The following is a 57,671-nucleotide window of genomic DNA, read 5'->3' on the forward strand; positions in this document are numbered from 1 at the left end:
CGGGGTGGCGCGGGTTTCGGGGGCCTGACCGATGTTGCCGGCAAGAATGACGATGTTCTGCATTGTAAGTCTCCGTTGCTTCCTCGGAGGGACCACCCCTCCGACGAGACCCGGCCAAGGCCGTCGGGAGACTCCCGCAACTGCCGGTTCGCCGGCAGCTCGCCCCTAAGGCCCGGAGTGGTGCGGGCAGGCGCTTGCGCCAACTCGGTCCGGAGCCGCGGGGGTTGCTGGTGGAAACAGAACGGACTTAGGGGATCAGTCAGTCGGAGGGACTGGTGCCTCAGTGGGCACAAACGGGGAGACGCAGCAGAGTCTTCGTTCTTGCCGTCAAGTCGCCTTATCAGGCCCGCAACCTCGCCATACCAAGTGCAGCATCCGCGATTGCCCCTTCAGCGGCCCCGCACGCCTCGAGCCGGACAGGCGGGCCAGGACGAGAACGGCTATCGGGAACCAGACACATGGCGTTGTCCCCGGCTCATTGGCCGACGGCGCGATCCGGCGGGATGACGGGTTGGGAAGATGAAGGTGCTCGCGGCCATATCCACGATGGTACGAAGAGGACCGATGCGGCGGGTGATGATCGTGTCACAGCTTGGGGGGATCGGCGCACGGTGATCGACTGACTTGGCAGGCAAAGCAGACCGGGAACGAATGAACAGCGCGTCCATGACGTGACCATCATCCTGTTCTGAACGGAGTGCCGGAGGCGTGACGGTGCGAGCCGCCACGGAATTTTTTCATGGGAGCGGCAGGTCACCGTCAGCGTGAGAGGACGTCCGTGCCGAGCGCGTTGAGATTGAGCATGGCCGCAATGCCGATGAACAGGCCGCCGGCGTTGCCGAGCAGGTTCAGGGCAATCGTGGAGTCCACGAAATTCTTCGTGACGCCATGGACAAGGGCATAGCCGGCAATGACGGCTGGTACGGCGAAGACGGCGAGCGCGATCAGCCGCAACGCCGGGTTTTTGGCAAAGCCCAGAACGCCAATAACCAGGGCGATCGAGCAGAGCGCGGCGCCGATGGCGGCAAGGCCTGACATGAGGAAACCCGCGTCCGTTCCATAGACGTACTGGAACGCGGACAATCCGACCATGAAGGGTAGCGCATAGATTGCAAAATTATAGGCGATCACGCAGAGCGCGACGGTCAGAGAGATAGCAAGCAGGATCAGCGTCATGGAAGCCTCCGCATGAACGGTTGAGGATCACGACAGGCTGCCGGAAGATACGCTCCGCCTGCGACTATGCTGCTTCGCCGGTTCTGCAAGGATGTTTTATTTGATCCAGAACAGGGCCTTCCGTCAAGTAAAGGCGGCTGAAACAGCCGCCAGGCGGCGGCGCTTTACGCACCGCTGTCGAACTTCATGACCGGGATGCCGAGCTTGCGCGCCTTGTCGGCGAGATTCTCCTGAATCCCCCTGCCGGGGAAGACGAGGACGCCGATCGGCAGGACGTCGAGCACGGCGTCATTGCGCTTGAAGGGCGCGGCCTTGCCGTGCCTGGTCCAGTCGGGCTTGAAGGCAATTTGCTGCACTTTGCGGTTGTCTGCCCATTTCGCGGCGATCAGTTCGGCGCCCTTGGGCGAACCGCCGTGCAGCAGCACCATGTCGGGGTGCTTGCAATGGACCTGATCGAGCTTCGACCAGATCAGGTGATGGTCGTTGAAGTCGAGCCCCCCGGTGACGGCGACCTTGGGGCCTGCGGGCAGCATCACCTCGGCTTCGGCCCGACGCTTCGCGGCAAGGAAGTCGCGGCTGTCGATCATCGCGGCGGTCAGATTGCGATGGTTGACCATAGATCCGCTGCGCGGACGCCAGGGGGTTCCGGTGTGGCGCTCGAACTGTTCGGCGGAGAGATCGCGGAAGAGCTCCATGCTGTTACGCCGCTCGATCAGGGTCTGGCCCTCGGCGGTGAGGCGCTCAAGTTCGACGGACTTCACCTCGCTGCCATCCTGTTCCCGCTGGAGGCGGCGCTGCGCCTGCTCGTTGTCGTCGAGTTCGCGTTCCACGCGTCCGGTGGCGCGGTGGAAGAGATTGACGGTCGACCAGAGCAACTCATCGAGGTCGGGCTCGAGGCGGGTGTCGCCCAGCGTGACGATCAGGGCGTCGAAGATGTCTGCGACGGCGACGGCGACGGCATTGCCTTCGGGAAGCGGCCTCGGATCGGCTTCGTCGTGGAAGGGGCGCCAGCCATAGAGCTGGAGTTCGGTGAGGACATGATCGGTGGGGGATGAGGTGTGGACCGGCTCGAAACCTGCGTCGTCGTCTTCGTGCAACATCGGGTGCTTCCTTCTGTCCAAGAGCCGCGCCCATCGCGGCCTTCGCAGGCGTCGAAAGCCCACGGACGGGACGGGCTGGCAGTCCTCGCGCTTCCGCGAGGGCCTTGATGGCCGGGTCCGGCTAATTTGGTTCGCGATGCAAAGGCGGCTTTGCCGCCGGCGGAAATTAGCCGGACGCGGCCATTGCCTGCCCGGCGCGTTTGTGGGCCGATCGCCCTCTCAAGAAGGCCGTGGGCGTGGCCTCTACGAAAGGCAGCACCGCAACGATGTCCGAATACGGGAGTTGAAGACGGGGCCGTGCCGCAATTTTCCCTCCAATCCGCCTCAGCCCTCCATGAACCGGGCGGCATCCTCGGGACGAAGCAGATCCTTCAGGGCCACCCGCAGGGCATCGGCGCCGGCTTCGCGCAGATCCTCGTTGAAATCCCCACGCACAGGCGACAATCCGATGGCCTCGATGCCGACACTCTCGGCTCTAGCGATGAGGCTGTCTCTGGCACCGTCCCCTGCGGGGTCGCGATCGCGCAAGACGTAGAGCCTGCGCAGCGACGGGGGGAACAGGATGGCGGCAAGGTGCGCCGCAGAAAGCGCCGCCAGCATCGGCATATGGGGCAGAACCATGCGGGGCGACAGCACGGTCTCGATCCCTTCGCCGGCGGCGAGCACCTCACCGGCATCGCCGAAGCGGACTGCATGGCCGAGAAGATCACCCATCGCCCGCCGCGGTGTCTCGACAGGTGCCTTGTCTGTGCCGTCCGGGCTAAGCCAGGTGCGGTGTGCGCCGGTCTGTCGCCCGGTCAGGTCGGTGACGGCAGCAACGATCGCCGGCCAGGTTTCGGTGGGCGAATGCTCGTCCGGGCGATAGTAGCAGCGCGGATGGAAACGCAGGCTTCCGGTTCCGTGCAAAGCCGTAATGCCGCGATTGCGGAAATACGCCTCTGCAAGCGTGCCGCCGATCGGCTGCGACATGGCAAAGACCCGCCGCGCGGCTTCCGGCGATCCTGACGGCGCAGGATGGACATGGCCGTTCCGCCTCGTCTCATCCGGTTCGGGATGTGGGAGACTGAGGAATCGCCGGGCTTCCTCGGCCACATCCTTGAAGTCGACAAGACCAAGCGCCTCGCGGATGATGTCCAGAAGATCGCCATGCTCTCCGGTTGCAGCATCCGTCCATTTTCCGGCGCGGCCTTTGGCGGAATCCCTGAGCCGGACGTAGAGGGAGCGGCCGGGGTTGTTCTGGACGTCGCCAACCAGCCAGTAGTTTCCAGCGCGATGGCCGGAGGAGAGATATTCGCGACAGACCGCCTCGGCCTCCCGGCCGAGACGATGCGCCAGTTCCGAGGCGTCGTGACGAGACATCAGGCCGCCTCCCGCTCAGAGATACGCTCGACCGGATAGATGTCGAGCAGCTTGCCGAGGACAGCGGGACCGGAAGCATCGACCGGAACAAAGAAGCGCAGCTTCCACGAAATGATCTCGGTGAAGAGACCGTAGGCGCGCAGGCGCTCGCGCATGGCTTCGGTGAAACCGGAAAGCTCGATGCGGTTCGCGCCCATGACGCGGACCCGGCGAAGCTGGAGACCCTCGGCGAGATCGAGGACAGTCCGCCCCTCGATCAGCGCGGCATAGGCGTCGTCCGCCGTCAGGCTGGCCGGTTCGGTCGCGGTGGCGTTCGCCGCCCAGGCCGGCGAGACGCGGCGGCCGATGATGCGCTCGCCGTCATCGGTCTGGAGCCGATAAACCCGCGTCGATTCATTCGGCAGGTGTTTCCACACCGGCAGGAGCAATCCGCTGACGATATGGATGGTGCTGTCGGTGAAAGCCGGCACCTCCGATACCTCGCGCTGCCACGTGGCGGCGAAGGTATCGCGGTCGGTTTCCTCCCAATGGCTCTCCGCCATCATCTTGAGCGAGGCGTGATGATGCTCCATCGGCCGGATCAGCCGCACACGCCGTTCGATCTCGCCGTCGTCGAGCATCAGCGATGGCGCCGGCACCTGCATGGCGGCGCGGCCGGATTTGCCGTTCACCAGCAGCTTGCCGTTGCCATCCGCCATCCAGCCAAAAGCGTCGTCCAGCATCATCGGCCGGTTGCGGCGGCGCTCGGTAATGGTGAGCAACCGTGTCTCCGCATCGGTGCATGGATGGGTGTAGATCGTCTTGCGATCGGTAACGGCGAAACTTTCGGCGGTCAGCGTCTCCAGCCCGACGTCATAAACGCCGCTGGCGATCGCCCCCTGCACCTTGGCGTCGAGTAACTGCTCGAAGGCGGTGAAGAGGATGCCCTGAAGCTCGATCGTCAGCGCCAGCAAGCGATTGAGAAACGTGGTGATCGGCGGCAACTCATCCTTGATGCCGTTCGAATCCATCAGCTTCAGGCCGGTCGCCGCCTCGAAGCGGTCGAGCGAGCAGCCCTCGATCTTGCCGCGCACGATCAGGAGGTAGAGCTGGCGCAGCGCGGCGCGGGCGTAAGACGATTCCAGATTGTCCTCGGGCCGGAACAGGCCCTGGCCGCCGGTTTGGCGCTGCCCGCGCGTGATGGCGCCAAGCGTATCGAGACGCCGGGCGATGGTGCTGAGGAAGCGCTTTTCGGCCTTCACATCGGTCGCGATCGGACGGAACAGGGGCGGCTGCGCCTGGTTCGTCCGGTTGGTGCGGCCGAGGCCCTGAATGGCGGCGTCGGCTTTCCAACCCGCTTCGAGGAGATAATGGACCCTCAGCCTCCGGTTCCGGGCAGAGAGTTCGGCATGATAGCTGCGCCCGGTTCCGCCGGCGTCCGAGAAGACCAGGATACGCTTCAGATCGTCCATGAAGGCGGCCGTCTCCGCGAGATTGGCCGAGGGCGCGCGGTTCTCGACGACAAGGCGCTCGCCCGTGGCGTCGGCACCCGACTTGCGGACGATACGGCGGGAGCGGCCCGTCACTTCGGCCACCATGTCGGTGCCAAAGCGCTGGACGATCTGATCGAGCGCGCCGGGGACCGGCGGGAGCGACGCGAGCCGCTCGATCAGATCGTCGCGCCGCGCGACGGCCTCCCGGCTCTCGACGGGTTGGCCGTCACGATAAACGGGACGTGACGACAGATTTCCCTCGCTATCAGTGAACGGTTCGTAGAGCTGGACCGGGAAGGAATGGGCGAGGTAATCGAGAACATATTCCCGCGGCGTGATATCGACGCGGACGTCACCCCATTCCTCCGTCGGGATCTCGGCCAAGCGGCGTTCCATCAACGCTTCGCCGGTCGAGACGATCTGGATCACGGCGGCATGGCCTTCCTCGAGATCGCGCTCGATCGAGCGGATCAAGGTCGGAGTCTTCATGCTGGTCAGGAGGTGTCCGAAGAACCTCTGCTTGGCCGATTCAAAGGCGCTGCGCGCTGCGGACTTCGCCTGCTTGTTCAGCGTGCCTTCGCTGCCGGTGATATTCGCGGCCTGCATCGCCGCGTCGAGATGGTTGTGGATGATCGAAAACGCCCCGGCATAGGCGTCATAGATGCGCCGCTGCTCGTCGGTGAGTTGATGCTCGACCAGTTCATATTCGACGCCATCGTAGGACAGCGAACGCGCCGTATAGAGACCGAGCGACCGGAGATCGCGAGCGAGCACCTCCATCGCCGCGACGCCGCCGTCTTCGATCGCCTCCACGAATTCGGCGCGGGTGGCGAAGGGGAAATCCTCGCCGCCCCACAGGCCAAGCCGCTGGGCGTAGGCGAGATTGTGGACCGTGGTGGCGCCGGTGGCCGAGACATAGACGACACGCGCATCGGGCAGCGCGTGTTGCAGCCGCAGGCCAGCACGTCCCTGCTGCGAAGGGGCAACATCGCCCCGTTCTCCCTTGCCGCCGCCGGCGTTCTGCATCGCGTGGCTCTCGTCGAAAATGATCACTCCATCGAAGTCGGAGCCCAACCATTCGACGATTTGCCGGACGCGCGAAACCTTTTCGCCACGGTCATCGGAGCGTAGCGTAGCATAGGTGGCAAATAGGACGCCTTCCGTCAGCGTGATCGGCTTGCCCTGCGGGAAGCGCGACAGCGGCGTCACCAGCAGGCGCTCCATGCCGAGGGCCGACCAGTCCCTTTGTGCGTCCTCGATCAGCTTGTCGGATTTCGAGATCCAGACGGCCTTGCGGCGGCCGCGCAGCCAGTTGTCGAGGATGATGCCGGCCGACTGGCGGCCCTTGCCCGCGCCGGTCCCGTCGCCGAGCATGAAGCCGCGGCGGAAGCGCACAGCATTCTTGGCCTCCGTGGGCGCGGCCTGGACCACGTCGAAGGTCTCGCTGATCGTCCACGATCCGGCGAGATAGTCGGAATGCGCCTCTCCGGCATAGATGACCGTTTCGAGTTGGGCGTCGGACAGGAACTCGAGAATGTTCGCCGGCAGCATCGGCCGGTAGCTCGGCTTGGGCGGCGCGACGCTCGCCATCGCGGCGGACTGCACCAGCTTGGTCGGATGGGCCCTCGCGCCGGGAATACGGATCGACTGTAATCCATATTCCTCATAGATGGCGTCGGTCAGTCGGGCGCCCTCGGCCGGCGTCCAGTCCGCCGTCTCATAGGCGAGTTCGACGCCCTCGGGATCGGCGGCGATCGCGGCAGACGGGCGCGAAGCGGCCGAGCGCGCGAGATAGCTGCGTACGGTCCTGGGCGTTGCGGTCAGACGTGGCGCCGAAACGACCGGCAATCGCGGCGGCACCTGGGCTTCGATCCAGTCGAGCAGCGTGGCGACATCCGGCGCGATGCCCGGCGAGGCCGGGACTATGGCCGGATCGTCGGCGGGCGCCTTGTCGATGACGGTCAGCCGCGTCGGGAAACTCGTGCCGTGCCTGGCATAGACCGAACCGGCGATAGTGGCGGAGAAGATGACCGTGCCCCGGTCCTGCAAACGGACGAAGGCCTCGCGCCAGTCGGGAAGGTCCGGGCCGACATTGGCGCCGGTGATCGTCACCAGCCGCCCGCCGGGTGCTAGGCGATTCAGCGCCGAGGCGATATGGCGGAAGCCCGCGTCGGCCACGCGGCCGGAGACATTCGCCAGGGCTGAGAACGGCGGATTCATCAGCACGACGCTCGGCACCGCGTTCGCTGCGAGATGATCGTCGATCTGGGCCGCATCGACGCGAGTGAGGTCACAAGCCGGAAAGAGGAAGGCGAGGAGATCGGCGCGGGTCTCGGCCAGCTCGTTGAGGAGGAGTGTGCCGCCGGTGATTTCGGCCAGGATGGCGAGGAGACCCGTGCCGGCCGAAGGCTCCAGCACGATGTCGTTCGGCATGATCGCGGCTGCCGTCACCGCCGCGAGACCGAGCGGAACGGGCGTCGAAAACTGCTGAAGCGCCTGGCTCTCTTCCGAGCGGCGCGTATGCGTCGGCAGAAGGCCGGCGATCTTTGTCAGTGCGGAAAGCCGTGAAGCCGGATTGCCGGCTTTGCGGAAAAGCGCGCGTCCGTATTTGCGCAAGAAGAGGACGGTCGCGACCTCGCAGGCGTCGTAGGCCGCTTTCCAATCCCAGGCGCCAGCGGCATCGGAAGCGCCGGAGGCGGCCTCCATAGCCACGCGCAGAATGGCCGCATCGACACGCTCGCCGCGTTCGAGATGACCAAGGAGGTGACGGGCGGCCGCGAGGATGGCGGGCGCATGGGCAATGGGCGCGACCGGGGAGGCCACGGGCAACGTGATGTTCATGAGAGGAAACCTCGGGAGAGCAGGAGCGGGAAAGCCCGGTCAGCGCTCTCTCTCTCGACCGCCCGGACTCGCCCCGTCCCGGCGTTCCTCTCCCTCTCAATGCGCGGCGGTAGCCGGCATGAAAAAAGCGCCCGGCCGTAAGGCGGGGCGCTTTTCGGGATCAGCCGAAACGACGGCCGGTTTCGGTGAAGGTGTATTCGTTGGCGATGATCGCCTCGTCGACTGCTTCGTCCGACGTCAGATATTCGTATTCGCGTTCGAGTTGCCGGTAGAGCCAGCGCGCGAGATCGCGCAGCGCCTCGATCACGGCCTCCTCGGCATCGGCGGTCATGTCCTGATAATTCGGGCTATCGCGCTCGACCGAGATCGCCATGCAGTATTCGTGATAATAATGACCGCGATGATTGGCCTCGGCGCGAAGCTGATAGAAGTTGCGACGTTGGGCCGCCTGGAGCGCGTCGGCGATCCGGTGAAGCTCGGTATCCTGCGGCGCATAGTCCCTGATGCTGCGCGGGGCGTTCTTCCGCTAGGAATAGAAGGTCTCAAGGCAGGCGCCGTCGCCTTGGCTCCAGAAGCCACGGAACCAGATGCAAGGCTCCTGTCGGGCGCCTCCGCCACGGAGGCGGATAGCGCGCGTCTTGAGGCGAAGGCCGAGGATTTCGCAGATGCGCTGGAAATCCTCGTACACGGCCTCGTACCAGTTGTAGTCGAAGCCGCCTTCGCGATACCAGGCGCGGGCTGTCTCCCTGGCTGCGCCGGAGAATTCATCGAGCCGATAAACGGTGGTTTCGACAACCCTACTCATCGGGGTCGCCCCCATCGAGAACCTGGGCGAGCCAGCCATCGGTGTAGGTCCATGCGACCGTCTCGCCGGTGGTAAGCTCGAGGACGTGCGCACCGCCGCCGAAGGCGTCGAGGCGCGGCCGCGAGCATGTGTTCGCGTACTGGAAGCCCCATTTGCCCTTGAGCCCGAACTTGGCGGCGCAAAGCTTCACGAACTGGATCAGGCGCTCGGGATCGCCAGTGACATCATCGCGCATCCAGAGCTGGGTGCCGCCATGTTCGGGCTGGATCGACAGAAGGAAGCCTTCGGAGGGCGGTTCCTCCGATGCGCCTTCCTCCGACAGCTTGTTGTAGAGGTCCAACGCGCGGGCGGCGTTGTCGGGCGTGCCGACGTCGAGAAGGCAGGAGAAATGAGTGAAGTAGTCGGCCATGACAGGCTCCTGAAAACAGAAAACCCGGCGCGACGCCGGGCTTGAAGATGGAGAATGAAACAGGGGCGGCCTGCGCCGCCCCTGCTGGTGTCGGTCATTCGGCCGCGATCACGGACGGTTCGTCGTCTTCGACATCGGCCAGGCCTTCCTCGTCGCCATCTGTGGCGAGGAAATCCGGCAATGCGGTGTCGTCGCTGTCATCGGTATTCGCCGATGCCTTCACGGCCTGATCGCCATCGTGATCGGCAGCGCGCAGCGGCTCCGGCAGCCAGCCCGTATCCGCCAGCAGGCGCTCGGCTTCCTTGGCCATATCGCCCTTTTTCAGATGGTCGATGAGTTGAGCCGCGCGCTCGCCTGCGCCTTCGCGGACAGCCGCGAGGATGCGAGGCTTCGTCACCCGGCCGAGATAGTTTTCGACCGTAGGACGGAAGCCGACCTCCACCATGTCAAGGCCGGTGACCTGCGCCAACCGGTCGGCTTCGGCCATGCGCCGGTCGAGACCCGCCTGCGAGACGCCGGTGGCGCTGTAGGGGTTGGGCCGCTCATAGAGCGCATTGATCCCATAAGCGACGCAATGAGCGAGCAGTGCCAGGCGGCTTGCCTCATCAAGCGCGGCAAGCCAATCCCAGAGTGGGCCATCGTCGGTCGGAATATCCGCCTTCCAGCCCTCATGCCGCTGATCGACGGACTTCGCATAGGGCGTTTCCGCGAGGTCCGCGCCCTGTTCACGGAAGAAGACGTGATTGACCGAGGCCTGCAGGCTCGCGCCCGACGTGCCCGTCCGCCGGAAGATGTCGCGCACCAGCTTGTGCAGCAGTGCGGTGAGCGCGACATGCGGACTGGCACCGATCGCATCGCGAAGTGCCAGCGTGCGATGCGCGGTCAGCTCGGCCACGAGCCGTTCGGGCAGCGGCTTGATGACGTCTTCCTGATCGTCCTCCTCCGGCTCGGCCGATTGCCCGCCGATGGTGATGACGGCGCGTTGGACGGCGGGACCGAAAGGATCGCCGGCATCGCCATCGGCCTCCGGGGCCTCGCCGCCTTCGGGCTCGACCGGTAGCTCATCCTCGGGACGGACATAGCCGCGGTCCACCGACAGCGAACCGTCGGAATCGATGCTGACGAAGACTCCGGCGATAGCGATGTCGGCCGGATCGTAGATCACTGGACGTCGTTCGAAGGCGTCGAGCGCCTGTTCGATCTCGCCGAGGCGCTGATCGACCTCGTCCGGCAGTTCGTCGGCTTCCGCATATTCGGCCTCAAGACGATCATATTCGTCGCGAAGCGCCTCGCGGGTGGCGCGCTCCTCATCGGTCAGGTCGACGGTCGTGCCGGCAAGCTCACGCAGGCCGTGATCGTGGCCATAGGGGAAGCTGACGGCGACCTCGACCCACTTCCAGCCTTCGCCGGCGATGTCCTCGGCGACAGTCTTCATCTTTTCGCCGACCAGGCTGTCGAGCAAAACCGGATCCTGCAACCATCCGCCATTGTCGTCCTCGAACAGGTCGCGCAGCACGGTGCCGTCCGCCACCTCATAGGCGTCAATGCCGACGAACACGGCCCGCTTGTCGGAAGCGCGCACCGCGGTCTCGGTGAGCATGCGGCGAATCTGCCAGGGTTCGTTCTGCCAGCTATCGCGGATGGCCTCCCAGACCTGTTCCTGGCGGGCATGATCGGCAGACACGGTGAATGCCATGAGCTGTTCGAGCGTCATGCCGTCCTCGGCATAGACGTCGAGCAGGACCGGCGAGACCGCGGCAAGCCGGAGGCGCTGCTTGACGACCTGGGCCTGCACGAAGAATGCGGCGGCGATGGCCTCCTCGGTCATCCCCTTGTCGCGCATGGCCTGGAAGGCCCTGAACTGATCGAGAGGATGGAGCGGTGCGCGCTCGATGTTCTCGGCCAGCGATACTTCGTCAATGAGGACGTCGGCATTCGCCTCCGAGACGACGCAGGGCACCGGGGCGGTCTTGTTGAGCCGCTTCTTCTTGGCGAGCAATTCAAGTGCCCGGTAGCGCCGCCCGCCGGCAGGAACCTCGAACATGCCGGTCTCCTGGCCATAGGCATCGAGCACGGGGCGGACATGCAGGCTCTGGATGAGACCGCGCCGGGCGATCGATTCCGCCAGTTCCTCGATTGAAACGCCGGCCTTGATGCGGCGGACGTTCGATTGGCTGAGCATGAGCTTGTTGAAGGGGATGTCGCGCGAGGACGACAGGGTGATTTTCTGAACGGCAGTTGCCATGGTCTTTCACTCCGCGACGGGCGCCGAGAGCCTCTCTCTCAGCTCAAACCCGTCACGAAGCGAAGCGCCGCCCTCTTACTCTAGGAGGGCAGCGCAACGGAAACGGCGAAGCGGAAAGGCACGAACGCGCAAAGCCGGAGACACGGAAATCCGCATCCCCGGCCTCACGGCTATCAGGCCGCGCGATCCAACAGCTTCTTGGCCTTGGCCTCCATGTCGAGGCGGGCATCCTGATGGGGTTTGTCGCGAGCGACGGCGGTGATGCCCTGAACGAAATCGAAGATGGATTCCGGTGGGCGGCCTTCCTCGGTGAGCACCGTATCAATGATTCTGCCCGTCTCTGCCTTGGAAAAACCGCGACGGCGCAGGAAGTCGGTGCGATCCTCATCGGTCCTCGCCACGATCCGCTCGCGGGCGGCCTTGATCCCGTTGACGAAGGGGATTGGTGAGGAGTTGGCGAAATTGAACAGCGCCGGCGCTGCCTCATGGGCGAAGCGATTGGCGGCGTATTTCGAGTGGCGGATGGTGATTTCCTCGAAATCCTCCACGCCCCACAGATTGCGATTCTGGCAGACGGCGCGGAGATAGAAGCTCGCCATGCCGAGCGTTTTCGCGCCGACTTCCGAGTTCCAGCAGTAGAATCCTCGGAAGTAGAGGTCGGGTGAGCCGTCCGGCAGGCACCCGGCTTCTATCGGGTTGAGATCGTCGACCAGGAACAGGAACACGTCTCGGTCGGAAGCATAGAGCGTCGTCGTGTCCTTGGTGATGTCGACGCGCGGATTGTAACGCCCGGTCGACCAGTCGAGCACCCCCGGCACCTTCCAACGGGTATCGCCCGTGCCGTTACCGGCGATACGCTGCACGGCCTCGACCAGCTCATAGTCGTAGATGCGGCCATAGTCGGGGCCGGTGACGGCCCGAAGCTCGACGCGACCGGCATCGGTTTCGAACGTCTTGATCTGTTCAGCACGATTGGAGGTCAGGCCATATTGCAGGTTGATGCCTGCAAGCACCGCCGGGAGCTGGCGCAGATAGGCGGCCGGAGCGCCGACCTGACTGGCGAGTTGGCCGAAGGACCAGTGCGTCGGAGCGACCGGCGTGTCCGAACCCGGCAGGATCAAGGACAGACGCTCGGAATCGGTGCGGCTCGCCTCCACGTGAATGAGTGCGCTCTCGACCACCCGCGTCCTGCTGTGCTCGGCGCGATCCCGCACGGAGCGTGCCAGTTCGTTAAGCGACAGATAGCGTTCGTCCGCGGGGCGCGAGAACCATTCCGAGGAAACACGGCCGATCCGTTCGCCGCGGTTCACATCCACCTTGTAGCCACCGCTCACGTCACGGCGGCCGTCCAGAACCTGCATATTCATAGGATCAATCTCCATGACGGGCGCCGGAGACCTCTTCTCCAGCCCTCAACCCGTCACGGCAAACCCGATCCACTCTCACTCTCTTGTCCCCGCGAGAGCCGAAAATCCTGGCGCCACGGGGATTGCGGGACCCTTTCGCCAGGGTTGGAAGCCGGGAGGATGAAAGCCTGGAAATGGTGCGCTGTAGACCCTGCTTTGACAGCAGGTCGAGAAATCATGTTCGTTTCTCCGTTCTTAGGGTGGATATCTGGGCATGAGGTGATCTTGAATATAGAATCATGTTGAAAAATCCGCGCTAAAAGCGGATAATGAAACATGGTTCACGATCAACGTTCAGCTCTGTCAAGCTATGTTAGCCGCCTTCTATCTATGGGGCGGACGGTCTTCACCGCCGAGGAGGCCGAGGACGCGTTGGGCGTCGGGCGTGGTGCGCTTCTGGATGCTGCTGAGCGGCTGCAGCGCCGCAAGGCTCTACTGAATCCGCGGCAAGGCTTCTATGTCGTCGTTCCCCCGCAATTTGCGTCGTGGGGTGCGCCACCACCGGCCTGGTACATCGACGACCTCATGCGCTACGAGGGCCACGCATACTATGTTGGGCTTCTCAAGGCTGCGGAACTGCATGGGGCTACGCATCAGGCGGTCATGGAATTTCAGGTCGTGTCGGGCAAGCGCCTTCCGAAAATCCGGGCCGGCCGTAATCTGGTCGTCTTCTACTTCCGCAAGGACATGGAGGCGGTGGTGACGGGGATCGAGGACCGGAAGACCGATACCGGCAAGATGAAGATCTCGTCGGCCGCTCTTACCGCTCTCGATCTGTTGCGCTATCCGCAGGCTTCCGCCGGAATCGACAACGTCGCCACGGTGCTCTCCGACCTCGGCCAAAAGATCGATGCGGATCAGCTCGCCGCTCTGTCCGTCACGGTAGAGCGGCCAGCCGTTCAACGTCTCGGGCATTTGTTGGATCGTCTCGGTCACGAAGCTCTGACGGGCCCGATGTTCGACGCACTACAGGTGCGAGGAACGGTGTCATGGGCCGAGCTTGACCGGCAAGAAGCCCGGGACCCTGACTTTGCGCCCGAACCACGGGAGCGCGATGCCCGCTGGCGGATCGTCGTACGGCGTGTACCGGAGGTCGACGAATGATCCCGGCACAGAACATTGTCGCGTGGGGCAACATTGTCCCCTGGACGGATCAGCGGCAGGTCGAGCAGGACCTCATCATTAGCCGTGCCCTCGTCGATATATTCTCGGACGAGATGTTGCGAACCGAGTTGCGGTTTCGCGGAGGAACCGCGCTCAACAAACTGCATTTTCCGGAACCGCTGCGCTACTCGGAGGATATCGACCTGGTTCGCACGTCCGCCGGTCCGATCGGCGCGATCCTCGATCAGTTGCGCGTCGTTCTGGAACCGTGGCTCGGGCCCGCGCAGTTCGACCAGAGTCCCGTCGCACCAAAGTTCCGCTTTCGGGCCGAAGCGGAGGACGGCAGCGGCGTGCCGATCCGGCTCAAGATCGAGATCAACACGCGCGAGATCGAGGCATTTGATGCGCCGGCGGCCTTGCCGTTTGAGGTCGTGAATCCGTGGTTCTCCGGCGAGGCGGCGATTCCGACATTCTCCCGCGAGGAGATGCTGGCGACCAAGCTGCGGGCGCTGCTGCAGCGCGACAAGGGACGCGACCTCTATGACCTGGCACATGGGCTCGAGGTCTTCGAGGGCCTTAACGCCGATCGTGTCATCGAGATGTTCGGGCTGTATCTCGACCTTACCGGCCAGGCGATCTCACGCGCCGAGGCGCAAGAGCGCATGTTCGCCAAGCTGGCCAATCCGCATTTCCTTCTGGACATGCGGCCTTTGCTGCCGGCGGCACAGGTTGAAGCGCTGACCGAGGGGTCGACGGCGGAATCGTTTCGCCGCGTGTTCACGACCTTTGTCGACCGGCTGCCGGGCGAGCCCTGGGCGAAGATGCCGGCCATGAAGGAAAGGTTCGGGCTTTCTTGGTGAGCTGGGTGGCATGACCATGTCTGTGCCTAAACAATGCATTCGGCCGATTACATGTTTTCCCGCTGTTGGCAGTATCTGCTGGCGTGGCCACGGCTACAGGCAGATGCCTGACGGATCGCGGCTCAGATGTTGTCGAAGAGGGATGTGATCTCGCGATTTGCATCGGGATTCAGGCGGCTGATTAGCTCTCATTTCCCATGTTGTCGCCGAGTACGACGCGGTTGTTTACGCGGCGCGCCCAGCAGTTGAGTGGGAGAGAGGATCGCGGTAGTCACTGATGAGGCACGTGTGGACTTGGCGTATTCCCCGCTCGGCCTGCTCTCGTCGTGCGTGCTGCCCGGCCCACGGCGAAGACGGCATCATATCGACGTGCAGAATGCCTTGTGGAGCGCTTCCACGACCGTGAGCACTTCCGGCCGGGCGATCCTGTAATAGACGGTCGTGCCCACGCGGCGCGACTCTACCAAGCCGTCCGACCTGAGCCGCATCAACTGCTGCGACATCGGAACCTGGTCTATCCCGAGTTCGGTTCGAAGCTGAGCAACCGACTTCTCCTCACCGCCAAGCGCGCAGAGCACCAGAAGCCGCTGCGGGTGCGACAGGCTTCGCATCAGGTCAGCGGCCTCCTGTGAGGCGGGGATCATTTCTCTTACATTCATATTCTTGAATTTATAAAGTTTGAATGTTACATGCAAGTGCGAAGCGGACAGCCGGCGGGCAATGCCAGTTTGGAATTTAACCGAGTAGGGACAATCTGTCCTTCCGTCATTTCCACTGGGTTTGCGCCGGATCAAAGCGTCGCCGGATACGACAGGCTACCCCGGCCTTTCGGCAATCCCGCCAAGGAGAAATGGCATGTCCCGTATCGTTGTTCTCGGCGCCGGCCTGGGCGGCGTCATCATGGCCTACGAGATGAAGGACAAGATGCGTCCCTCGGACGAACTGACTGTAGTCAATCTTGGGTCTACCTACTCCTTCGTTCCCTCCAATCCCTGGGTGGCCGTCGGTTGGCGTGAGCCCGAGGAGGTCACTGTCGACCTCGAGCCCATCTTCAAACATCGAGGCATCAACCTGAGGCCGGAAGGCGCAAGACGGGTGATGGCATCGGAAAATCGCATCGCGCTCAACGACGGCACATTCATTGACTACGACTATCTGATCGTCGCCACAGGCCCCGATCTCGCCTTCGATGAGGTGCCCGGGCTGGGGCCGGAAGGCCACACCCGGTCGATCTGTCAGGTCGATCATGCGGTGGAGGCGAAGCGCGCATTTGATGCGCTGCTCAGCGAGCCGGGGCCGGTCGTGGTCGGCGCAATCCAGGGCGCCTCCTGCTTCGGCCCGGCCTACGAGTTCGCGTTCATCCTCGACACGGCGCTCCGGCAGGCAAGGAAGCGTGACCAGGTGCCAATCACCTTCGTCACGCCGGAGCCCTATATCGGCCATCTCGGCCTCGACGGGGTGGGCGACACCAAGGGTCTCATCGAAAGCGCCATGCGCGAGCGCCACATCAAGTGGATCACCAACGCCAAGGTGGCGAAGGTGGAACCCGACCGGATGTATGTGGAGGAGGTCAATGAGGCTGGCGAGACCGCAGCCAAGCACGAGCTTCCCTTCGCCTTTTCCATGATGCTGCCCGCCTTCCGGGGCGTGCCGGCGGTTTACGGCATCGAAGGGCTCGTGAATCCGCGCGGCTTTGTCACCGTCGACAAGCACCAGCGCAACGAGGCGTTTCCCAATATTTTCGCCGTTGGCGTGTGCGTGGCCATTCCGACAGTCGGCAAGACGCCGCTACCAGTCGGCGTACCGAAGACCGGCTTCATGATCGAGTCGATGGTCACGGCCACGGCAGAGAACATCGCCGCCCTGCTGAAGGGCGAGGAGCCGAGGGCGGTCGCCTCCTGGAACGCGGTCTGCCTCGCTGATTTCGGCGACGAGGGCATCGCCTTCGTGGCGCAGCCGCAGATTCCGCCGCGCAACGTCAACTGGTCCTCGCAGGGCCGCTGGGTGCACGCGGCCAAGATCGGGTTCGAGAAGTACTTCCTGCATAAAGTTCGGCAAGGCAAGGCGGAGACCTTCTACGAGAACCTCGCCCTGCACATGCTCGGCATTCGGAAACTCAAGGAAATCGAGATCGAGCCGGGCGAATGAACGCACGGCCAACCCCAAGGAGAATGACAATGACCCTCGACCGCACCGTCATGATGTTTGCCGGCTTCATGGTGCTCGCCTCGCTGGCACTCGGCTTCTACGTCTCGCCCTATTGGTATCTCCTGACCGCCTTTGTCGGGCTCAACCTGATGCAGGCGTCGCTTACCGGCTTCTGCCCGGCCGCCATGGTCTTCAAGAAGCTCGGCGTAAAACCGGGCACGGCTTTCAAATAGGCGGATCCATGGCGCGCTTTAACCTCCTCGTTGTCCTGCTGCTCGCGGCCGCCACCGCTCATCCCGCCCTGGCCGGCGAATTCACGGTGAACACGATCGTCACGCCTGAGATGAAAGCCGTCTTCGGCCAGGTGCGAAGCCGCACGGTCGTGCCGGCGCGCGCCCGCACCGGCGGCACCATCCGCGCCATCCATGTCACCGAGGGCAGTGAGGTGGAAGAGGGGCAGGTGGTCGCCATCGTCGTCGACGACAAGATCGCGCTTGAGTTGGATGCGGCGGAGGCGAGGATCAAGGAGATCACTTCGCAGCTCGACAACGCTCGAACCGAGCTCGATCGCGCCGAGCAGCTCCTCGCCCGCGGCGTCGTCTCACAGGGACGTGTGGACCAGGCCAGGACCCAGTTCGAGGTCGCCAGCAATCAGCTTGCGGCGGCGGAGGCGAGCAAGGCCGTGCTGGAGCAGCGGGCCCGGGAGGGCGAGGTTCTTGCGCCGGCCACCGGCCGTGTCCTCACGGTGCCGGTCACCCCCGGCTCCGTTGTCCTGTCCGGCGAGGAGGTGGCGCGCATTGCCTCCGGTCAATATTATCTTCGCCTCTCCCTGCCGGAGCGACACGCCGCCGAGATCAGGGAAGGGGCCATTGTGCGTCTCGGCCAGCGTGGCCTTCGCGGTAGTGCTGCGGCGGAAACGGAGTTCGAAGGCCGCATCGCAAAGGTCTACCCGGAGATTTCGGAAGGCCGCGTGATTGCCGATGTCGAGGTGGCGGGCCTCGGCGACTATTTCGTCAATGAGCGCACGCTCGTGTGGATTCCTGTCGGCAGCCGCGATGTTGTCGCCGTGCCGCCCGAGGCGATAACGACGCGGCACGGCATCGACTATGTCAGCCTGGCGACAGCCGATGGGCCGACGGACATCGCCGTCATTCTGGGCGAGAGCATCGCCGATGCCGCCGGAGAGCGGATCGAGATCCTGAGCGGCCTGCGGGCGGGCGACAAGGTGCTCGTCCCATGAAGCTCGGCATCGCCGGCGGGCTCACCCGCGCCTTCATCGCTTCGCCGCTCACACCGCTCTTTCTGCTTGCTGCTTTCGCGCTCGGTCTCGTGGCCCTGGTCACGCTCCCGCGCGAGGAGGAGCCGCAGATCTCCGTGCCGATGGTCGACATCCATGTCCAGGCCAACGGCCTGAAGGCGGAGGATGCGGTCAAGCTCGTGACGGAGCCGCTGGAAGCCATCGTCAAGAGCATCGACGGTGTCGAGCATGTCTATTCCCAGACCCAGGACGACGGTGCGCTGGTGACGGCGCGCTTTCTGGTCGGCACGAGTGCGGATGCCGCGATCCTGCGCGTCCACGAGAAGGTGCGAGCCAATATGGATCGCATTCCTGTCGGCATCCCCGAGCCGCTGATCGTGGGCCGGGGCATAGACGACGTCGCCATCGTCGTCGTCACCCTCACACCGAGCCCTGAGGATGCCGAGCGCTGGACGGCCAACGGGCTGACGCGCCTTGCGCGCGAATTGCAGGTCGAGGTGGCGAAGCTCCCCGATATCGGCCTCACCTATATCGTCGGCGAGCAGCCGGAGGAAATCCGCATCGAGCCCGATCCCGAAAAGTTGTCGCTCTATGGCGTCACGCTGCAGCAGCTTTCCGCCAAGGTGGAGGGGGCCAATCGCTCGTTCCAGGCGGCGACCGTGCGTGAAGAAGGCGGGCAGCGCACGTTGCTCGCCGGCCAGACGCTGCAGACGCAAAGCGAGATCGGCAATCTTCTCGTCACGGCCCGCGACGGCCGGCCCGTCTATGTGCGCGACGTGGCCCAGGTGGTGCTTGCGACCGAGCCGAACGAAAGCCGTGTCACGGAGGTGCGCAAGACGGAGGAGGGGCTTGAACGCCTGCCCGCCGTCTCCCTCGCGATCGCCAAGCGGCCCGGCACCAATGCCGTTGTCATCGCCGAGACCATCATCCACCGGCTGGAGCAGGTGCGCGGGCAGATCTTCCCCGAAGATGTCGAGATGACGGTCACGCGCGACTATGGCGAGACGGCCAACGAGAAGGCAAACGAGCTGCTCTTTCATCTGGGGCTGGCCACGGTCTCCATTGTACTCCTCGTCGCTTTCGCGATCGGCTGGCGGGAGGCGCTGGTCGTCGCGGTGGTGATCCCCACGACGATCCTGCTCACGCTCTTTGCCTCGCGCGTCATGGGCTACACGCTCAACCGCGTGAGCCTCTTCGCGCTCATCTTCTCGATCGGCATCCTGGTGGACGACGCCATCGTGGTGATCGAGAACATCGCGCGCCATTGGGCGATGAAGGACGGCCGCACGCGCGCCCAGGGGGCGATAGAGGCTGTCGCGGAGGTCGGCAACCCTACCATCGTGGCGACGCTGACGGTGGTCGCAGCCCTCCTGCCCATGCTGTTCGTGTCGGGCATGATGGGGCCCTATATGAGCCCGATCCCGGCGAACGCATCCGCCGCGATGCTGTTTTCCTTCTTCGTGGCCGTCATGCTGACGCCGTGGCTGATGCTGAAATTTGCGGGGAAGGGCGGTGAAGGCCCTGCCCACGGGCATGGCGACGACCATGGCGGCCGGCTCGGGAAGGCTTATATGGCGATAGCCCGGCCGATCCTTAGATCGCGTCTGCGCGCCTGGATCTTCCTGCTGTTGGTCGGCGTCGCCACGCTCGCGTCTCTGGTGCTCATCTACACCAAGGACGTGACGGTCAAGCTGCTTCCCTTCGACAACAAGACGGAACTGCAGGTGGTCGTCGACTTGCCCGAAGGCGCATCGGTGGAGGATACTGATCGCGCCTTGCAGCAGATCGTCAATCGCCTTGCTTCGGTTCCGGAGGTCGTCTCTTTCCAGAGCTATGCGGGCACCTCTGCCCCGTTCAACTTCAATGGCCTGGTGCGCCACTACTACCTGCGTTCGTCCCCGGAGTTGGGAGATGTGCAGGTCAACCTCCTGCCGAAAGGTGAGCGTGATCGCGCCAGCCACGACATTGTACTTGAGCTACGAGAGCGCCTGGCGGGTCTCGGCTTGCCGGAGGGGACGGCGATCAAGGTCGTCGAGCCGCCGCCGGGGCCGCCGGTCATGGGGACCCTGCTCGCCGAGATCTATGGTCCCGACCCGGAGACCAGGCGCGCTGTCGCGGCGAAGGTGCGTGACACCTTCGAGAGCGTTCCCTTCATCGTCGACGTGGACGACTCCTACGGCGTCCGGCACGAACGGGTGCGGCTTGGCATCGATCAGGACAATCTCGAATACCACAAGGTCGAACAGGCCGACGTCTACGACGCGATCCGTGCGCTCTACTCCGGTTCGACCGTCGGCTATTCGCATCGTGGAGGCGGGCGGCAGCCGATCCCGATCCGCATTGCGCTGCCCAAAGGCGAAAAAGTGATCAATGAAAGGGCGCTGGCTACGCCGGTGCCGGCCAACGCGCTGCCGGGCGGCCGAGGCATCGTCGAACTCGGGGATGTCGTCACGGTGACGCGGGAGCCGGCATCCTTCCCGATCTTCCGGCACAACGGCCGTGCCGCCGAGATGGTGACGGCGGAGCTTGCCGGACAGTTCGAGGCTCCGGTCTACGGGATGATGGCGGTGGCCGATGCCATCGAAGAGGCCGATTGGGGCGACGTGCCGAAGCCCGTGTTCGCGCTCAATGGCCAGCCCGACGACGAGTCTTATCCGACCCTGCTGTGGGATGGGGAGTGGGAGGTGACCTGGGTCACGTTCCGCGACATGGGCGCGGCGTTCATGGTCGCCATTCTGGGCATCTACATCCTCGTCGTCGCCCAGTTCGGCTCCTTCAAGCTGCCGCTGGTCATCCTGACACCGATCCCGCTCACCTTCATCGGCATCATGCTCGGGCACTGGCTGTTCGGCGCGCCTTTTTCGGCGACTTCCATGATCGGCTTCATCGCGCTTGCCGGCATCATCGTGCGCAACTCGATCCTGCTCGTGGACTTCATCCGTCATGCGCATACGCCCGAGCGGCCGCTGATCGATGTGCTTCTGGAAGCCGGCGCCATACGCTTCAAGCCGATCCTGCTCACCGCGATCGCGGCGATGATCGGCGCGGCGGTCATCCTCGCCGATCCGATCTTCCAGGGCCTGGCGATCTCACTGCTCTTCGGGCTTGCATCTTCGACCGCGCTCACGGTGCTGGTCATCCCGGCGATCTATGTGGCGCTGAGGGGAACAGGGGCAAGTCCCGCGCGATCGGAAGGCGAACTCGAGGAGGTTGCGCTCTCGGCTTGAGGCAGCCTTGGGCGGAAGACGAATCCGGCTCACAAAGGGTTGCGTCTCCTCCAGTTCAGGAACGCAGCAAGAGCGACGAACAGCGCGCCGCCCATCAGTGCCACCCCGAGGACGTGGTTGCTGAGATAGGCGACGTCGAATGCGCCATAGTCCAGAGAACCCCAGGCCACGCCTACGAGCGCACCGAGCACCGCACCCAAAAGGAAGGCGCGCCACAGGCTCCATCGCCCCCGTTTCATCTGGTCAGCCATTTGTTGCCTCCGGCTTCAGCGGATGTCGTGGGCCGTCCTTACCCGCGCTTCCAACTCGTCAATGACGGATGCTTGCGGCAACGCCTCGCCCTGCAGTTCGGGCGGGACGAGCCAGCCCGGATCGACGCCTTCCATATTGGGCAGCTCGTGGGCGATGCCCTTGTGGCAGTCGATGCAGGTGGCCTCGCCAGGCAAGAGATAGCGCGTGTGGATCTCGGCCGCGCGCGGGGTTTGGCGGGAAAGATCCATCGCCACGGAGGAATGGCAGTTGCGGCATTCCAAGCTGTCGTTCGCCTTGAGCCTCGCCCATTCGTGCTGGGCCAGCCGCAGCCGCTCATCGAGAAATTTCCGTCGGGTATTGATGGTGCCGAAGATCTTGCCCCAGACCTCCTTCGAGGCCTGCATCTTGCGGGCGATCTTGTCGGTCCATTCGTGCGGTACGTGGCAGTCCGGGCAGGAGGCGCGCACGCCGGAACGATTGGAGAAATGGACCGTGCGCGTCAGCTCCTCATAGACGTTCGCTTCCATCTCGTGGCACGAGATGCAGAATTCTTCCGTGTTGGTGGCTTCGAGCGCGGTGTTGAACGCGCCCCAGAAGATCACGCCGCCTAGGAAACCACCGAGCGTCAGGAAGCCGAGGCTCAAGGTTGCCGCCGGGCGCGAGATCTGCATCCAGGCCCATCGGAGGATCCTCTTGATCGTCTCCATCGCCTATTCGTCCCCCGCGTGCTCGACGCCGAGCTCGCTCATGTCGGTGAACGTGTTTCCGATAAGCGGCGGTGTGTTGGCCTGGGGCACGTGGCAGGCGGTGCAGAAGTAGCGACGCGGCGAGACGTCGGCCAACATCTGGCCTTGCCGGTTCATGTAATGGGTGATGCTGATCATTGGAGCGCCTGAGCCCTGAACAAATTCGCGCTTGTGGCAGGAAAGACAGCGGTTGGCATTGACCGAAAGCTGATAGCCCTCGATGGAATGCGGGATCACCGGCGGCTGCTCTGGATAGGCGCGCATCTGACGGATGTCGTCGACGACCCAGCGCGGGATGGGATCGGCCGGCACGTTCTCCATGGGCGGCGTGGGGCCGGTCAGTTCCGCCGCCATCTGGGCGAGCGCGGCAGTGCCCATGACAAGTAGCGAGGCGAGGACGGCTAGGGCGAGCCTGCGCCGCGCGGTCAGGCGACGGATTCGATTCTCACGGCGCATTTCTTGAAATCCGTTTGCTTTGAAATGGGGTCGGTGGCGTCGAGCGTGACCTTGTTGATGAGCTGGCTGGCGTCGAACCAAGGTACGAAGACCACGCCGCGCGGCATGCGGTTGCGCCCGCGCGTTTCCAGCCGCGTCCGGATTTCGCCGCGGCGCGAGATCAGGCGGATCTCCATTCCCTGGTTGAGCCCTTTACGGCGGGCGTCGTCCGCGTTCATGAAGCAGACCGCTCCGGGGAAGGCGCGATAGAGCTCCGGCACGCGCATGGTCATGGAGCCGGAATGCCAGTGCTCCAGCACACGGCCGGTGACGAGCCACAGATCATATTCCTCGTCCGGGGATTCGGCCGGCGGTTCGTATGGCACGGCGAGGATGACGGCGCGCCCATCCGGCCTGCCGTAGAAATTCACCCCTTCGCCGGGCCCGACATAGGGGTCATACCCTTCCCGATAGCGCCAGCGTGTCTCCTGCCCGTCGACCACCGGCCAACGCAGGCCGCGTTCCTGATGGTAGCGGTCGTAAGGGGCAAGATCGTGCCCGTGGCCACGTCCGAATTCTGCATATTCCTCGAACAGGCCCTTCTGAATGTAAAAGCCGAAGTCCTGCGCCTCGTTGTTGGGATACTCCGGATCGATCTCATCGACGGAAAATTGATCGACATTGCCGTTGCGAAAGAGGACGTCGAAAAGTGTGCGCCCGCGATAGTCCGGATTTTCCGCCAGGATTTCCTCCGGCCACACTTCGTCAGTGGTGAAGCGCTTGGAAAACTCTGCGAGCTGCCACAGGTCGGAGCGCGCCTCACCCGGCGCCTGCACGAGCTGGTGCCAGACATGGGTACGCCGCTCGGCATTGCCGTAGGCACCCTCCTTCTCAACCCACATGGCAGCAGGCAGGATCAGGTCCGCCGCGCGTGCCGTCACCGTGGGATAAGCGTCGGAGACGACGATGAAGTTCTCCGGATTGCGATAGCCGGGATAAGTCTCCTGGCTGTTGTTGGGGGCGGCTTGCAAGTTGTTGTTGACCTGGATCCAGTAGAAATTGAGGAGCCCGTCCTTGAGCATGCGATCCTGCTGCACGGCGTGATAGCCCGGCACCTCGGGGATGATGCCGTGCGGGATGCGCCAGATCTCCTCCGCGTGATGGCGGTGGTCCGGGTTCGTCACCACCGTGTCGGCCGGCAGCCGGTGGGCAAAGGTGCCCACCTCGCGCGCCGTTCCGCAGGCCGACGGCTGGCCCGTCAGCGAGAAGGGGCTGTTGCCGGGCTCCGATATCTTCCCGGTCAGAAGGTGGATGTTGTAGACCATGTGGTTGGCCCAGACCCCGCGCACATGCTGGTTGAAGCCCATGGTCCAAAGCGACATGACCTTGATCTCGGGGTTGGCGTAGAGCTCCGCCAGTTCCTCCAGGAAAGCCGGCTCCACTCCGGTGATCTCGACGGTCCGCTCCAGCGTGTATTGGCCCACGAACTCCCGGAACTCCTCGAAGGTCATGGGGTCCATGCGCCCTGGATCGCCGGCCCCGGATGCCTCTTGCTCGAGGATGTGCTCGGCCCTCAGCCCGTAGCCTATGTCGACCGCGCCGCGCATGAAGGTGGTGTGCCGGTTCACGAACTCCTCGTTCACGCGGCCCGTCTCGATGATGTGCCTGGCGATGTAGTTGAGAATCGCCAGATCCGTGCCGGGCCTGAAGATGATCGGGATGTCGGCGAGGTCCATCGAGCGGTGGGTGAAGGTTGAGAGTACGGCGCAGCGCACATGCGGGTGCCCGAGCCGCCGATCGGCCACGCGGGTCCACAGGATCGGGTGCATCTCCGCCATGTTGGAGCCCCACAGCACGAAGGCGTCGGCATGCTCGAAATCGTCGTAGCATCCCATCGGCTCGTCGCTGCCAAAGGTGCGGATGAAGGCGGTCGCAGCCGACGCCATGCAGTGGCGGGCGTTGGGATCGAGATTGTTGGAGCGCAGCCCCGCGCGCATCAGCTTGGTGGCCGCATAGCCTTCGAAAATCGTCCACTGGCCCGAGCCGAACATTCCGACGGCTGTCGGGCCCTTCTCACGCAGCACCTGTTTGCACTTTTCCGCCATCACGTCGAAGGCCTCGTCCCAGGAGACGGGCTCGAACTCGCCTTCCTTGTCGAAGACGCCGTTTCTCTTGCGCATCAGGGGCGTGGTCAGCCGGTCCTCGCCATACATGATCTTCGACAGGAAGTAGCCCTTGACGCAGTTGAGCCCGCGATTGACCTCGGCCTGCATGTCGCCATGGGTGGCAACCACCTGGCCCTCGCGCACGCCCACCATGACGCCACAGCCCGTGCCGCAGAAGCGGCAGGGCGCCTTCGACCAGTTGATCTCCAGTGCACTGACGCCGCCCGGCACCGGCTGGGCGGAGGCGGGAAGCGCGACGCCAGCGGTGGCCGCTGCAATGGCCGCTGCCTGCGTCTTGAGCAGCTCGCGCCGGGTGAATTCAGCCGTCATGTTGGATTCTCCTGGAGTTCCTGGGCATGTTCGAAGACCATGTTTGCTGAAACGACGTGGTCAAAAAGCGCAATCCGGGAGAGCGTGTCACCCAGCGCACGCGTGCTGTCTCCCTCGATGGTGATGATGATCTTGCCTTTCTCGCAGGCATGCACCTCCACGCCCGCGATCGTCTCGACCTGCGCGCGCACGGCCTCGGCCGCATGAGGCAGCACGGATACCACCGCGCTGGAGATGTGATAGCGCTTTTCAACCATGCGCGATCTCCGGAATAGGAACGGCAGCGATGGCCTGCGACGGGCAGCTTGCAATGCAGGCGCCGCAACCGGTGCAGGCGTCCTCTACGATTTCGGGCAGGAAGGGCCCACCGATGCGCGGACGGAAGCGGATCGCATCCTCGGGACAGGAATCGCGGCAGGTCATGCAGGAAATGCCCGCTTTTGCGAGACAGGTGTTGGCAATTTCGATTGCATGATTGAAGGTGGAAGGTGCTTCATCGAACAGCACCTCGGGGCAGGCATCGCCGCAAGCGCCGCAGAAGGTGCATTCGCCAGCGGTGAAGTCGAGCACCGGTGTGCCTTCGAAGAGCGAGACGATTCCGGTCGGGCAGACTTCCTCGCAGGCACCACAAGCGGTGCAGTCGCCAAGACGCTCGAACACCAGCCCCGGGGGGCGCGCGGCTGCAGGGGTCTCGTGCCGGCCGCCGCGCAGAAAGGAACGTCTGGAAAGTGCTTGTCCTCCCATCGCCGCTCAGCCTCCCGGCGGGCCCGGCGGGCCGAAAATGATTTGCCACATCCAAACGAGAAAGCCGTAACCGCCTACGACACCGACTGCCACCAGCGGCCAGATGCCGAAGGCGAGTACCAGGAAGGTGACGAGCTCACGCCGGCGCGCGTTCCGCTCTTCCGGTTTTTCCTGTTCTGCAGGTGCTTCCGACATGGCCGCCCCTCTCGGCTCGGAATGCAGGCAAGTGCGCCTCTCACAGAAGCCTATAGCCGGAAAGTACTTTTTCAAGTCCTTGACTCTCTACGGCATAGCGGCCGAGCGAAACTATTGCGACAAGTGAAATTGTAGTATGCTTCGGGCGATCGGTACCGGAACGAGAAGTACTCTCGGACTGATCAGCCCCCATGAATGGAGCTATCAAGTGGGAAGCCAGCGCGTGCGGCGTCGCTGTCTCAGGTCGCAGGGCGAAGAGAAGCAGCAGAACGAGCTCCAAAGAGTGACGGGGCAGGTGTGCCTCCCATGTCTTCGGCGTCGCGCATCAAGAGCAGCACGCAGCAGGTGCCGAAGCGGAGGGCGGCTGCGAGCGCCAGAGCATCTATTACTGGAGAGGTTCTGGGCTCGATGATGATGATGATGATGATGATTAGCAACATGCACAGGATCGCCACCATCGCTGTCGCGCGGATCGATGAAAGCGAAAACCCAGAAGCGCCGGCTTCTCGCGAGCTCTGGCGATATGCGACGGACGGCGCGGTTGGCTTCCACGATCCTGCGCCCGCTACGGCGTGCGGCCGAGCGAGGCCAGCTGACAAGGCCCTACACCTTGGCCTCCCGTCCTGAGATATCATCGACAGAGATGCGGAAAAAGACGTGGGGTGAATGATCCGACACTGGTGGCATCACCGGCTTGAGGCCACCTGGCTCCCACCAATTGGCGTGTTTGCTCAAGAGCGACCAAGCGTATTCGCGTTCACGCTTGTGACCGATGCGGTCCGGCAGTTCCTCGTAGGAGCCGTCGACAATCACACTGCGCCATTCGCGCCCTTGCCCCCGATCCTCGACCAAAACCGACACAAGCGGGTTGGCCCTCATCCAGTCGATCTTCTTGCCGGGCATGGAAAACGCATAAAGGTAGTTCTTGGCGTAAGCGTAGTAAACCGGCACGAGATAGGGCTGGCCATCCTTAGCACAAGCCAGTCGCCCAACCCGGTTCTCGGCCAACAGGGCCTCGCATTCGGTCTTGTTCAAGGTAAGTATCAACATCATTCCATCTCCCGTTAACCAATCGGATCCCCTGCACGCTGGCCCTCAGTTGCGGCGCTCCACGCGGCTTCCCTCGGCGAGTGTGTCCGCTGGGTGAAGTACCACGCTGTCGCCGGCTTCGATGCCGCCGAGCACTTGGGCGACTTCGTCGTTCAACTGCCCGATCTCCAACGTAACTTGCCGCAGGCGGTCGTCCTCGAGAACGAAGACACTCCAATCGGCCCCGTTCCGGAACAGGGAGCTGATGGGCACCTGCACGCAGTCGGCACATTCCCAGATGGCCAGTTCCACGAAAACACGGTAGCCGTGGCCCAGCCGGACGTCACCCTCGTCGAGATCGAGAACGGTGTTGACACGCTGCTCCTCGATGCCGAGGGCGGAGACTTTCGTAAAGGCAGCGGGATCGACGCGGCGGACAGTGGCCTCAAGGCTGCGCTCACCGCCCCAGTCCCGCACAAGCGCCTTGGTTCCGGGGCCGATGCGGACAGCATCGGCCGATAGAAGGTCGGCCACGATTTTGAGGTCGGTGGTGTTGCCGATATCCGCGATGCGCGCCCCGGCCGCCACAGCCTGTTCGCTCTTGGCCGCCACGGCGAGCACGACACCGTCCACGGGCGCGAGAACATCGACGCAGCAGCCTTCGGCAGCCAAAGCTGCGGATCCCGGCTGCATGAGGCGAGCCCCCGCGCTCGCAAGCTCCGCGCGGCGGAATCCGACTGTCGCCTTTGCGGCTTCCACTGCCGCCTTCTGCAGTTCGAATTCGTTCGTTGCGCGAAGCAGAGCGCTCTCGGAAATGACGCCTGGCACCGCCAGCTTGAGCGCGCGGCCGAGTTCCGTCTCGGCAAGGCGCAGGGCGGTCTCGGCGCGTTGCAGTTCGCTCTCGGCAATGCCCACGCCGGAGCGCGCGGCATCGCGGGCGGCGAGCAGTTCGGCCTCGGTGCGCCTGTCGATCAGCGGCGGGGCGAGCGGATGGATCGCCGCGACCACGGTTTCGCCGGCCTTTACGCGATCACCCTCGTTGAGCAGGGTGCGCGAAAGTTGCCCGGCGATCGGAGCGGAGACGGCATACACCTCGCGAACCCGGGTGACGCCTTCCTCACGGATCGTCACCTTCATCGGTCCCTGCTTCACTTCAGCCACGTCGACGAGGGCCGGCTGCTCGCGCAGGGACCAGGCCAAGAGGGCGATCACCGCGACGGCGGCAAGCCCGAAGAGAATGCGTTTGAACCAGGGGGATTTCATTGGATCATTCCCTTGTCTTGAGAACGCGCACCAGATCGAGCCTGTCGATGCGGCGGCGCACGATCAGCGCCGAGATCGCCGCAACGGTTACGACGATGAGGCTTGCAATGGCGAAGGTGGATCGGTTGATGACGAAGGGGACGCGGAACAGGTCGCTCTCGAAACCTCGTACGACCGACCAGGAAAGAAGATATCCGAGCAGCCAGCCGAGTGGCTGCGCGAGAAGCACCATGGCGCCGAGCTCGATCAGGAGCACGCTCGATACCTCGCCATTGGTGAAGCCGAACACGCGCAGGCTCGCCAGCTCCCGCGCCCGCTCGGAGAACTGGATGCGGGCGGAGTTGTAGACGACACCGAATGTGATGATGACCGCAAGCGCCGTATAGACGCTGGTCATGATCGTGATGTTCTTCTCGATCGTCTCGCGGAAGCGCTGGCGCGACAAGCCCTGCAGGGCAATCGCCGCGACGGCGGGCGTCTCCTTGATCGTCGTGTACAGGTCGTCGAGCCGGGAGGAATCGATTTTCACGCGGACGCCGGATAGTCGCGGGCCATCGCCGATCACACGGTCGAGGGCGTCGGCGCGCATATAGACGGCGAGCCCGACATAGCTTTCCACGATGGCGCTGACGGGAACGGCCACCTTGCGGTGTGCCCGTTCGAGAAGCTCCACTTCGGCGATATCGCCCACCTGGAGGTGGAGCAGCTTGGCGACCCATTCGGAGATCATCAGGCCGACCGGCGCCGGCTCAACGGGATCGAGCGCCTTGTCCAGCATGCGCGCGAGATCCGGGTTCTCCATCATGCCGGAGATCGTCAGGCGCCGCTCGCGGTGTCCGTAACGCAGGATTACCGGTGTCGCGCGAAAACCTTCCGCACGTAGGACACCCGGCATGGCGGCGACGGACTGCAGCGCCCGTGGCGACCGCTCGTTGGCGAATGCGATCGTGGCATCCTGACGCTCGGTGCGGAAGAACACCGTGTCGACCATGAAGGCGACGGAATCGAAGGAGAAGAGGGCCATGATCAGGAGAGCCACGGCAAGCGAGGTACCGAAAGCCGTGAGCAGCGTGCGCACCGGCCAACGCACCAGATGCCTCAAGGCCATGATCGTCAGCTGCGAGAATATCCTCAGATGGTGTGCGCCCTCGGAAAAGAAACTGCGATACCGCGTCGGCGTTGGCGGCTGCATGGCGATGGCAGGTGGCAGGCTGGCGACGCTCCAGATCGAGCGCATGCTGCCCGCCAGCGCGGCAACGGCGCTGACGATCGCGGCGATCTCGTAGAGATCGAGGCTCTGACGGAAGATGAGGAACGGGAAGGAATAGAACTGGGCATAGAGCCGCGTCATGCCGCGGCCCAGCCAGTCACCTGCAATGGAGCCGATGACGATGCCGATGAGCGCGATGACGAGCGTCAGTTTGGCGTAGTGCCAGGCGATTGCCGCGGAGCCGTAGCCGACCGCCTTCATGAGCCCCACCTGTTCGCGTTCGAGCGCGATGAGCCGCGTCAGGATCATGTTGACGAGGAACGCCGAGACGAACAGGAAGACAGGCGGGATGACGGCTGCCATGGCGCGAAGCTGGGCCAGCTCCTCGTCGAGGAATGTGTGCGAGATCTGGTCGGTCCGGTCATGCGCGCCCGTACCGCCATAGGGGCCCAGAACGGCATCGAGCGTGTCGATGATTTCGCTGAGGTCGGCGTTCCTCTGCGTGCGCAGGGCGACGTCGTTGAATGCGCCTTCCATGTCGAAGATGCCCGCCAGCGCCGCGCGCGGCATGAAGAAGACGCCGAAGCGCCGCTGGTCCGGAATCATGTCGCCGGGGCCGATGGCATAGATGTATTCGGGCGACAGAACGATGCCCGTGACGACCAGCGTGCGCTTTCGGCCGTTCATGATGGCGTCGAACCGGCTCCCGGGCACCATTCGGTGGGCGAGGGCAAAGGGCTCCGTCACGGCGATCTCACCGGTACGGCCGGGCTCCGGAAGCCGGCCTGAGCGCAGATAGAGCCGGTTGACGGCGGGTTCGCCATGGTCGGGGATCGAGACGGCGATGCCGGTGGCGGGCTCGGCCATTCCAGGCATATCGAGCAGGACCGGCTTGACGATGCGCAGCTCGATCCCGCTCACGCCGGAGATCGAGGCGAGTTCGTTCTTGATCTGCAAGGGAGCGCGCGTCAGCCCTGAAAAGACGGTCGCGAACCGGTAGCGGTCGTAGAAGGCCGAACGCGTTTCTTCCAGCGAGCGGTAGGCGCCGATCGCAAGGATGATCGTCGCCACCCCGCAGGCCATGACAAGGGCGATCGCCAGAACCTGCGCCCACAGGCGGAAGAGGTCACGCAGCAATTTCCTGTCCAGAACGGACATCGCCTTCACCAGCTCACTTCGGCGGGCTGGGCCCGCTTTTCATTGACCATGGCATCCGCGATCCGGCCATCCCTGAATGTGAAGACGCGGTGGGCGATATCCCGGATTCCGGCGTTGTGGGTGATGATCGCCATGGTGGTCTTCAGCTCTTCGTTGATGCGCCAGAGCGCTTCGAGGACGATGATGCCGGTCTTGGAATCGAGCGCGCCGGTCGGCTCGTCGCAGAGCATCACCTCCGGCCGCTTGGCGATGGCGCGGGCGATTGCCACGCGCTGCTGCTCGCCGCCCGAGAGCTGGGCCGGGAAGTGCGTCATGCGCCCCTTCAGGCCCACCATCTCCAGCGCCTCCTCGGGCGCCATGGGATTCGGTGAAATCTCCGTGACGAGTGCGACATTCTCCCAGGCCGTGAGGCTGGGGATCAGGTTGTAGAACTGGAACACGAAGCCGATATGGTCGCGCCGGAAGCGGGTGAGCTGCCGCTCGGAGAAGGCGGTGAGATTCTGATCGCGAAAGTGCACCGTACCCGAGGTCGCGCGATCGAGCCCGCCCATGATGTTGAGGAGGGTTGACTTGCCGCTGCCCGAGGGACCGAGCAGAACCGCCATCTCACCTTGTTCAAGGTCGAGATTCACGCCGCGAAGCGCAAAGACCTCGACTTCGCCGGAGCGATAAACCTTCGTCAGGTTATGGGCGGAGAAGATCGGATTGTCCATGAAAGCGGCCTCGGTATTTGTCCGCCTTTGATAGGAGGTCGGGGCCGCACTGCCTTGATGCGCATCAAGCCGCTGCTCTGGCTGCCATCCCGAAAGCAGTTCGTTGATCCGCTGCCACGGCTGGCGGCGATTTCTTCATGGCGTTACGGACTTGGAGAATCTCGCCGGGCGAGATATCGTGATCGATGCGGCCTATTTGTCGGGCACGTGCCGGTGTTCCGCGGACTCTTGCTTATCAACCTCGTCGCGGGCGAGACGCTCCCTCAGGATTTCGAGTGGTGTCAATCCCGCGGCTGATTGCTGTGGGCCGTAACGTATCGGCCATGACGCCAATGAACGCGACGCCTTTCATTCAAGCCAAATGAACAGATGGCCGTGCACAATGCCGACATAGCTGCGCTCTTCAATCGGATTGCGGACCTCCCGAGATAGAGGGCGCCTAAACGTTCCGTATCCGTGCCTATCGAGGCCGCCGATGTCCTGAAGACCCAGCCCTAGAACGAACTCGCGCCTCTGTTCTCTCGCTAGGCGTATGCGCCTCTTCGAGGTGTGCGAGGATGTCCGCAACGATCGTTTCCAGGTCGCGTCCGGCGTCGATCTTCGTCCAGTAGGAATAGTCGATGTGCCGCTGCAGTTGGCGCGCCAGAACGTCGGCCGTGGCGTCGGACGGCCCGCCCCGACGCGTTTCGACCCGTTGCCGGAGGCTCGCCGGATCCGCATCGAGCCAGAAACCCAGAAAGGGCAGGCCGATCTTGCGGGCTTCCGCTTCGATCTTGATACGGTCGGTCGCCCGCTCGAACACCGCATCGGCAATCACCGAGCCGCCTTGGCGCAGAATAAGGCCGGCGCGGCGAACCATCTCCTGGTAGACCTTCTGCGACACCTCCGGCCGATAGGCGTCACTTGGAAGATGTGTTTCAGCCGGGACGCCGTAAAGGGTCTTGCGGATCCTGTCGCTCTCTACGATCCGTGCGCCCGGCGGTACGCCCAGGTTTGCGGCGAGCATCTCCGCCACACTCGTCTTGCCCGATCCGCTCAAGCCCGCAATGGCGACCAGCCGCGGCGGAGTCTCCCGAAGCAGGGCAAGAGCAAGGTCAAAATAGGATCGAGGCTCGTCGATGAGCCCCGCCGCCGTGCCTCCCTCCTCGACAAGCGTCGCCGTGACGTGCGCCCGCACGGCCGCCCTTATGGCCATGAAGAAGGGAAGAAGTGAGAAGCCGTCATCCTCATCAGTCTCGTCGAGATAGCGGTTCATAACGAGGTTCGCCAATGCGGCAAAGCCGTGGTGCCACAAGTCCATCAGCAGGAAGGCCAAGTCGTAAAGAACATCGACGGTTGCGATCTCCTTGCTGAACTCGATGCAGTCGAAGAGCCGCGGTGCGCCGTTGAAGAGACAGATGTTCCTCAGGTGAAGGTCGCCATGGCAGCGGCGAACCTTGCCTTCCATCGCCCGCCGATCGAGGAGGGTGGCGTGACGCGCCAGGGCGGAACGAAAAGCCTTGTTGAAGGTTGCCGTCTCCGCCTCACGGAACACGTGGCTGCCGGCTAATCCCGCTTCGTTGATATCAAGCACGCCGGCCATGATTTCGGCGCCGCTGCGCTCATGGGCGATGGGAGCATCGCGATGGAAGCGCGCGATCATTTGCGCCGTCTCGCTCATTAAGGCGGGTGAGAGTTTGCGTGCGAGCGCCAACCGATCGAGCAGGCTTGACTGCTCGAATCGCTTCATCTCTACCACTGCATCAACCAGACGTCCCGTTCCATCCAAGGCAAGCCGTCCATCGGCTTCCTCGGTGATCTGATGGGACCTGATATACAGCCCCGGCGCGGTCTTCGAATTCAGCTCCACCTCCTTGGCACAGGCCGCAAGGCGAAGCTCGGGCGTGGAGAAGTCGACATAGGGCAGCTTTACCGCGCGCTTCATTTTCCACGCTCTCTCGCCTGCAAGAAATATGCGTGAGATGTGAGTCTCGATGATATCGACCGACCCGCGGACGCCGTGAAAGGCCGGGTTGCTCAGCAGTGCGATCGCGGCTGCCTGGTTGTCGGTGATCATCCGGCCCTGCCTCCTTCAGGCAATATTGGCTCGACGGGCGTTGGCATGCTCAACGGGTCCTTCCGCCGCATTGCGCCCGCGAAGGTCTGGTGTCTCATCACGGAAGCTCAGCGGCTTTGAAACCGGGACTCGTGCGAGGTGTTCCCCATCAAAGATCCCGGACGATATCACGCAGCAGATGTTGGACCTCACCGGCGATTTCGGTCAGCGCCGGATTGTCCACCGAGGCCATCGACGCAAGCGGATCCACCGCCGCGACCTCAATTTTGCCTGGCGCTACTTCGCTGACGATCACATTGCACGGCAGCATGGTACCTATCTTATCCTCCTGCTGCAGTGCGCGCCATGCGAAGTGCGGGTTGCATGCGCCCAGGATCGTATACGGCTTGAACTCTTCTCCCAGCTTGTCCTTCATGGTCGCGCGCACGTCGATGGTGGTGAGTACGCCGAAGCCCTTGGCCGCGAGCGCCTTCGTCACATGAGTCGTCGCCTCGTTGAAGGTCATGTCGAGCGTCTTGCTGAAATAATAACTCACGGAGTGCCCTTTCTTGGCATGCCGGCGAAGGACCTGTTCACCGGTATCGTTGGACTCGTTGCCCGTCGGGTACCCCGCAAGGCACTCTTGCGCCTTGATCCAGAGCAAGGCGGTCTGGCGGTCCCTGTGGTCGCCGCCGCCCCGGCCATTTGATGCAGCGCAAGGATCGCCTTGGCGGGCTGCAGTATCGTTTGAAACAGCAGCGTGTTCTTTGCACTAGGAGGAGCACCATCATGCCTTTTTGACGCGGATCAACGACCGGCGCGGCTGGACGGCGTACTGGTGCATCATTGACCGACACGCAACAGATCTGCTCCGCAGGGGCGAGTGCCAGACTTGGGAACGCCGGTTCGGTGAAAGCTTACCAACCCGCGCCATATCTTGTCCCATGCGAGCCACCAATTGGGAGGCCGGTATGCTGGCATCGTCCGTATCGAACCATGTTCACGAATCCACCACGGAAGTCTTAGAGCGAGCACCATCCTGCGTGTCTTCGCCTGTTCTGGCCTATGTCGACACCTCGGCGTCGACCCGAAAGCTCATCTCGCATGCCATGGCGATGGCGGAGGCGTTGAATGCGCCGTTGACGCTTCTCCACGTCCTGGACCTGCCGCCGTCATCGGACGGGCCGGCCGATCCGGTGGAGTGGAGTATTCGCCGGCAGGAGGCGCATGGTCTGGTCCGGCGGGCGGCGGGGAAAGAGCGCCCGAATATGCCAAAGCTGGACATCAGGATCGCGGAAGGCAAACCGGTCGACCAGATTTGCCGCTCTGTGCGCGAACTCAAAGCCGGCATTGTCGTGGTCGGCACGACGGCGGACGAGAATGCAGCCGACTGGGAACTGGGCGAAACAGCGCGGAAACTTGTCGACCGCTCGGGCGGCGCACTGCTCCTGATACCGTCGTCTGCAGAAGCGGCGGCTGAAGTGCACTACGGGCGCGTCTTGGTTCCACTCGACGGCTCACGCATGGCGGAGAGTGTCCTGCCGCTGGCTGCGCGTATTTCACGGGCCGTCGGCGCGGAATTGCTTCTCGCGCACATCATTCCTGCGCCTGAGCTGACCGAGACCGGTCCGCTCGAAATAGACGACCACAGGCTGTGTCAGCAGGTAAGCGAGCGCAACGAGCGCGTGGCGCGCAAATATGTCGAGCAGATTCGCAGCCGCCTCGCATGTTCCGGGCTTGCCGTGCGCGCCCTGGTCGTGCGCAACGGCGACGTACGCAGCACCCTGGCACGGCTGATCGAAAATGAGAAGATCGATCTGCTCGTCATGTCGGCTCATGGTCGCAGCAGCCGGCCGGACGTGGCTTGCGGCAGCGTCGCCGGCTATATGGTCACCCATGCACGCGCACCGCTTCTCGTCGTCCTGGGTGCGCATGCGCATCACGCCAATCACGCGGCGAACAATCAGAGAAATAACCGGCCGCTGCGCGGCCCCGTGTTGTGATGCTGGCGGCGCCGGAAAGCGGGAGGGATCCGCTCACCACGACAGCTCGGGCGCTGGCTGAATGCCACCGCCCGTCGAAGCTGAAGCCACGCCGCGTCGAGCCTTGGCGGAAGCTCGCCAAGATGGATGAGTGGCTTCGGTCATTGAGGATCGCTGCCGCCGATCCCGAGCCGCAGGGTGCCAAGGCTGCCGAGTGGCTGCTGGACAATGATTACCAGATACGACGCGCGATCCGGCAGGTTGCGCGTGACATGCCGGAGGATTTTTACGAAAGGCTGCCCAGCCTGGAAAACGAGGAAGACGTGGGAATCCCGCGCATTCTGGCGCTGGCTTTCGGATATTTGCACGCGTCGCATCTTCAGCTTTCGCTGACGGCGGTTGTGCAGTACATCCGCGCCTACCAGGAGAGCGCACCGCTCACGATCGGTGAATTGTGGGCTTTGCCGACCATGCTGCGACTTGCCTGCCTGGAAATTCTTGCGGACGCTTGCGGCCACCTGTTTCCGGAGGTGCGGCCGCCCTTCGTGCCGACGCGTTACGTGAAGCTCTTTAACGCGTTCGACGACACGGACCGGGTCGCCCGCGTGCTCACCAATCTCATCGGCATGGCATCCATTCCCTGGAAGGACTTCTTTGACCGTACGAGCCTTGTGGAGGCCGCGCTGCGGGATGATCCTGCCGGCATCTATCCGCGCATGGATTTCGCGACGCGGGACCGCTACCGCAAGGCGGTCGAGGAACTGGCGGCAGGTGCCGATATCGACGAGTCGGAAGTCGCAAGACAGGCCGTGGCGAGGGCTGGAGGCGTGTCCGAAGGTCCTTGCGACCATGTCGGCCACTGGCTTGTCGGCGACGGCCGGTATTCCTTCGAGCATCTGCTGGGCTGCAAGATGCTGCTCCGGATCGCATGCAGCCGCTGGCTCCGCCGTCACCCGGGCCTGCTCTACATAACGGCGCTTCTGGCCGCCTCGGCGGCGGCGCTGATACTGCCCGTCGCCTATCTGGCGATCGTGGGCGCGGGCACAATCGGCCTGGCCATTGGTGCAATGCTGGCGCTGCTGCCGGCGTCGGTGCTCGGCATCACCTTCGTTCACTGGGTCATCACGCTTATGGTCCCACCGCGCGTCATGCCCAAGCTGGATTTCGAAAAGGGTATTCCTGAGGACTGCGCGACCGCGGTGACCGTGCCCGTCATCATACGCAGGGCGGACGAAATCGGGCGGCTGATGGAGCGGCTCGAAGCGCACCGCCTGGCCAACCCGGATCCGTCCCTGCGTTTCGTGCTCCTGAGCGATTTCGCCGATGCGCTGCAGGAGCATGCGCCGGGCGACGAGGAGATCGAGGCGGCGCTTGTGGCTGCTATCCACCGGCTCAACGCGCGCTACGGCGCCGGCGAAAGCGGGCCCTTTTATCTCTTGCACCGGCCGCGGCGGCTAAATCCCTGCGAGGGCTGCTGGATGGGCTGGGAGCGCAAGCGCGGCAAGCTCGAGGAGTTCAATCGCCTTGTGCTCGAAGGCGACATGTCACGCTTCAGCCTGATCGAGGGCGATGCGGAGCGTCTGCGCCGCGTCCGTTTCGTCGTCACCGTGGATGCGGATACGGTGCTGCCGCCGGGCGCCGTGAACCGACTCGCCGGCGCGCTGGCGCATCCGCTCAACGAGGCGCGCTTCGATGAGCGCTCGGGCCGCGTGCGTACGGGCTATACTATCCTGCAGCCGCGCGTGGAGATCTCGCCGCTGAGCGGCAACCGCTCGCCCTTCGCGCGCCTTTATGCCGGCAATACTGCGATCGACATCTATTCGCGCGCGGTCTCAGACGTCTATCAGGACCTGTTCGGCGAAGGCATCTATGTCGGAAAAGGCATCTACGAGGTCGCTTCCTTCCAGAAGAGCCTTGAAGGCCGCGTGCCGGAAAACGCGCTCGTCAGCCACGACCTTTTCGAGGGCGTGCACGGTCGCGCGGCCTTGGTGAGCGACATTGTGCTCTACGAGGATTTCCCGGCGGGCTATGTCGAGTATGCGCGCCGCTGGCACCGTTGGGTGCGAGGTGACTGGCAGCTCCTGCCGTGGCTGATGCGGCATGTGCCAGGGGCAAGCGGTCGGCGTGCCAACGACCTTTCCACGCTCGACCGCTGGAAGATCCTGGACAATTTCCGCCGCAGCCTCGTGCCGCTGTCGCTGCTGCTGCTTGCGCTAGCCGGCTGGCTGGTGCTGCCGGGCAGTCCGTGGGTCTGGACCCTGCTGACGGTTGCCGCACCTGGCGCCTATTTGTTCACGGATCTCGTCACGGGCCTGGCACGTGGCCCCCGACGCGGCGCCATGCAAGGGCTCGTTCACAATGTGAAAGACCATTCCGGGCGCTGGGCGCTTGCCATTGTCTTCCTGGTTCACGATGCGGCGGTCGCCGTCGACGCGATAATGCGCACATGCTGGCGCCTGTGCGTCTCGCGCCGGCATCTGCTCGAATGGACGTCCGCCGCCCATACGGCCGCCGCCGTCGACGGAGCTGGCCCCCGCCTGGCGGCCTGGCGCTACATGTGGTTCACGCCAGTGTTCTCCGTCCTGACGGCGGTTGCGGTCCTGTTTATAAATCCGGCCGCTCTTGTTGCGTCCGCACCACTGCTCGCCGTGTGGTTGATCTCGCCGGAAATCGCCGTTCTCATCAGCCGTCGCAAGAAGCCGCCGGTGGAGGAGGTGCGGTCGCAGGACCTGGCTTTCCTGCGGCGGCTTGCGCGGCGGACATGGCTCTATTTCGAGACATTCGTCGGCCCCGCCGACAACTGGCTGCCGCCGGATAACTTCCAAGAGGAGCCGCACTCGGCCATCGCGCATCGCACCTCGCCGACCAATATCGGCATGATGTTCCTGTCCGCGCTCACCGCCTGGGACCTTGGATATGTGGACTCCCGTGAGTTGGCGGTGCGTTTGCGCAACACGTTCGACACGCTCGGCCGGCTCGCCAAGCATCGCGGTCATGTCCTCAACTGGTACGATACGCACACGCTCGAGCCGCTGGAGCCCCGTTATGTCTCGACCGTCGACAGTGGCAATCTCGCCGTTTGCCTTGTTGCGTTAAAGGCGGGATGCGAGGAGGCGGCATCCGCACCCTTTCTGAGACCGCAAGCGTGGGATGGGCTTGCCGACACGCTGGAGGTTCTTACCGAGGCGACGGCCGCCTTGCCATATGAGGGCGGCGGCGCACTCGAGACCGTGCGGTCCCGTCTGTCGACGCTCGTTTCCCGAGCCCGCAACGATGTGACTATGTCCTGGCCGGTGTTGATCGAGATCACGGCACAAGCGTTTCCTCGTTTCGAGGAGGCCCTTGCGCAAGCGATATCGACTTCGCGTGAAGACCAGAGGGCCGAGCACTTGCACTCCATTCAGGTCTGGCTCGAACGGACACGACACCATCTCACGCGCATGCAGCGCGATTTTCGGGAGCTTTTCCCTTGGCTGCCCATTCTGGACGACGTGCCTGCCGGCTTTGAGGCGCTGGCCCTGGAGCTGGGGCAGGTGCTGTGCACACCAGTTTCTCCGCCTGATATCGGCGAGCGCTGTTCCAAGGTTCGCTCCGGGATCGCGGAAGCCAAAGCCACAGCGAAGGGTGAAGCCGCCGCTTGGCTGCACGACCTCGAAGCTGCACTTGAAGAGGGCTGCACGCGCCAGAATGCGCTCCACCAGGAATTGCTGGAATTGGCACGAACGAGCGAGGAGCTGGCCTTCGCAATGGATTTCCGCCCGCTGTTCGACGGCGAGGCGCGGCTTTTCCACATCGGCTACAATGTCAGCGCCGACCGGCTGGACCCCTCGCACTACGATCTTCTGGCAAGTGAGGCTCGGCTTGCCAGCTTCTTCGCCATCGCCAAGGGCGATGTCGCTTTCGAGCACTGGTTCCATCTCGGACGTCCGCTCGCGCGCGAAAAAGGCGGCCTGGCGCTGATCTCATGGAACGGCTCCATGTTCGAATATCTGATGCCGCCGCTGCTTTTGAGAAGCGCCCCCGAGACGCTCTTGGGCGAGAGCGAGCGCACAGCAGTCGATATCCAGCGCCGCCATGCCGAAAGGCTCGGCGTGCCCTGGGGTATTTCGGAATCCTCCTTCGCTTCCCGCGATGCCGACCACAACTACCGCTACCGCGGTTTCGGCGTGTCGGAACTGGGACTGCGCCGCGATCTCGCCCAAGACCTGGTCGTCGCACCTTATGCGACGGCGCTCGCCTTGCCCGTGCGGACGGATTTGGCGGTGCAGAACTTGCGAACGCTCGAAGAGCTCGGCCTTGGCGGGCTCTACGGCCTGTTCGAGGCCGCCGACTTTACGCCCGAGCGCCTACCGTCCGGACGGCGCTTCGTACCCGTCCGCAGCTACATGGCGCACCACCAGGGCATGATTCTCGCCGCCCTCGACAACGCGCTTTGCGCCGGCGCGCTGGTGCGACGCTTCAATGCCCACGCCAATGTGCGCGCCATCGCGCTTCTGGTGCAGGAGCGCATTCCGTGGGAGCTGCCGCCGGAGTTTCAGGCATCCGAACTGGTGGAGCCGGAGGAGGAGCGGCAGAAGCGAGCGCTGCCCGCGCCGTCTCCCTGGCAGCCGCCTGGGGACAGCCCGCTGCCGCAGGTCCACGCGCTTGGAAATGGCAGCCTCTCGAGCCACGTCAGCACGAGCGGGGGCGGCGGGCTCTCCTGGCGAGGCCACGCGTTGACCCGTTGGCAGCCTGACCCCACGCGCGACGATGCAGGGCTGTGGCTTTATGTCAGAGACGAAGACGATGGCGCGCTATGGTCGATTGCGCGGCAGCCAACCGGCGTCGCCGCCGAGGAGGAAAGGATCGTCTTCCACCCCCACCTGGCAGAGTTTCATCGCCGCGACCGTGGCATCGGCCTCCGGATGGAGATGGGCGTCGCCCATGACGACGACGTGGAAATCAGGCGCATCGGCATCGTCAACGAAAGCGACGCCGAACGCCGCCTGCGCCTCGTCTCCTACGGCGAAGTGGTGCTCGCACCGGCGCTGGAGCACGAGCGCCATCCGGCCTTCAGCAAGCTCTTCGTGGGCAGCGAATATCTCCCCGGCCTCACAGCGCTTCTCTTCACGCGCCGTCCGCGGAGGGTGGAGGAAAAGCCGCCTTTCCTCCTTCACCGTATCGTCCCGGACGACGCGGGGGTAGAGATCGCGGGTTTCGAAACCGACCGGTACCGCTTCATCGGGCGCAACGGCACCCTGCGCGGGCCGCGGGCGTTGCGTGACGGGCTGACGGACACGTCCGGATGGACGCTCGATCCCGTCATGGCATTCGACATGCACATGACGCTCGCGCCGGGCGAGCGCCGGCGGTTTTCGCTCGTCACCATGGTCGCGGAATCGCGCGAGGCGGTGCTGCGCCTCGCCGACCGCTATACAACGCCGGCAGCACTCGATTGGGCGCTTGACGATGCGGCGACGGAGGCGGCACGCGAGGTACGGCAGCTCGGCCTCGAGCCGGGGCGCCTGCCCGAACTGCAGGCGCTGTCGTCGCTGCTGATCTGCCGCCATCCGGCCTTGCGTGCCACGCCCGAGGTCGTCGCGGCCAACCGGCTGGGCCAGCCCAGGCTGTGGAGCTTCGGCATTTCCGGCGATCATCCGATCCTACTCGTCCATGCGGGCGATCCCGAAAACGTCGATCTTCTGCGCGTGCTGATCGCAGGCCTGAAGACATGGCACCGGCGCGGCATCCAGGCCGATCTCGTAATCATGCGGCCGGGCATTTCGGGCTATATCGAACCCTTGCGCGAGAAGCTTCTGTCGCTTTTGCAGGAAGCGCAAGCGCAGGAGCTTCTGGGGCGTGCAGGCGGCGTGCATCTGGTCCTCGGCGACCAGGTGGGGGAGGAGGACCGCCGGCTGCTCGAAGCCTGCGCTGTCGCCGTGCTCGACACGGCGCGTGGTACGCTGGGCGAACAGCTCGCTGCAGCGGCCGAGATGCGGCCTCAGGCGCCGCATTTCGAGCCGACTTTGGCACCTCGACCCGTTGAGATACCGAACATCGCCCGGCCGGAGGGGCTTTTGTTCGACAACGGATATGGCGGTTTCACAGAGGACGGCCGTGAATATGTGATCCATCTGAAGCCGGGAGAGGCAACGCCGGCGCCGTGGTGCAACGTGTTGGCCAACGACGTTTTCGGCACGCTCGTGACCGAGGCCGGCGGCGGCTTTACCTGGGCGGTAAACAGCGGCGAGAACCGATTGACGCCCTGGACCAACGATCCCGTCGCGGATCCCGGCCCCGAGGCGCTCTATCTCCGCGACGAGGAGACCGCCGAGATCTGGACGCCTACCCCGCGGCCCGCAGGCGGCGAGCGGGCGCACGAAATCCAACACGGCGCCGGCTACACCGTCTGGCGCAGCGCCGCTCGTGGACTCAAACAAAGGCTGACCATCTTCGTGCCGCCGGACGACCCGGTCAAGATCGTCCGGCTCGAACTCGACAATCCGCAACCGAGGGCCCGCAGAGTGACCGCCACCTACTATGCCGAGTGGCTGCTGGGCAGCTTGCCCCGCATGGCACGGCCCTTCGTGGTGTGCGGTTACGATCCCTCCTGCCACATGCTTCATGCGCGCAACCCATGGAATCCGGATTTCGCCGACCGAGTGGCATTCCTGACCTCAAACCTGCCGCCGCACAGCTTCACCACCGATCGGGAGGACTTCCTGGGGCGGGAAGGCGACCCGGTGCTGCCGGCAGGGCTGACACGCTGGGACTTCGGTCAGCGCGCCCGACCCGGCGCAGACGCTTGTGCGGCTTTCCAGGTGCATCTCGACATTGAGGCGAACGGCAGGGCCGAGGCCATCTTCATCCTGGGGCAGGGGAGCGATTTCGCCGAAGCCGCAGATCTCGCCCAACGCTGGCAGGACCCGTCGCGCTGTGAGGCCGCTTTTAACGACCTCGCACAGTTGTGGGACCGCCGGCTCGGTGCCGTGCAGGTCTCGACGCCAGATCCGGCCATGGACCTGATGCTTAATCGCTGGCTCCTCTATCAGGTCTATTCCTCACGGCTTGTGGCGCGCGCTGGCTTTTACCAGGCGGGCGGAGCCTACGGCTTCCGCGATCAGTTGCAGGACGTGCTTGCGCTTTTGTGGAGCGACCCAGAGCGGGCACGGGCGCACATCCTGAAGGCCGCCGCGCATCAGTTCGAGGAGGGCGACGTGCTGCACTGGTGGCATCCACCGAGTGATCGGGGCGTGCGCACGCGCTGCTCCGACGACCTTCTGTGGCTTCCCCACGTGACGGAAGCGTATGTCGAGGCCACAGGCGACGAGGCGATCCTGGAGGAGAAGGTGTCGCTCCTGCAGGCGGCCTCGCTGACGGAAAAGGAGGATGACCGCTATGCGCGCTACGACGCGCCGGGCGAGCCACGCACGCTGTTCGAGCACTGCGAGCGCGCCATGGAGCGCGGCATCACCAGCGGCGCCCACGGCCTGCCGCTGATGGGCAGCGGCGACTGGAACGACGGCATGGATCGGGTCGGTCGCGAAGGGCGCGGCGAGAGCGTGTGGCTCGCCTGGTTCGCCATCGCCACGATGAGGCGCTTCTGCCGGCTCGCGCGCATCATGAAGCGTGGCGATCTCGCGGAGCGGTGGGAAAGCCGCGCGCGGGAAATGGAGGAAGCGGTCGAGGCTGTCGCGTGGGATGGCGGCTGGTATCTGCGCGCGATCGACGACGACGGCAATCCCCTGGGGACGACGGGCGCCGAGGAGTGCCGCATCGATTCCATCGCCCAATCTTGGGCGGTTCTCGCGCTTGAGGTGCCGTCGCGTCGCGCGCGAACCGCGCTGAAGAATGCCGAGAACGAGCTTGTCTCGCAGGAGGCGCGGCTCGCCCGCTTGCTATGGCCGCCCTTCGACAAGACGCCGCTCGATCCTGGGTACATCAAGGCCTATCCGCCCGGGATACGCGAGAATGGCGGGCAATATTCCCATGCAGGCGCGTGGCTCGGTCATGCCTTTGCCCGTCTTGGCGAAGGTGACAGGGCGGCCGGAATCTTCGGCTGCCTCAATCCGCTTACCCATGCAGCGGCCAGGCCCGATGCGGAGCACTACCGCGTCGAGCCCTATGTGGTGGCCGCCGACATCGCCGGCGTCGAACCGCATACCGGTCGCGGCGGATGGACTTGGTACACGGGCGCGGCCGCCTGGACCTGGCGGCTTGGCATCGAGGCGATCCTGGGTCTGAAGCTCAGCCGGGGACAGCTTGTGATCGACCCTGCGCTCCCCAAGGGCTGGGGCGGCTTCAAGGCAAAGATCAGGGCGCCGAGCGGTACTCTGGAGATCGAGGTTGAGGACCCGCAAGGGATGGGTCGCGGCCGCACTGAGACCACGGTTGACGGCAAAAGGCATGAGGGCGGCATCGCGCTGCCGACAGACGGGAAGACGCTCCGGGTCCAAGTCCGCCTGAAGCCCGTCGCGACCCAGCGCGCAAAAGCGGCCGAACGGATTTGAGCCGTGCAGCTTGGCCGTTTTGTTACCGGTCAAGTCGCGCTTGAATACGGCAAGCAGGGCATTCGCGTGAATTCCATCTGCCCGGGCGGCATCGATACGCGCATGCTGGATTCGCTGGCAGTGCAGTCGAGCAGCGGCAGGATGACTAGTCATGAAATGATGGATCCTCTGCACCCCATCGGACGCATCGGCAAACCGGAGGAAGTCGCGGAACTGATCGTTTGGCTATGCTCTGATCGTGCGTCGTTCGTTACTGGCGCAAATATCCCCGTCGACGGCGGATTCGTCGCGCAGTAGCCTTAATCCCGAGTCTCTCACGCTTAGACATCCAGTCGACAATACGGAAGAAGATTTCCGAAAGTATGGGCCTTGAGCCCGGCTCCCACCAGCCCGTGGGCTTACTCAGCAGCAGCCAGGCGTGATCGCGTTCACGCTTGTGGCCGATCTCGTCGGGCATGAAGTCGATCTTCCTGCCCTATAGCGAGAAGGCATAGAGGTGCCAACCGGCTTGTATGTAGTAGCAATGCGGCCCTTGAGTTGGGCCAGGTCTTGTAGAGTATAGCGCGCGAGGTCGGGCGGAGAGAACCGGTCCATCCATGAAAATGGCCTCTGCATTTGTCCGCCATGCGCGACAAACGGCTGCTTGTCGCGCCCCCGAAAGCAGTCCGTTAGTGTGCCGGCCACAGCTGGCGCAGCGACTTCTTCATGGCGTTGCGGACCTGGCGGATCTCGCCGGGCGAGATATGGCGGTCGAGCAGCCGAAACACGGCGGCGATGGCGGTATCGGCGTCGTTTGGCATGTCGTCACCCAGATCGCTTGCGATACGAAAGACGAAGTCGTCCTTCTTGCGGTCCCATACCGGGCTTTCCTGGGGTTGCCAGCCCTCGAAGAAGACGCCGCGGACGAGGACGGGAAGCTGCGCGGAAAGATCGGCGGCCTCCTCGGGGGAAAGCCAGTCGCGAAGCGCGTGAAGGACCGAGCGGAAGAGACGATAGGCGCGTGGCTCGCGCCAATTCAGATCGGCCGCGAGTTCGTTCACCCATTGCTGTGCCTGCTGCGCGGCCTGGGTGAAGCTGGATATGGTGGTGTGTGTCATGGCAGTGCTCCCGAAAAGCACTTATTCCCACGGTCGGCGGCCAGCCGCATTGAGCCGTATCAAGTCTCGCGCCGATCAGGTGGTGCGCAACGTCCGTTCCACGGGAACGCTGAGCTTCATTTCGGTATCGTCGCGTCCAGAAAGTTCGACCAGCCGGCGTTCGTCCAGGATACGGAATTGCTGGGGGTTGATGATGCTCAAAACACGATGGCGAGCCATTTCCTGAATGGAGCGGCTGATCGATTCGACCGTCGTCCCCAGATAGGCGGCCATGTCTCGACGCGAGATCGGGATCGTTACCGAATTGCCCAGGCACTCAACGGAATCTGGTTGAAATTTGGCCGAGCGGTGGCGAAGGATCAGGAGAAAGGTGGCAATGCGTTCACTCACGGACTGGCAGCCCAGAAGCAGCATCCAGTTCTGCGCGATCTCGAGCTCATCGAGCATCGAGAGCAGCATCCGATGCTCCACAGTGCAGGGAATTGCAAAAGCAAGCTTTCGAAGCCGGCACGACTGTAGCAGCATAGCGTCACGTCCGTTGCCGCTTCGATCGAAACGTTCGAGGTGGAGGAGAAGACGCGGCCGAACATGTCGGAAGGCATCAGGATCCCAACGATCAACTGTCGTCCGTCGTACAGCGTCTTCTGCATTCATAGCACGCCACTCGTGACGGTGCCGACGAAGGGAGCTTCCTCTTCCTCACCGACGATAATTTCGCCTGCAGCATATCTTTTGATCCGGCCTAGGCACTGGAGTTGCCGGTGCAATTCCGGTTCCATACCTTGATATATGGAACAGTGCTGGGTGGTTGATTGATCGGCTGTGGGCGTGTGCAGGGTGGACAACGCGGTCATTGGTTCCCTCGACAGGCAAGGATGCAATCTCGCGCCGCCGGTCGTTGAGGCAAGCAGCGGTCTGGCTGCGTTCTGTTTCCTTCTTAGGCGCCAGATTGGCAGAGTTATCCGCTTTGAACTTTGCTCAGAATCAAAGAATTCGGGGACTCACGATCAGTTATTGAAAAGGCCGGATCTTTGATCCGGCCTTCAGGCAGCGGTACATTGGGGTGCCGCCTATTTCTCAAGCACTTGTCGGCGATCCTCGAACTCTTCCTTGTTGATTTCGCCGCGGGCGAAACGCTCCCTCAGGATTTCGAGTGGCGTCAAGCCTGCGGCTGATTGCTGTAGCCCCGGGGTGGTCTGCCAACCTCCTCCCGCCCAACGGACGAGCAGGACCGTGACGGCAATCAAAGCCGCCAACACCAGAATGACGGTGAGCGGTCCAAAGATCATCATGCCATACAAACCGCTCCCCCAGTCCATCATGTGGGGGCCGTAGACATACCGGCCTTGTTCCGTCACCTCCTGCGCCAGCGCCGGGCCGGAAAGGAAGCCGGTGATGGCACTTCCTGCCACCACAAAGAGAGTGAACATCTTCAGCATTTTTAACTCCATCGCGCCAGGCCGCCGCGCTCTATTCCTGGATGAACTGGCGGATCTCGTCCGGCGTCACGTTTCCGTCCTTGTCCGCGTCGATGCTATCGAAGATCCGTTTGTGAATGGCCGAAACTTCCTCGAAGGAGAGGCCGCCGTCACCGTTGGCATCCGCAATGGCAAACATGATCTTCATCATGTGCGGCCGCACAGGCCGCATGGGCATGGCGCCCATCATCCCCGGCTGCATGGCACCCATCATATTGGGCATCATGCCGCCACCCATCATACCAGGACCCCCTTGCCCCATCATGCCGGGGCGGGCGGGCTGCTCTTCTTGTGGCGCTTCGGCATCTGCCTGGGGAGATGGCGCGGCCTGAGCAACAACCGGATGATGTGCATCATGGGACGTATCCGTCTGTGCGGCGGGTGCCGAGGTTGCGGCGGCTGTCACCAACGCCGCCAGGACTAGCGTCGTTGGAAATGCGGTTCTGATATTGGCATGCATGGAAACCTCCATCTCATTCATTGCACATATGCGCCGAGGCGCGACGCGCGCTTATGCCACCATTGTCTTCCCCCTGCCGGGGCGGGCGGAAAGCCGCTTGTGCCAGATGCTCCAAGTCCGGCTCCCAGTTGCTCAATCCGAGATACCGTCGGATCGCCGCGTCCGGGACGCCGAGATCGCGTAGGACCGCGATGGACAGTGCGAGCTCCATGGCCTGGCGGAGATCGGGTAGCTGTGATCGTGCCATGTCTCTTTTCCCGACTCTTACGTGTGCCCGCTCCGGCGCTGGCTTCGCCGTCTCACGCGGCCTTGACTTCGATCTTCTTGTCGGCCTTCTGCGCCTGAGCTGTCTTCGGCAGTCTTACAGTCAGGACACCTTTGGTGAAGGTAGCCTCGATCCTGTCTGCATCCACCCCGTCGGGGACCCGGAAAGAGCGCTGGAAGGAGCCATAGCGGCGCTCGGACAGGTAGTAGTCCTTTTCTTTTTCCTCCTTCTCTTCCTTCTTCTCGCCCTTGATCGTCAGCGTGTGGTTGGAAAGCTTGATCTCGACGTTCTTTTCGTCGATGCCGGGAAGCTCGGCCGTGATTTCGTATTCCTTCTCCTTCTCGACGAGATCCATTGCCGGCGCGACCTGCCAGGCGGCGCGGCTGAACTTCGGCATCTCGAGGTCGAGGACTGCACGGGACGGCAGGCGCCAGCCCAAGGGATGGAAATCGTCGAAGAGTCGATCGATTTCCCGCCGCAGGCTTTCAAACGGTGCCCATCCTTCAGCAGGCGTAGTGGACTTTTCGGATTTCACCGGCAGTTTTGTGGCAGCTTCGGCCATGGATCTATACTCCTTGTTTCTCCTGGAACTACCAGGTGCCGCCGCCTCCGTCCGTGGCCATCGGGATCTCCCTGAAAGGCGCGCGGGCCGGAGGCAAGCGGACCCGCCTGTCAGGTGTCTTCGCCGGTCTGGTCCTCACGTCGCGAGATGCGCCTTGCGGCGGCTTCTGGCGTCCGCTTCTCCGAACCGGCTCAGCCTGACAAGAGCTACATCAAACCGGAAAGGCAGCCGCAGGGCATTGATGCGCGTCAACTTCGCGCCGAATTGCCCGGCTTTACGGAACGTCGTCTTTAGCCGCCCTGCCGCCTTCGCTCTCCCAAGCAGAGATGCGACGGGTCTGGTCCGCGTCGAACCGAAGGCGCACACCGACCCCACCAGCCGCGTCGTTACCGATGAACTTCGCGCCAAGCCTTTCAAGGCCGGCCTGCAATCGGGACATGTCGTCAAGGGCCTCGATCAATCCGGACGTCTCGAAATCGGCGATCCTTTCCAGCGGGACGCCTGTTGTGTGTGCTAGCAAGGCGCGATCGACCTGTGTCAGGATTCGTGCGGCCCGGCACTGTTCGGGTGTGATCGCCATGGGGTTCGGCTCCAATGGATGAGTTCCTTCGGCGTCGCCGTGATCGGCTGGCGCGCTCAATAGCCCACCATCTGTTTCTTACGTGCGAGGAGCAGCCGTCTTGCGGCGCTGAACGCCTCGTGGATGGGGAGGTTGACGTTTTCGGCGGCGCGTTGCTTCGTCCCACGAGCCGCGTCACGATGATATCTGGTCCGGAACGCGCAGAGCGACATGAACTTTAAAGGTGCGTCCTGAAAGCTTCCTCTTTTGCGCGGCCTCGATGGCGACATCACAGCTGACGATGCGGTCGAAGAACTTTCGATCTCGCCGATACGGCGCAACACGTAGCCGTCGAATGCGTCGGACGGCTCCATATTGCGGAAAGTGATCTTCGGCGGATTTTGCATGTCAGTCCCCAATATCGGACTTGCCGGGGCTGGACATTGACGGAGGTCAACTTAGCCCCAAGGCTGCGCAAGGAAACCCCGTGTGGGAGAAGTGATATAGATCTTGTCGTTAAAGAGATGAGCGCCCGCTATCATTAACCTCGAATCATCGGATTTCATAAATCCCGATCAACGGGACGTTCGATCGAGCTGAGAATGGCTGACGCAGGGACGTAGGCCGGTGAGAGCAGTGTGGAGTTTATCGGCCGGAAGTTTTGTGAGGTCTTTGCCTATCTCGCTGACGACCAGCTCCTTTAGTGTCTGAGGGAGCAATTGTCGGAGAATGCCAAGCATTCGCGGCTCTGCGACAATCGCCAGACGATCGAACTGGCCGGCGGTGTGTCGGTCCTGAAGATGCTCGCTCAACATCAACGCGAACCGTACCTGGCGATCTCGGACCGGATCGGAATGATACTCCATCGCAGACCGTCGCGCGCCGCACGATTCAAAGCTACGTCCCGGACGGTCGGACATGATTTGCCGAAGCGGCTTGTGCTCGACTTCGTAGATGAGATCGTCGAGACGCTCTCCGATTTCCGTATCGCACGCCAGCTTGCGCACGATGCGCGCCTTTGCACCATCCGCCACGAGAATCCAGGTTCTCGGCTTCTTCATCGTACTTCTCCGTTGATCGAGAGACTGCACATGCAGCTTTCTTCATGGGAGTCATGGGCCGGTCCAAGAGTGATCGCCTTGACGCGCATCAACTATCGAGAGGATGTGCTGATGCGTTGACGTCGATCAACGCCGTGCGATGCCATTGCGCCGATACTCGCCTCGCAAAAGGCGGGAGTGGTTCCCGCTGCAACAGCGAGGTGAAGTTATGAGCGATATCGATCTGAAACAGGACATCAATGACGAACTCGATTTTGAACCGAGCATTGATGCTGCCGACATCGGCGTGGCAGTCGAGAACGGCATTGTAACGCTGACCGGACATGTCCCGACCTACGCACAGAAAGCGACCGTCGAGGAGGTGGTTCGCCGGGTGAAGGGCGTGAAGGGAATTGCTCAGGAAATCGAAGTCCGCCCGTACGGGAGCAACCAGACGGCTGACGACGAAATCGCCAAACGTGCGATCAACATGATCCACTGGAATACGGCCATTCCCGACGGTGCCGTCCAGGTCAAGGTGCAGAAGGGTTGGGTAACGCTGACCGGTAAGGTCGAGTGGCAGTATCAGAAGACCGCCGCCGCGGACGTGATCCGCGGCCTTGGGGGTGTCGTCGGTATACAGAACAACATTGCGGTAAGGCGCATGCGTCGGTGTCCGACGTCAAAAAGCGCATCGAGGATGCCCTGAAACGCAACGCGGAAGTGGAGGCCAAGGCGATCCACGTCGACGTCCTCGACGGCGGAAAGGTAAGGCTCGAAGGCCGTGTCCATGCATGGTCCGAGCGCAGTGCCGTCGAACGCGCAGCATGGTCCGCGCCGGGCGTCAATCTTGTCGAAGACCGCATTCGCATTGGATGAGTTCCAATCATTGCGTCATCATGTGGAGGGAGGCGGATGCAGCGTTCCGCCTCCCGTCGACAGCCTGGTAGTGAGAGAGGCAGCCATGAAGGCGATGGTGCTGGAGGAGGTGCGGAGACCGCTGGTCTTGAGCAACCTTCCGGATCCCACGCCAGGACGCGGCGAGATCAGGCTCAAGGTGGAGGCCTGCGCGGTCTGCCGGACCGATCTTCACGTGGTCGACGGCGATCTGAAAGACCCGAAGCTTCCGCTTATTCCGGGACACGAGATCGTCGGCATCATCGACAAGGTCGGAGAAGGCGTCGACGAGGCAAGGCTCAGTCGCCGGGCAGGGGTGCCTTGGCTCGGCCATACCTGCGGCGCATGCTCCTATTGTCTTGCGGGTTCCGAGAACCTTTGTGACCAGCCGCTGTTCACCGGCTACACGCGCGATGGCGGCTTTGCCAGCCATGTGGTCGCCGATGCCGATTTCGCCTTTGATCTCGATGCGACGGGCGATCCGATTGCTCTGGCTCCGCTTCTGTGCGCCGGACTCATAGGCTGGCGCTCTCTTAAGATGGCCGGTGACGGAAGACGGATCGGCATTTACGGCTTCGGTGCTGCCGCTCATATCATTGCTCAGATCTGTGTCTGGCAGGGCCGGGATGTGTTCGCTTTTACCCGGTCAGGCGATACGGACGCGCAGCGTTTTGCGCTGAGCCTCGGTGCGTCCTGGGCTGGCAGCTCCGACGCCGCGCCGCCTGATCTAGTGGATGCTGCGATCATATTTGCTCCCGTCGGGGACCTCGTGCCGGCCGCGCTCCGGGCCGTGCGCAAGGGTGGGCGCGTCGTGTGCGGAGGCATTCACATGAGCGACATTCCCGCGATGCCGTATTCACTGCTGTGGGAAGAACGCCAACTGGCAACTGTGGCCAATCTGACCCGTATCGACGCGACAGAGTTTTTTCCCATCGCCAGAGGGGCAGGAGTGCGTACCCATACAACGGTGTATTCGCTCGAAAGGGCCAATGAAGCGCTCGCAGATCTGCGCGCCGGCCGCCTCAGTGGTGCAGCGGTGCTCGTCCCGGGTTAGCCAACCGACCGCATCGGTTGAGCCGGGATATCGTCAAACAGGGCTGCACCGTAGCAATCGAACGTCTTGGCACCAAAATTCGCCTAACAGTGCTCGTCCCGGCACAGAACATACAGCCGCTCGAGGAAAGGACGCTGACCGGCAATAATCTTTTCCCGTGCCTTCTCGAAGCCGAACCATTCTGCGCGATCGACCTCCGGGAAGACTTGCATCCGGCCGCTGTTCGGCGGCCACTCGAGTTCGAAGGCATTGCTGCTCAACGTTTGGGGATCGAAGTCGGCATTCAAGGCGAAGGCTGTGACGTATTTCCCGCCTGCCTGGCGGATCTCCCCGAGTGGCGACAACGCTCCAATGGCCTCCCATCCGGTTTCTTCAGTAAATTCCCGGCGTGCAGCGGATTCGGGGTGCTCGCTGTCGGCATACTCTCCCTTTGCGATCGAACACGCTTCCTCACCCCGGTTACGCCAGAACGGGCCGCCGGGATGAACGAGCAAGACCTGTACGTCGCCGAATCTAAGCCTGTAGGGCAAGATGCCGGCGCTCTTTCGCGTCATTCGTCGCTCTCCACCTGTTCAACTTGGGCTCGCCGGCCGCTCCCCTTGATCCGCGTCAACGAAAACAATCCGCCAATCGTGTTGCACTTCCGCGATGCTGAAGGAGCAAACAACATGACCTACAAGAGTATCATGGTCCAACTCGATATAGACGCCCCCGCAACGCCGCGCACCAAATTCGCGATGGATCTCGCGAAGCGGTTCAAAGCGGACCTGATCGGCTTTGCGGCGGCGGAGGTGCATGTCTTCGTGCCGAGAGACGAGGGAGGCTTGGTCGCGGCAGAGGTGCTGCGCCAGCGGACACGGGAGATTGAGGAGGGACTGAAGAAGCTCGAGGAAGAGTTCCTGAGCATCACGGGCGAAGACGAACACGTCTCCTGGCGTAGCGATGTCGGCAGCCCCACGCATCTGCTCGCGATCCATTCGCGTGCCGCCGACCTTCTTGTAACCGGAGCACCGGCACCAGAGCGCGCCTCGGACGGTCGCCGGACGCTGGATCCGGGAACATTGATTCTGTCGGTCGGCCGTCCTGTACTTTTCGCCGCCGACACCCTGGCCCCGCTCCTTGCGCAGAAGGTATTGGTCGCTTGGAAGGACACGCGGGAAGCCCGCCGTGCCGTGGTTGACGCCATGCCCCTCCTCGTCAGTGCGGATGAGGTGACGGTGATCACGATTGCCGAAGGTGACCAGAAGGCCGCACGGGAAAGCGCTGCGGATGTCGCTCATTTCCTGACGAAACACGGCGTCAAGGCAAGCTCCGACGTCCTGGGTATCGGCGGCGCCGATCGCGAGGAGGCACTTGTCGAGATCGCACGTGAGATGGGTTCGGACCTGGTCGTAGTCGGCGGCTACGGCCATAGCCGATTGCGCGAATGGGCGTTCGGTGGTGTCACGCGGTCGCTGCTCGCCGACGGATCCCTGCACCGCCTGATTTCCAACTGAACTTCTGTCTCTAGGACCAAACCCCGGTGCCGTCTTGAAGAACGCAACCCTTTGCCCCAAGTTTTTCGATGGTGGTGAATGGGGATCTTGAGCCTATGTCGACAGGTGAGGCAGCAGAGCGTAGGCGGCGTAGCCGAGACCGAGTGCCAAAAGGGTGAAGCAGGCGAGGGCAAAAGAGAACCGGGGCGGACCTGCCATCATCGCGAGCACCGTGCGCATAAGGGCATTGGTGGCCAAGGCGACAAGCACTGCCAGCCCCGCCGTTTGGGCGGGAACCATTTCCCGGACGAGGCGCAACGCACTCAGCACTGCGACATCCACATCAAAGGCACCGGAGATGGCCGATGTCGCGAGCAGCCCGCCCGCGCCGGAGACATCGGCCAGGGCGGCACTCGCGGTCGCCACCACCGCAAAGAGCAGGGCAAAAAGGAGCAGCGGCGCAATCTCGAAGGGATTGCGGGTAGGCGAGTTGCCCAATTCCTGGCCGTCACGGAACATGAACAGCGCACCGCAGGCACCGAAGCAGAGAGCCGCTGCGAGCGCGGGAGCGATGATCACCGGTAAGACGCGCGGTTCAACGATGATGACGACCAGCGATACGCGCAGGATGGAAACCATGGCTGCGAGTGAGGCTGCGCCGGAAAGCGAGGCCCACCGGCTGCTGTCCTTGGCCATACGTGCCAGGGCGAGAGTCACCGCGGTGGAGGAAACGATGGCGCCGGCGAGCACGCTGACGAGGAGGCCGCGGGCTTCTCCCAACACGCGCACCGCGACATAACCCAAAAAGGATATGGCGGCCACGAGGACGGTGAAGAACCAGATCTCCCAAGGGTTCAGGCCGCCCCAAGGGTCGATCGTCCTGTTCGGCAGGAGCGGGAGCACGATGGCCGTCATCACCGCCAGGACCAGGGCGGAACGCAACTCGATCCAGGTCAGCCTCCGCAGCAGGCCGTGCAGAACCTCCCGGCTGGCGAGGATCGCAGCTAGGGCTGCTCCTCCAGCCGCGGCCACGCGATAATCTCCGGCCACCGCAAGCGCCCCGAGGGCGAAGACGCTCAACCCTGCTATCACGCCCGTGACGCTGAAATCCTCGTCATGGGCCGACTCGCGCGCCTTGTACCAGGCGAAGATGGCGGCAAAGCTGACAAAGCCGGCGATCAGCACCGCATTCGAGCCAAGGGCGCCCGCGAGGACGGCGAAGATGCCGCCGAGGAGCCCGGAGATGCCAAAAGTGCGAATGCCGGCGGTACGGCTGCGGTCAGGAGCGTCCCGCTCGCGCCAGCCGCGTTCCAGGCCGACAAGAAGGCCAATGGCGAGTGCCAGGCCGAGCTTTGGGAACAGTGGGTCCATGTTGTTGGGTCAGACAGACGCGGCCGGCAGTCGGGCGCGCACCCACTGCACGATCTGGCCGGCCGTCATCGCACCGGATGTGCGTGCGATCTCCCGGCCGCCATGAAACAGGATGATCGTTGGAATTCCCCGGATTTCAAGCTTTGCAGCCGCGGACTGCTCGACATCGGAGTTGAGCTTGACCAGGCGTAGGTAGGGCTCGAGTTCACGGGCGGCGGTCTCGAAGGCGGGCGCCATCATCCGGCACGGACCGCACCATTGTGCCCAAACATCGACGAGCACGGGAACGGTGCTGCGGGCGATCTGGCGCTCAAGGACAGTTGCGTCGACATCCTCGGGGTGTCCCGAAAAGAGCCTCGCTCCGCACTTTCCGCACTTGCCGCCGAGGGCGGATCGGGAAGGTGGCAAGCGATTGACCCCGCCGCATTTCGCACACACGACAAGGGACTCGCTCATCGCTCATGTCTCCCGCAAGGATCACTCCTGGATGCTTTCGATATACTCGACGATATCATGGACTTGCTCGCGCGTTGGCTTGAAATCCGGCATCGCCGGATGCCGAAGGAATAACGGACCGGCAAGATCCAGCCTCAGATCCCTGTAGGATGCGAGCCGTGACAGCCTGCGAAAGGGTGGTGCCTGCGGATTTTCGCTTTGGTCGACCTGTGCAATCGCGTGGCATATGGCGCAATTGGGCGATCCTGCGCCCGCGGAACGCGCTCTCGGGCTCGGTGGCAAAGCTGTTCGTCGCGCCTGCGACGAGAAGAATAATACACAGCATGGCTATGGCCAGCATTGTCAGAAGCCCCTGAGCGTTCGGATAAAAGCCTATTGCATTGACGAGCGGCCGGTCTTGATCCGTGTCAATGCTTGAAGAAATCAACCATGCGATGAAGATACTGCTCGATGAGCGGATTTCCGGCGCGCCGGTCGGCGATGCCAAGGGACTGCTCGTCGGTGTGCTGTCCAAGAATGATTGCCTGAGGGCGCCCTGAACGCGAACTACCACCAGGAATGGGGCGGCAGCGTCACCGACTACATGACGAGCCCCGTCGAAACATTGGAGGCAGACATCGAACTCATCCAAGCGGCGGAGCACTTCCTGTCGAGCCACTGGCGGTTTCCCGTCACGAGCGACGGGCGCCTTGCCGGTCAGATCAGCCGCGCCGACGTTCTGTGGATTGACGGTGAACTGGCGATATCAGCAGCTTCGTTCCGATGGTCGAGACACCGTCGCCGATTCTGCAAGAAAGTGCGTTCTGGTGGCGGGCGCTGGCGCTGAAAATCCCCGCCATCGGCGTGTCCGCGAAGGGTGGCAAGGAAACCGCCGCAACCGCACTACTTTTATGCCGCGACATCCGGCGTGTGGAGCGGATCGCCAATCAAGGAACGGAGTTCGGTTTCGTCAAGCGTCTCCGTTTCGAGCAACCGGCGAGCCGCACGCTCAAGCAATTCGCGGCGCTCGGTGATAAGCGCTACCGCCCTGCCAAAAGCCTTCTCGATAATGTTGCGCACCTCTCCGTCGATCAAGTCGGCTGTGGCCTCACCATAGTCGCGCTCCTGCGGGAAACCGGGGAGCGGTGTGGAACTCAGAAAGGAGTGTTGGTCCTTTTCCAATGCCACATGACCAATTTTCTCCGACATGCCGTAGTGCGTCACCATCGCCCGCGCGATGTCGGTTACCCGGGCGAGGTCGTCAGCCGCGCCGGTTGACAGATGCTTGAATACGATCCACTCGGCCGCCCGGCCGCCGAGCAGTACAGCCATCTTGTTCTCCAGTTCCTCCCGTGTCATCAGAAAGCGGTCTTCCGTCGGCCGCTGGATGGTGTAGCCGAGGGCTCCCACACCACGCGGAATAATCGAAACCTTGTGAACGGGGTCTACGCCCGGCAGCGTCAGCGCGACCAGCGTGTGACCCATTTCGTGATAGGCGACAATCTCGCGCTCCTTCGGATTGAGCAGTCGATTGCGCTTTTCCAGCCCGGCCACGATACGCTCGATCGCATTGTTGAAGTCCTCCATCGTCACGGAGTCGGCCTTTCGCCGAGTCGCGAGCAGCGTCGCCTCATTGACGAGGTTGGCAAGGTCTGCGCCGGTGAAGCCCGGTGTAAGGGCAGCCACCTTCTCCGGATCTACGTTCGCGCCAAGCTTGGCTTTCTTCATATGGACCTGCAGGATCTGGATGCGTCCCCGCTTGTCCGGTCGGTCGATCAACACTTGCCGGTCGAACCGGCCGGCGCGCAGGAGCGCGGGGTCGAGGATTTCGGGTCGGTTGGTGGCGGCCAGAAGCACGACACCGGTCGACGCATCAAAGCCGTCCAGTTCGACAAGAAGCTGGTTCAGTGTCTGTTCCTTCTCGTCATGGCCGCCCATCATTGGTCCCGCACCGCGAGCCCGGCCGAGCGCGTCGAGCTCGTCGATGAAGATAATGGCGGGGGCTTTCGCGCGCGCCTGCTCGAATAGGTCGCGCACGCGGGCGGCTCCCACGCCGACGAACATCTCGACGAACTCGGAACCGGAGATCGAGAAGAATGGCACCTTTGCTTCGCCGGCCACGGCCCTGGCGATCAGCGTTTTGCCGGTACCGGGCGGTCCGAGCAACAGCACGCCCTTGGGCATACGCCCGCCCAGCCTGCCATATTCTTCCGGATTACGCAGGAACTCGATGATCTCCTGCAATTCCTCTTTCGCCTCGTCCACGCCTGCCACATCTTCGAAGGTGACCTTGGTATCGGTCTCGACATAAACCTTCGCCCTGCTTTTGCCGAGCTGCAGTAGACCACCGCCCGTACCACCGCCCATGCGCCGGATCACGAACACCCAGACGCCGACAAACAGCACCATCGGAATCACCCACGACAGGAGATCACGCAGGAATGTGCTCTCGATTTGCCCGGTGACGACGACATCGTGCTGCCGGAGCTGTTCGGCGAAGTCGGGCTCGACGCGCGTGGTGATGAACTTTGACTGACCGGCTGCAAGCGGTTGTTTGAATGTTCCCTGAACAAAGCGGTCCGACACTTGGAGTTCGGCGATCCGGCCGGCCTGCAAATGGCTCTCGAATTCGCTGTAAGGTATCTGTGCAACCTGCTGCGTGGTAGCGAATAGGTACTGGATCAACATCAGTCCGACAAAGGCCGCGAGCCAGTACCAGATGTTGAACTGTATCTTATTGTTCATCTTTTCGAACTCATCACCAAAACGGGTTAGAAGTCCCGGCAATCGCGACCGGCAATCTTCACCTGGGCCCAGCCGTC

General features: G+C 63.4%; 49 protein-coding genes and 3 pseudogenes (1 of these 52 cut by a window edge). 14 read left to right on the forward strand and 38 right to left on the reverse strand.

Annotated elements, in window-relative coordinates; translation table 11 throughout:
• The 9 genes and pseudogenes from GM909_RS12145 to GM909_RS12185 all read right to left on the reverse strand — a co-directional run.
• Positions 1-63: the start of a single-stranded DNA-binding protein gene (locus tag GM909_RS12145; RefSeq protein ID WP_157016657.1), read on the reverse strand. Its footprint begins 339 nt before the window's first position; 63 of the gene's 402 nt are visible here — the first part of the coding sequence; its start codon is at positions 61-63; the stop codon falls past the left edge of the window.
• Between the two features lie 696 nt (positions 64-759).
• Entirely contained in the window at positions 760-1,176 is a 417-nt protein-coding gene (locus GM909_RS12150; protein WP_157016658.1) for a hypothetical protein, read from the reverse strand.
• Between the two features lie 164 nt (positions 1,177-1,340).
• Positions 1,341-2,276: a DUF2493 domain-containing protein gene (locus GM909_RS12155; protein ID WP_157016659.1), complete on the reverse strand. Its 936-nt coding sequence runs from the start codon at positions 2,274-2,276 to the stop codon at positions 1,341-1,343.
• 324 nt (positions 2,277-2,600) lie between these two features.
• Complete coding sequence (locus tag GM909_RS12160) at positions 2,601-3,635, reverse strand: DUF7146 domain-containing protein (RefSeq protein WP_157016660.1); 1,035 nt, start codon at positions 3,633-3,635, stop codon at positions 2,601-2,603.
• Positions 3,635-7,948 carry a strawberry notch family protein gene (locus tag GM909_RS12165; protein ID WP_157016661.1) on the reverse strand — a complete coding sequence of 1,438 codons (4,314 nt, stop codon included), beginning with the start codon at positions 7,946-7,948 and terminating at the stop codon, positions 3,635-3,637. Before GM909_RS12165 ends, GM909_RS12160 begins: the two co-directional genes overlap by 1 nt.
• A gap of 160 nt (positions 7,949-8,108) precedes the next feature.
• A pseudogene (locus GM909_RS12170) lies at positions 8,109-8,753 on the reverse strand (antitoxin of toxin-antitoxin stability system).
• Positions 8,746-9,162: a hypothetical protein gene (locus GM909_RS12175; RefSeq protein WP_157016662.1), complete on the reverse strand. Its 417-nt coding sequence runs from the start codon at positions 9,160-9,162 to the stop codon at positions 8,746-8,748. The pseudogene GM909_RS12170 and the gene GM909_RS12175 overlap by 8 nt, the downstream one beginning before the upstream one ends.
• Positions 9,163-9,256: 94 nt before the next feature.
• Positions 9,257-11,407, reverse strand: a complete 2,151-nt coding sequence (locus tag GM909_RS12180; protein ID WP_157016663.1) for a ParB/RepB/Spo0J family partition protein — start codon at positions 11,405-11,407, stop codon at positions 9,257-9,259.
• Positions 11,408-11,580: 173 nt separating this feature from the next.
• Positions 11,581-12,774, reverse strand: a complete 1,194-nt coding sequence (locus GM909_RS12185; protein ID WP_157016664.1) for a DUF932 domain-containing protein — start codon at positions 12,772-12,774, stop codon at positions 11,581-11,583.
• Between the two features lie 315 nt (positions 12,775-13,089).
• Here GM909_RS12185 and GM909_RS12190 point away from each other — a divergent pair, with 315 nt between their 5' ends.
• Together GM909_RS12190 and GM909_RS12195 are read left to right on the forward strand one after the other, a co-directional pair.
• Positions 13,090-13,917, forward strand: coding sequence for a type IV toxin-antitoxin system AbiEi family antitoxin domain-containing protein (locus GM909_RS12190; RefSeq protein ID WP_157016665.1), 828 nt, complete (start codon positions 13,090-13,092; stop codon positions 13,915-13,917).
• Positions 13,914-14,777: a nucleotidyl transferase AbiEii/AbiGii toxin family protein gene (locus GM909_RS12195; RefSeq protein WP_157016666.1), complete on the forward strand. Its 864-nt coding sequence runs from the start codon at positions 13,914-13,916 to the stop codon at positions 14,775-14,777. The genes GM909_RS12190 and GM909_RS12195 overlap by 4 nt, the downstream gene beginning before the upstream one ends.
• A gap of 359 nt (positions 14,778-15,136) precedes the next feature.
• Here GM909_RS12195 and GM909_RS12200 read toward each other — a convergent pair whose 3' ends face one another.
• Positions 15,137-15,388, reverse strand: a complete 252-nt coding sequence (locus GM909_RS12200; RefSeq protein WP_235911859.1) for an ArsR/SmtB family transcription factor — start codon at positions 15,386-15,388, stop codon at positions 15,137-15,139.
• A gap of 244 nt (positions 15,389-15,632) precedes the next feature.
• On the opposite strand from GM909_RS12200, the gene GM909_RS12205 reads away from it, so the two are divergent.
• The 4 genes and pseudogenes from GM909_RS12205 to GM909_RS12220 form a co-directional block, all read left to right on the forward strand.
• On the forward strand, positions 15,633-16,925 hold the full coding sequence (locus tag GM909_RS12205; protein ID WP_157016668.1) for an NAD(P)/FAD-dependent oxidoreductase: 1,293 nt from the start codon (positions 15,633-15,635) through the stop codon (positions 16,923-16,925).
• A gap of 29 nt (positions 16,926-16,954) precedes the next feature.
• On the forward strand, positions 16,955-17,158 hold the full coding sequence (locus GM909_RS12210) for a YgaP family membrane protein (RefSeq protein ID WP_157016669.1): 204 nt from the start codon (positions 16,955-16,957) through the stop codon (positions 17,156-17,158).
• Between the two features lie 8 nt (positions 17,159-17,166).
• Entirely contained in the window at positions 17,167-18,165 is a 999-nt protein-coding gene (locus GM909_RS12215) for an efflux RND transporter periplasmic adaptor subunit (protein ID WP_157016670.1), read from the forward strand.
• Positions 18,162-21,332: pseudogene (locus tag GM909_RS12220) on the forward strand (efflux RND transporter permease subunit); the annotation flags it as partial. The gene GM909_RS12215 and the pseudogene GM909_RS12220, both read left to right, overlap by 4 nt.
• Positions 21,333-21,439: 107 nt before the next feature.
• On the opposite strand, the gene GM909_RS12225 reads toward GM909_RS12220, so the two are convergent.
• From GM909_RS12225 to GM909_RS12290, 14 genes are all read right to left on the reverse strand, one after another.
• A complete protein-coding gene (locus tag GM909_RS12225; RefSeq protein ID WP_157016672.1) occupies positions 21,440-21,661 on the reverse strand; it encodes a nitrate reductase in 222 nt (73 codons plus the stop codon).
• Between the two features lie 15 nt (positions 21,662-21,676).
• Positions 21,677-22,369: a NapC/NirT family cytochrome c gene (locus GM909_RS12230; RefSeq protein ID WP_157016673.1), complete on the reverse strand. Its 693-nt coding sequence runs from the start codon at positions 22,367-22,369 to the stop codon at positions 21,677-21,679.
• Between the two features lie 3 nt (positions 22,370-22,372).
• On the reverse strand, positions 22,373-22,864 hold the full coding sequence (locus tag GM909_RS12235) for a nitrate reductase cytochrome c-type subunit (protein ID WP_157016674.1): 492 nt from the start codon (positions 22,862-22,864) through the stop codon (positions 22,373-22,375).
• Complete coding sequence (gene napA / locus GM909_RS12240; RefSeq protein WP_157016675.1) at positions 22,834-25,338, reverse strand: periplasmic nitrate reductase subunit alpha; 2,505 nt, start codon at positions 25,336-25,338, stop codon at positions 22,834-22,836. The genes GM909_RS12235 and napA overlap by 31 nt, the downstream gene beginning before the upstream one ends.
• Positions 25,335-25,595, reverse strand: coding sequence for a chaperone NapD (locus tag GM909_RS12245; RefSeq protein ID WP_157016676.1), 261 nt, complete (start codon positions 25,593-25,595; stop codon positions 25,335-25,337). Before GM909_RS12245 ends, napA begins: the two co-directional genes overlap by 4 nt.
• Complete coding sequence (locus tag GM909_RS12250) at positions 25,588-26,082, reverse strand: ferredoxin-type protein NapF (protein ID WP_157016677.1); 495 nt, start codon at positions 26,080-26,082, stop codon at positions 25,588-25,590. The genes GM909_RS12245 and GM909_RS12250 overlap by 8 nt, the downstream gene beginning before the upstream one ends.
• A 6-nt stretch (positions 26,083-26,088) precedes the next feature.
• The gene (gene napE / locus GM909_RS12255; RefSeq protein ID WP_157016678.1) at positions 26,089-26,277 is read right to left on the reverse strand and encodes a periplasmic nitrate reductase, NapE protein; all 189 of its coding nucleotides are present in this window, start codon (positions 26,275-26,277) and stop codon (positions 26,089-26,091) included.
• Between the two features lie 239 nt (positions 26,278-26,516).
• A complete protein-coding gene (locus tag GM909_RS12260) occupies positions 26,517-26,735 on the reverse strand; it encodes a hypothetical protein (RefSeq protein ID WP_157016679.1) in 219 nt (72 codons plus the stop codon).
• Positions 26,736-26,880: 145 nt separating this feature from the next.
• Positions 26,881-27,327 carry a pyridoxamine 5'-phosphate oxidase family protein gene (locus tag GM909_RS12265; protein WP_157016742.1) on the reverse strand — a complete coding sequence of 149 codons (447 nt, stop codon included), beginning with the start codon at positions 27,325-27,327 and terminating at the stop codon, positions 26,881-26,883.
• Positions 27,328-27,372: 45 nt separating this feature from the next.
• On the reverse strand, positions 27,373-28,569 hold the full coding sequence (locus tag GM909_RS12270; protein WP_157016680.1) for an efflux RND transporter periplasmic adaptor subunit: 1,197 nt from the start codon (positions 28,567-28,569) through the stop codon (positions 27,373-27,375).
• Positions 28,570-28,573: 4 nt separating this feature from the next.
• Complete coding sequence (locus GM909_RS12275) at positions 28,574-30,937, reverse strand: ABC transporter permease (RefSeq protein WP_157016681.1); 2,364 nt, start codon at positions 30,935-30,937, stop codon at positions 28,574-28,576.
• 5 nt (positions 30,938-30,942) lie between these two features.
• Positions 30,943-31,650 (reverse strand): ABC transporter ATP-binding protein, encoded by a 708-nt coding sequence (locus GM909_RS12280; protein ID WP_157016682.1) that lies wholly within the window; start codon positions 31,648-31,650, stop codon positions 30,943-30,945.
• A 460-nt stretch (positions 31,651-32,110) separates the two neighbouring features.
• A complete protein-coding gene (locus GM909_RS12285) occupies positions 32,111-33,706 on the reverse strand; it encodes a bifunctional aminoglycoside phosphotransferase/ATP-binding protein (RefSeq protein ID WP_157016683.1) in 1,596 nt (531 codons plus the stop codon).
• Between the two features lie 148 nt (positions 33,707-33,854).
• Positions 33,855-34,241, reverse strand: a complete 387-nt coding sequence (locus GM909_RS12290) for a DUF302 domain-containing protein (protein ID WP_157016743.1) — start codon at positions 34,239-34,241, stop codon at positions 33,855-33,857.
• A gap of 241 nt (positions 34,242-34,482) precedes the next feature.
• On the opposite strand from GM909_RS12290, the gene GM909_RS12295 reads away from it, so the two are divergent.
• The 3 genes from GM909_RS12295 (at position 34,483) to GM909_RS12305 (ending at position 44,453) form a co-directional block, all read left to right on the forward strand.
• Positions 34,483-35,688: a universal stress protein gene (locus GM909_RS12295; RefSeq protein WP_157016684.1), complete on the forward strand. Its 1,206-nt coding sequence runs from the start codon at positions 34,483-34,485 to the stop codon at positions 35,686-35,688.
• 122 nt (positions 35,689-35,810) lie between these two features.
• Positions 35,811-44,156, forward strand: a complete 8,346-nt coding sequence (locus GM909_RS12300) for a GH36-type glycosyl hydrolase domain-containing protein (RefSeq protein ID WP_235911860.1) — start codon at positions 35,811-35,813, stop codon at positions 44,154-44,156.
• Between the two features lie 3 nt (positions 44,157-44,159).
• The gene (locus GM909_RS12305; RefSeq protein ID WP_198174225.1) at positions 44,160-44,453 is read left to right on the forward strand and encodes an SDR family oxidoreductase; all 294 of its coding nucleotides are present in this window, start codon (positions 44,160-44,162) and stop codon (positions 44,451-44,453) included.
• Positions 44,454-44,824: 371 nt separating this feature from the next.
• Here GM909_RS12305 and GM909_RS12310 read toward each other — a convergent pair whose 3' ends face one another.
• The 9 genes from GM909_RS12310 to GM909_RS12345 all read right to left on the reverse strand — a co-directional run bounded on the left by GM909_RS12310 (position 44,825) and on the right by GM909_RS12345 (position 49,638).
• Positions 44,825-45,253: a DUF2267 domain-containing protein gene (locus tag GM909_RS12310; RefSeq protein ID WP_157016686.1), complete on the reverse strand. Its 429-nt coding sequence runs from the start codon at positions 45,251-45,253 to the stop codon at positions 44,825-44,827.
• Positions 45,254-45,328: 75 nt separating this feature from the next.
• Positions 45,329-45,712 (reverse strand): helix-turn-helix domain-containing protein, encoded by a 384-nt coding sequence (locus GM909_RS26025; protein ID WP_235911861.1) that lies wholly within the window; start codon positions 45,710-45,712, stop codon positions 45,329-45,331.
• Positions 45,640-45,903 (reverse strand): cyclic nucleotide-binding domain-containing protein, encoded by a 264-nt coding sequence (locus tag GM909_RS26030; RefSeq protein ID WP_328600457.1) that lies wholly within the window; start codon positions 45,901-45,903, stop codon positions 45,640-45,642. Before GM909_RS26030 ends, GM909_RS26025 begins: the two co-directional genes overlap by 73 nt.
• 420 nt (positions 45,904-46,323) lie before the next feature.
• Positions 46,324-46,692, reverse strand: a complete 369-nt coding sequence (locus GM909_RS12320; protein ID WP_198174226.1) for an SHOCT domain-containing protein — start codon at positions 46,690-46,692, stop codon at positions 46,324-46,326.
• A gap of 31 nt (positions 46,693-46,723) precedes the next feature.
• Positions 46,724-47,212 carry an EF-hand domain-containing protein gene (locus GM909_RS12325; RefSeq protein WP_235911862.1) on the reverse strand — a complete coding sequence of 163 codons (489 nt, stop codon included), beginning with the start codon at positions 47,210-47,212 and terminating at the stop codon, positions 46,724-46,726.
• A gap of 278 nt (positions 47,213-47,490) precedes the next feature.
• Positions 47,491-48,018 carry an Hsp20/alpha crystallin family protein gene (locus GM909_RS12330; RefSeq protein ID WP_157016687.1) on the reverse strand — a complete coding sequence of 176 codons (528 nt, stop codon included), beginning with the start codon at positions 48,016-48,018 and terminating at the stop codon, positions 47,491-47,493.
• Between the two features lie 274 nt (positions 48,019-48,292).
• Positions 48,293-48,598, reverse strand: coding sequence for an XRE family transcriptional regulator (locus tag GM909_RS12335; protein ID WP_157016688.1), 306 nt, complete (start codon positions 48,596-48,598; stop codon positions 48,293-48,295).
• A 56-nt stretch (positions 48,599-48,654) separates the two neighbouring features.
• Positions 48,655-48,984 (reverse strand): hypothetical protein, encoded by a 330-nt coding sequence (locus tag GM909_RS12340; protein WP_157016689.1) that lies wholly within the window; start codon positions 48,982-48,984, stop codon positions 48,655-48,657.
• Between the two features lie 168 nt (positions 48,985-49,152).
• Positions 49,153-49,638 (reverse strand): host attachment protein, encoded by a 486-nt coding sequence (locus tag GM909_RS12345; RefSeq protein WP_157016690.1) that lies wholly within the window; start codon positions 49,636-49,638, stop codon positions 49,153-49,155.
• Positions 49,639-49,846: 208 nt separating this feature from the next.
• Between GM909_RS12345 and GM909_RS12350 the strand changes: the two are divergent.
• Positions 49,847-50,496 (forward strand): annotated as a pseudogene (locus GM909_RS12350) (BON domain-containing protein).
• An 85-nt stretch (positions 50,497-50,581) separates the two neighbouring features.
• Positions 50,582-51,568, forward strand: a complete 987-nt coding sequence (locus tag GM909_RS12355) for a zinc-dependent alcohol dehydrogenase family protein (protein ID WP_157016691.1) — start codon at positions 50,582-50,584, stop codon at positions 51,566-51,568.
• Between the two features lie 83 nt (positions 51,569-51,651).
• On the opposite strand, the gene GM909_RS12360 is transcribed toward GM909_RS12355, so the two are convergent.
• A complete protein-coding gene (locus tag GM909_RS12360) occupies positions 51,652-52,122 on the reverse strand; it encodes an NUDIX domain-containing protein (RefSeq protein WP_157016692.1) in 471 nt (156 codons plus the stop codon).
• Positions 52,123-52,167: 45 nt separating this feature from the next.
• Between GM909_RS12360 and GM909_RS12365 the strand changes: the two genes are divergently transcribed.
• Entirely contained in the window at positions 52,168-53,064 is an 897-nt protein-coding gene (locus tag GM909_RS12365) for a universal stress protein (RefSeq protein ID WP_235911863.1), read from the forward strand.
• A gap of 93 nt (positions 53,065-53,157) precedes the next feature.
• On the opposite strand, the gene GM909_RS12370 is transcribed toward GM909_RS12365, so the two are convergent.
• From GM909_RS12370 to GM909_RS25770, 3 genes are read right to left on the reverse strand one after another with little or no spacing between them, the layout of a single operon-like run.
• On the reverse strand, positions 53,158-54,414 hold the full coding sequence (locus GM909_RS12370; RefSeq protein ID WP_157016693.1) for an MgtC/SapB family protein: 1,257 nt from the start codon (positions 54,412-54,414) through the stop codon (positions 53,158-53,160).
• 9 nt (positions 54,415-54,423) lie between these two features.
• Positions 54,424-54,870, reverse strand: coding sequence for a thioredoxin TrxC (trxC, locus tag GM909_RS12375; RefSeq protein WP_157016694.1), 447 nt, complete (start codon positions 54,868-54,870; stop codon positions 54,424-54,426).
• A 55-nt stretch (positions 54,871-54,925) separates the two neighbouring features.
• The gene (locus GM909_RS25770) at positions 54,926-55,357 is read right to left on the reverse strand and encodes a hypothetical protein (RefSeq protein ID WP_198174227.1); all 432 of its coding nucleotides are present in this window, start codon (positions 55,355-55,357) and stop codon (positions 54,926-54,928) included.
• On the opposite strand from GM909_RS25770, the gene GM909_RS26490 reads away from it, so the two are divergent.
• Positions 55,329-55,409, forward strand: coding sequence for a CBS domain-containing protein (locus GM909_RS26490; RefSeq protein ID WP_407941290.1), 81 nt, complete (start codon positions 55,329-55,331; stop codon positions 55,407-55,409). The two genes, GM909_RS25770 and GM909_RS26490, sit on opposite strands and share 29 nt — an antisense overlap.
• Complete coding sequence (locus GM909_RS12380) at positions 55,391-55,696, forward strand: CBS domain-containing protein (RefSeq protein WP_198174228.1); 306 nt, start codon at positions 55,391-55,393, stop codon at positions 55,694-55,696. The genes GM909_RS26490 and GM909_RS12380 overlap by 19 nt, the downstream gene beginning before the upstream one ends.
• 62 nt (positions 55,697-55,758) lie before the next feature.
• Here GM909_RS12380 and ftsH read toward each other — a convergent pair whose 3' ends face one another.
• Positions 55,759-57,594: an ATP-dependent zinc metalloprotease FtsH gene (ftsH, locus tag GM909_RS12385; protein WP_157016695.1), complete on the reverse strand. Its 1,836-nt coding sequence runs from the start codon at positions 57,592-57,594 to the stop codon at positions 55,759-55,761.
• Positions 57,595-57,671: the final 77 nt, after the last annotated feature.

It is taken from the genome of Mesorhizobium xinjiangense (assembly GCF_009749525.1).
Lineage (GTDB): Bacteria > Pseudomonadota > Alphaproteobacteria > Rhizobiales > Rhizobiaceae > Mangrovimarina > Mangrovimarina xinjiangensis.

Excerpts from the sequence above, each read along its gene's own strand:
- GM909_RS12150 (WP_157016658.1), bottom strand. The coding sequence starts at position 1,176 with ATGACGCTGATCCTGCTTGCTATCTCTCTGACCGTCGCGCTCTGCGTG.
- GM909_RS12155 (WP_157016659.1), bottom strand. The coding sequence starts at position 2,276 with ATGTTGCACGAAGACGACGACGCAGGTTTCGAGCCGGTCCACACCTCA.
- GM909_RS12160 (WP_157016660.1), bottom strand. The coding sequence starts at position 3,635 with ATGTCTCGTCACGACGCCTCGGAACTGGCGCATCGTCTCGGCCGGGAG.
- GM909_RS12165 (WP_157016661.1), bottom strand. The coding sequence starts at position 7,948 with ATGAACATCACGTTGCCCGTGGCCTCCCCGGTCGCGCCCATTGCCCAT.
- GM909_RS12175 (WP_157016662.1), bottom strand. The coding sequence starts at position 9,162 with ATGGCCGACTACTTCACTCATTTCTCCTGCCTTCTCGACGTCGGCACG.
- GM909_RS12180 (WP_157016663.1), bottom strand. The coding sequence starts at position 11,407 with ATGGCAACTGCCGTTCAGAAAATCACCCTGTCGTCCTCGCGCGACATC.
- GM909_RS12185 (WP_157016664.1), bottom strand. The coding sequence starts at position 12,774 with ATGAATATGCAGGTTCTGGACGGCCGCCGTGACGTGAGCGGTGGCTAC.
- GM909_RS12190 (WP_157016665.1), top strand. The coding sequence starts at position 13,090 with ATGGTTCACGATCAACGTTCAGCTCTGTCAAGCTATGTTAGCCGCCTT.
- GM909_RS12195 (WP_157016666.1), top strand. The coding sequence starts at position 13,914 with ATGATCCCGGCACAGAACATTGTCGCGTGGGGCAACATTGTCCCCTGG.
- GM909_RS12200 (WP_235911859.1), bottom strand. The coding sequence starts at position 15,388 with ATGCGAAGCCTGTCGCACCCGCAGCGGCTTCTGGTGCTCTGCGCGCTT.
- GM909_RS12205 (WP_157016668.1), top strand. The coding sequence starts at position 15,633 with ATGTCCCGTATCGTTGTTCTCGGCGCCGGCCTGGGCGGCGTCATCATG.
- GM909_RS12210 (WP_157016669.1), top strand. The coding sequence starts at position 16,955 with ATGACCCTCGACCGCACCGTCATGATGTTTGCCGGCTTCATGGTGCTC.
- GM909_RS12215 (WP_157016670.1), top strand. The coding sequence starts at position 17,167 with ATGGCGCGCTTTAACCTCCTCGTTGTCCTGCTGCTCGCGGCCGCCACC.
- GM909_RS12225 (WP_157016672.1), bottom strand. The coding sequence starts at position 21,661 with ATGGCTGACCAGATGAAACGGGGGCGATGGAGCCTGTGGCGCGCCTTC.
- GM909_RS12230 (WP_157016673.1), bottom strand. The coding sequence starts at position 22,369 with ATGGAGACGATCAAGAGGATCCTCCGATGGGCCTGGATGCAGATCTCG.
- GM909_RS12235 (WP_157016674.1), bottom strand. The coding sequence starts at position 22,864 with ATGCGCCGTGAGAATCGAATCCGTCGCCTGACCGCGCGGCGCAGGCTC.
- napA (WP_157016675.1), bottom strand. The coding sequence starts at position 25,338 with ATGACGGCTGAATTCACCCGGCGCGAGCTGCTCAAGACGCAGGCAGCG.
- GM909_RS12245 (WP_157016676.1), bottom strand. The coding sequence starts at position 25,595 with ATGGTTGAAAAGCGCTATCACATCTCCAGCGCGGTGGTATCCGTGCTG.
- GM909_RS12250 (WP_157016677.1), bottom strand. The coding sequence starts at position 26,082 with ATGGGAGGACAAGCACTTTCCAGACGTTCCTTTCTGCGCGGCGGCCGG.
- napE (WP_157016678.1), bottom strand. The coding sequence starts at position 26,277 with ATGTCGGAAGCACCTGCAGAACAGGAAAAACCGGAAGAGCGGAACGCG.
- GM909_RS12260 (WP_157016679.1), bottom strand. The coding sequence starts at position 26,735 with ATGGTGGCGATCCTGTGCATGTTGCTAATCATCATCATCATCATCATC.
- GM909_RS12265 (WP_157016742.1), bottom strand. The coding sequence starts at position 27,327 with ATGTTGATACTTACCTTGAACAAGACCGAATGCGAGGCCCTGTTGGCC.
- GM909_RS12270 (WP_157016680.1), bottom strand. The coding sequence starts at position 28,569 with ATGAAATCCCCCTGGTTCAAACGCATTCTCTTCGGGCTTGCCGCCGTC.
- GM909_RS12275 (WP_157016681.1), bottom strand. The coding sequence starts at position 30,937 with ATGTCCGTTCTGGACAGGAAATTGCTGCGTGACCTCTTCCGCCTGTGG.
- GM909_RS12280 (WP_157016682.1), bottom strand. The coding sequence starts at position 31,650 with ATGGACAATCCGATCTTCTCCGCCCATAACCTGACGAAGGTTTATCGC.
- GM909_RS12285 (WP_157016683.1), bottom strand. The coding sequence starts at position 33,706 with ATGATCACCGACAACCAGGCAGCCGCGATCGCACTGCTGAGCAACCCG.
- GM909_RS12300 (WP_235911860.1), top strand. The coding sequence starts at position 35,811 with ATGGATGAGTGGCTTCGGTCATTGAGGATCGCTGCCGCCGATCCCGAG.
- GM909_RS12310 (WP_157016686.1), bottom strand. The coding sequence starts at position 45,253 with ATGACACACACCACCATATCCAGCTTCACCCAGGCCGCGCAGCAGGCA.
- GM909_RS26025 (WP_235911861.1), bottom strand. The coding sequence starts at position 45,712 with ATGCTGCTCTCGATGCTCGATGAGCTCGAGATCGCGCAGAACTGGATG.
- GM909_RS26030 (WP_328600457.1), bottom strand. The coding sequence starts at position 45,903 with ATGCAGAAGACGCTGTACGACGGACGACAGTTGATCGTTGGGATCCTG.
- GM909_RS12320 (WP_198174226.1), bottom strand. The coding sequence starts at position 46,692 with ATGCTGAAGATGTTCACTCTCTTTGTGGTGGCAGGAAGTGCCATCACC.
- GM909_RS12325 (WP_235911862.1), bottom strand. The coding sequence starts at position 47,212 with ATGAATGAGATGGAGGTTTCCATGCATGCCAATATCAGAACCGCATTT.
- GM909_RS12330 (WP_157016687.1), bottom strand. The coding sequence starts at position 48,018 with ATGGCCGAAGCTGCCACAAAACTGCCGGTGAAATCCGAAAAGTCCACT.
- GM909_RS12335 (WP_157016688.1), bottom strand. The coding sequence starts at position 48,598 with ATGGCGATCACACCCGAACAGTGCCGGGCCGCACGAATCCTGACACAG.
- GM909_RS12340 (WP_157016689.1), bottom strand. The coding sequence starts at position 48,984 with ATGCAAAATCCGCCGAAGATCACTTTCCGCAATATGGAGCCGTCCGAC.
- GM909_RS12345 (WP_157016690.1), bottom strand. The coding sequence starts at position 49,638 with ATGAAGAAGCCGAGAACCTGGATTCTCGTGGCGGATGGTGCAAAGGCG.
- GM909_RS12355 (WP_157016691.1), top strand. The coding sequence starts at position 50,582 with ATGAAGGCGATGGTGCTGGAGGAGGTGCGGAGACCGCTGGTCTTGAGC.
- GM909_RS12360 (WP_157016692.1), bottom strand. The coding sequence starts at position 52,122 with ATGACGCGAAAGAGCGCCGGCATCTTGCCCTACAGGCTTAGATTCGGC.
- GM909_RS12370 (WP_157016693.1), bottom strand. The coding sequence starts at position 54,414 with ATGGACCCACTGTTCCCAAAGCTCGGCCTGGCACTCGCCATTGGCCTT.
- trxC (WP_157016694.1), bottom strand. The coding sequence starts at position 54,870 with ATGAGCGAGTCCCTTGTCGTGTGTGCGAAATGCGGCGGGGTCAATCGC.
- ftsH (WP_157016695.1), bottom strand. The coding sequence starts at position 57,594 with ATGAACAATAAGATACAGTTCAACATCTGGTACTGGCTCGCGGCCTTT.